At 74.4% G+C, this 56,261-nt stretch carries 55 protein-coding genes and 1 CRISPR repeat array (1 of these 56 only partly in view); of the genes, 31 read left to right on the top strand and 24 right to left on the bottom strand.

Features of this window, described 5'->3' with window-relative positions:
- From LPU43_RS05700 to pheA, 3 genes are all read left to right on the top strand, one after another.
- Positions 1–3, top strand: the 3' portion of a protein-coding gene (locus tag LPU43_RS05700; RefSeq protein WP_229399153.1) for an ACT domain-containing protein. 381 nt of this gene lie to the left of the window's left edge; the window shows 3 of its 384 coding nt (coding positions 382–384); its start codon lies beyond the left edge, outside the window; the stop codon is at positions 1–3.
- A gap of 160 nt (positions 4–163) precedes the next feature.
- On the top strand, positions 164–679 hold the full coding sequence (locus LPU43_RS05695) for a hypothetical protein (RefSeq protein ID WP_229399337.1): 516 nt from the start codon (positions 164–166) through the stop codon (positions 677–679).
- Between the two features lie 10 nt (positions 680–689).
- Complete coding sequence (pheA, locus tag LPU43_RS05690; RefSeq protein WP_229399152.1) at positions 690–1,646, top strand: prephenate dehydratase; 957 nt, start codon at positions 690–692, stop codon at positions 1,644–1,646.
- Between the two features lie 53 nt (positions 1,647–1,699).
- Here the strand turns inward: pheA and LPU43_RS05685 are convergent, their stop codons facing one another.
- From LPU43_RS05685 to LPU43_RS05675, 3 genes are all read right to left on the bottom strand, one after another.
- A complete protein-coding gene (locus tag LPU43_RS05685; protein ID WP_229399151.1) occupies positions 1,700–2,419 on the bottom strand; it encodes an AIM24 family protein in 720 nt (239 codons plus the stop codon).
- 92 nt (positions 2,420–2,511) lie between these two features.
- Entirely contained in the window at positions 2,512–2,859 is a 348-nt protein-coding gene (locus LPU43_RS05680) for a metallopeptidase family protein (protein WP_229399336.1), read from the bottom strand.
- Between the two features lie 131 nt (positions 2,860–2,990).
- The gene (locus LPU43_RS05675) at positions 2,991–3,422 is read right to left on the bottom strand and encodes an OsmC family protein (protein ID WP_229399150.1); all 432 of its coding nucleotides are present in this window, start codon (positions 3,420–3,422) and stop codon (positions 2,991–2,993) included.
- A 151-nt stretch (positions 3,423–3,573) separates the two neighbouring features.
- On the opposite strand from LPU43_RS05675, the gene LPU43_RS05670 reads away from it, so the two are divergent.
- The 3 genes from LPU43_RS05670 to LPU43_RS05660 all read left to right on the top strand — a co-directional run bounded on the left by LPU43_RS05670 (position 3,574) and on the right by LPU43_RS05660 (position 6,278).
- Complete coding sequence (locus tag LPU43_RS05670) at positions 3,574–4,359, top strand: hypothetical protein (protein WP_229399148.1); 786 nt, start codon at positions 3,574–3,576, stop codon at positions 4,357–4,359.
- Positions 4,360–4,644: 285 nt separating this feature from the next.
- Positions 4,645–5,466, top strand: a complete 822-nt coding sequence (locus tag LPU43_RS05665) for an HAD family hydrolase (protein ID WP_229399147.1) — start codon at positions 4,645–4,647, stop codon at positions 5,464–5,466.
- Complete coding sequence (locus tag LPU43_RS05660) at positions 5,466–6,278, top strand: HAD family hydrolase (RefSeq protein WP_229399146.1); 813 nt, start codon at positions 5,466–5,468, stop codon at positions 6,276–6,278. The genes LPU43_RS05665 and LPU43_RS05660 overlap by 1 nt, the downstream gene beginning before the upstream one ends.
- A gap of 35 nt (positions 6,279–6,313) precedes the next feature.
- On the opposite strand, the gene LPU43_RS05655 is transcribed toward LPU43_RS05660, so the two are convergent.
- Complete coding sequence (locus LPU43_RS05655; RefSeq protein WP_229399145.1) at positions 6,314–6,916, bottom strand: bacterial proteasome activator family protein; 603 nt, start codon at positions 6,914–6,916, stop codon at positions 6,314–6,316.
- Between the two features lie 159 nt (positions 6,917–7,075).
- Here LPU43_RS05655 and LPU43_RS05650 point away from each other — a divergent pair, with 159 nt between their 5' ends.
- A complete protein-coding gene (locus LPU43_RS05650; RefSeq protein ID WP_229399144.1) occupies positions 7,076–7,873 on the top strand; it encodes an alpha/beta hydrolase family protein in 798 nt (265 codons plus the stop codon).
- A 79-nt stretch (positions 7,874–7,952) separates the two neighbouring features.
- Complete coding sequence (locus LPU43_RS05645) at positions 7,953–9,155, top strand: ABC transporter substrate-binding protein (RefSeq protein ID WP_229399143.1); 1,203 nt, start codon at positions 7,953–7,955, stop codon at positions 9,153–9,155.
- A gap of 24 nt (positions 9,156–9,179) precedes the next feature.
- Here LPU43_RS05645 and ddaH read toward each other — a convergent pair whose 3' ends face one another.
- Positions 9,180–10,013: a dimethylargininase gene (gene ddaH, locus LPU43_RS05640; RefSeq protein ID WP_373321653.1), complete on the bottom strand. Its 834-nt coding sequence runs from the start codon at positions 10,011–10,013 to the stop codon at positions 9,180–9,182.
- 59 nt (positions 10,014–10,072) lie between these two features.
- Between ddaH and LPU43_RS05635 the strand changes: the two genes are divergently transcribed.
- Together LPU43_RS05635 and LPU43_RS05630 are read left to right on the top strand one after the other, a co-directional pair.
- Positions 10,073–10,528, top strand: coding sequence for an Lrp/AsnC family transcriptional regulator (locus LPU43_RS05635; RefSeq protein WP_229399142.1), 456 nt, complete (start codon positions 10,073–10,075; stop codon positions 10,526–10,528).
- Between the two features lie 43 nt (positions 10,529–10,571).
- On the top strand, positions 10,572–12,524 hold the full coding sequence (locus tag LPU43_RS05630) for a beta-propeller domain-containing protein (protein WP_229399141.1): 1,953 nt from the start codon (positions 10,572–10,574) through the stop codon (positions 12,522–12,524).
- 67 nt (positions 12,525–12,591) lie between these two features.
- On the opposite strand, the gene LPU43_RS05625 is transcribed toward LPU43_RS05630, so the two are convergent.
- The 3 genes from LPU43_RS05625 to LPU43_RS05615 form a co-directional block, all read right to left on the bottom strand.
- Positions 12,592–13,692 (bottom strand): T3SS (YopN, CesT) and YbjN peptide-binding chaperone 1, encoded by a 1,101-nt coding sequence (locus tag LPU43_RS05625; protein ID WP_229399140.1) that lies wholly within the window; start codon positions 13,690–13,692, stop codon positions 12,592–12,594.
- Positions 13,693–13,763: 71 nt separating this feature from the next.
- A complete protein-coding gene (locus tag LPU43_RS05620) occupies positions 13,764–14,018 on the bottom strand; it encodes a DUF6457 domain-containing protein (protein ID WP_229399138.1) in 255 nt (84 codons plus the stop codon).
- Positions 14,015–14,614: an NTP transferase domain-containing protein gene (locus tag LPU43_RS05615; protein ID WP_229399137.1), complete on the bottom strand. Its 600-nt coding sequence runs from the start codon at positions 14,612–14,614 to the stop codon at positions 14,015–14,017. The genes LPU43_RS05620 and LPU43_RS05615 overlap by 4 nt, the downstream gene beginning before the upstream one ends.
- A 103-nt stretch (positions 14,615–14,717) precedes the next feature.
- Here LPU43_RS05615 and fdhD point away from each other — a divergent pair, with 103 nt between their 5' ends.
- Together fdhD and LPU43_RS05605 are read left to right on the top strand one after the other, a co-directional pair.
- A complete protein-coding gene (fdhD, locus tag LPU43_RS05610) occupies positions 14,718–15,569 on the top strand; it encodes a formate dehydrogenase accessory sulfurtransferase FdhD (RefSeq protein ID WP_229399136.1) in 852 nt (283 codons plus the stop codon).
- 114 nt (positions 15,570–15,683) lie between these two features.
- Positions 15,684–16,985, top strand: a complete 1,302-nt coding sequence (locus LPU43_RS05605) for a helix-turn-helix domain-containing protein (RefSeq protein ID WP_229399135.1) — start codon at positions 15,684–15,686, stop codon at positions 16,983–16,985.
- A gap of 94 nt (positions 16,986–17,079) precedes the next feature.
- Here the strand turns inward: LPU43_RS05605 and LPU43_RS05600 are convergent, their stop codons facing one another.
- Complete coding sequence (locus tag LPU43_RS05600; RefSeq protein WP_229399134.1) at positions 17,080–18,579, bottom strand: cellulose binding domain-containing protein; 1,500 nt, start codon at positions 18,577–18,579, stop codon at positions 17,080–17,082.
- 170 nt (positions 18,580–18,749) lie between these two features.
- On the opposite strand from LPU43_RS05600, the gene LPU43_RS05595 reads away from it, so the two are divergent.
- Both LPU43_RS05595 and LPU43_RS05590 read left to right on the top strand, forming a co-directional pair.
- A complete protein-coding gene (locus LPU43_RS05595) occupies positions 18,750–19,496 on the top strand; it encodes a DUF1963 domain-containing protein (protein WP_229399133.1) in 747 nt (248 codons plus the stop codon).
- A 143-nt stretch (positions 19,497–19,639) separates the two neighbouring features.
- Positions 19,640–20,410 (top strand): DUF1963 domain-containing protein, encoded by a 771-nt coding sequence (locus tag LPU43_RS05590; RefSeq protein WP_229399132.1) that lies wholly within the window; start codon positions 19,640–19,642, stop codon positions 20,408–20,410.
- A 38-nt stretch (positions 20,411–20,448) separates the two neighbouring features.
- Here LPU43_RS05590 and LPU43_RS05585 read toward each other — a convergent pair whose 3' ends face one another.
- On the bottom strand, positions 20,449–20,700 hold the full coding sequence (locus LPU43_RS05585) for a flavin reductase (RefSeq protein WP_229399131.1): 252 nt from the start codon (positions 20,698–20,700) through the stop codon (positions 20,449–20,451).
- Entirely contained in the window at positions 20,700–20,861 is a 162-nt protein-coding gene (locus LPU43_RS05580) for a hypothetical protein (protein WP_229399130.1), read from the bottom strand. The genes LPU43_RS05585 and LPU43_RS05580 overlap by 1 nt, the downstream gene beginning before the upstream one ends.
- A 772-nt stretch (positions 20,862–21,633) precedes the next feature.
- Here LPU43_RS05580 and LPU43_RS05575 point away from each other — a divergent pair.
- Complete coding sequence (locus tag LPU43_RS05575; RefSeq protein ID WP_229399129.1) at positions 21,634–22,218, top strand: XRE family transcriptional regulator; 585 nt, start codon at positions 21,634–21,636, stop codon at positions 22,216–22,218.
- A gap of 271 nt (positions 22,219–22,489) precedes the next feature.
- Positions 22,490–23,431: direct repeats of the CRISPR family, unit length 28 nt; unit sequence GGATCACCCCCGCATGCGCGGGGAGCAG.
- Positions 23,432–23,607: 176 nt separating this feature from the next.
- Here LPU43_RS05575 and LPU43_RS05570 read toward each other — a convergent pair.
- The gene (locus tag LPU43_RS05570; RefSeq protein ID WP_229399128.1) at positions 23,608–24,642 is read right to left on the bottom strand and encodes a DUF4192 domain-containing protein; all 1,035 of its coding nucleotides are present in this window, start codon (positions 24,640–24,642) and stop codon (positions 23,608–23,610) included.
- A 136-nt stretch (positions 24,643–24,778) separates the two neighbouring features.
- On the opposite strand from LPU43_RS05570, the gene LPU43_RS05565 reads away from it, so the two are divergent.
- The 5 genes from LPU43_RS05565 (at position 24,779) to LPU43_RS05545 (ending at position 31,525) form a co-directional block, all read left to right on the top strand.
- On the top strand, positions 24,779–25,696 hold the full coding sequence (locus LPU43_RS05565; protein WP_229399127.1) for a fructosamine kinase family protein: 918 nt from the start codon (positions 24,779–24,781) through the stop codon (positions 25,694–25,696).
- The gene (gene moaA / locus LPU43_RS05560; protein WP_229399126.1) at positions 25,693–26,706 is read left to right on the top strand and encodes a GTP 3',8-cyclase MoaA; all 1,014 of its coding nucleotides are present in this window, start codon (positions 25,693–25,695) and stop codon (positions 26,704–26,706) included. The genes LPU43_RS05565 and moaA overlap by 4 nt, the downstream gene beginning before the upstream one ends.
- A 2-nt stretch (positions 26,707–26,708) precedes the next feature.
- A complete protein-coding gene (locus tag LPU43_RS05555; RefSeq protein ID WP_229399124.1) occupies positions 26,709–26,978 on the top strand; it encodes a MoaD/ThiS family protein in 270 nt (89 codons plus the stop codon).
- Positions 26,979–26,988: 10 nt separating this feature from the next.
- Complete coding sequence (locus tag LPU43_RS05550; RefSeq protein WP_229399123.1) at positions 26,989–28,233, top strand: metallophosphoesterase; 1,245 nt, start codon at positions 26,989–26,991, stop codon at positions 28,231–28,233.
- Positions 28,234–28,345: 112 nt separating this feature from the next.
- The gene (locus LPU43_RS05545; RefSeq protein ID WP_229399122.1) at positions 28,346–31,525 is read left to right on the top strand and encodes a UvrD-helicase domain-containing protein; all 3,180 of its coding nucleotides are present in this window, start codon (positions 28,346–28,348) and stop codon (positions 31,523–31,525) included.
- 212 nt (positions 31,526–31,737) lie between these two features.
- Here the strand turns inward: LPU43_RS05545 and LPU43_RS05540 are convergent, their stop codons facing one another.
- Positions 31,738–32,238 carry a prepilin peptidase gene (locus tag LPU43_RS05540; protein WP_229399121.1) on the bottom strand — a complete coding sequence of 167 codons (501 nt, stop codon included), beginning with the start codon at positions 32,236–32,238 and terminating at the stop codon, positions 31,738–31,740.
- A 325-nt stretch (positions 32,239–32,563) separates the two neighbouring features.
- Positions 32,564–33,589: an EamA family transporter gene (locus LPU43_RS05535; protein WP_229399120.1), complete on the bottom strand. Its 1,026-nt coding sequence runs from the start codon at positions 33,587–33,589 to the stop codon at positions 32,564–32,566.
- Between the two features lie 421 nt (positions 33,590–34,010).
- On the opposite strand from LPU43_RS05535, the gene LPU43_RS05530 reads away from it, so the two are divergent.
- Positions 34,011–34,514, top strand: a complete 504-nt coding sequence (locus LPU43_RS05530; RefSeq protein WP_229399334.1) for an LppU/SCO3897 family protein — start codon at positions 34,011–34,013, stop codon at positions 34,512–34,514.
- Positions 34,515–34,654: 140 nt separating this feature from the next.
- Positions 34,655–35,890, top strand: coding sequence for an ATP-binding protein (locus tag LPU43_RS05525; RefSeq protein WP_229399119.1), 1,236 nt, complete (start codon positions 34,655–34,657; stop codon positions 35,888–35,890).
- A gap of 64 nt (positions 35,891–35,954) precedes the next feature.
- Here the strand turns inward: LPU43_RS05525 and LPU43_RS05520 are convergent, their stop codons facing one another.
- Positions 35,955–36,497, bottom strand: a complete 543-nt coding sequence (locus LPU43_RS05520) for a GNAT family N-acetyltransferase (RefSeq protein WP_229399118.1) — start codon at positions 36,495–36,497, stop codon at positions 35,955–35,957.
- A 155-nt stretch (positions 36,498–36,652) separates the two neighbouring features.
- Here LPU43_RS05520 and LPU43_RS05515 point away from each other — a divergent pair, with 155 nt between their 5' ends.
- A complete protein-coding gene (locus tag LPU43_RS05515; RefSeq protein ID WP_229399117.1) occupies positions 36,653–37,198 on the top strand; it encodes a DoxX family protein in 546 nt (181 codons plus the stop codon).
- A gap of 216 nt (positions 37,199–37,414) precedes the next feature.
- Positions 37,415–38,860: a glycosyltransferase 87 family protein gene (locus LPU43_RS05510; protein WP_229399116.1), complete on the top strand. Its 1,446-nt coding sequence runs from the start codon at positions 37,415–37,417 to the stop codon at positions 38,858–38,860.
- A 13-nt stretch (positions 38,861–38,873) separates the two neighbouring features.
- Here the strand turns inward: LPU43_RS05510 and LPU43_RS05505 are convergent, their stop codons facing one another.
- The 4 genes from LPU43_RS05505 to moaC are packed head-to-tail and all read right to left on the bottom strand — an operon-like array spanning position 38,874 to position 41,560.
- Positions 38,874–39,305 carry a molybdenum cofactor biosynthesis protein MoaE gene (locus LPU43_RS05505; protein WP_373321651.1) on the bottom strand — a complete coding sequence of 144 codons (432 nt, stop codon included), beginning with the start codon at positions 39,303–39,305 and terminating at the stop codon, positions 38,874–38,876.
- A gap of 17 nt (positions 39,306–39,322) precedes the next feature.
- Positions 39,323–40,582: a molybdopterin molybdotransferase MoeA gene (locus LPU43_RS05500; RefSeq protein ID WP_229399114.1), complete on the bottom strand. Its 1,260-nt coding sequence runs from the start codon at positions 40,580–40,582 to the stop codon at positions 39,323–39,325.
- Positions 40,583–40,601: 19 nt separating this feature from the next.
- Entirely contained in the window at positions 40,602–41,072 is a 471-nt protein-coding gene (locus tag LPU43_RS05495) for a MogA/MoaB family molybdenum cofactor biosynthesis protein (protein ID WP_229399113.1), read from the bottom strand.
- Entirely contained in the window at positions 41,069–41,560 is a 492-nt protein-coding gene (moaC, locus tag LPU43_RS05490) for a cyclic pyranopterin monophosphate synthase MoaC (protein WP_229399112.1), read from the bottom strand. The genes LPU43_RS05495 and moaC overlap by 4 nt, the downstream gene beginning before the upstream one ends.
- A 392-nt stretch (positions 41,561–41,952) precedes the next feature.
- Here moaC and LPU43_RS05485 point away from each other — a divergent pair, with 392 nt between their 5' ends.
- Genes LPU43_RS05485 through LPU43_RS05470 form a run of 4 tightly spaced genes read left to right on the top strand, consistent with a single transcriptional unit; the run spans position 41,953 to position 46,880 of the window.
- A complete protein-coding gene (locus LPU43_RS05485; RefSeq protein ID WP_229399111.1) occupies positions 41,953–44,472 on the top strand; it encodes a putative bifunctional diguanylate cyclase/phosphodiesterase in 2,520 nt (839 codons plus the stop codon).
- A complete protein-coding gene (locus LPU43_RS05480) occupies positions 44,469–45,770 on the top strand; it encodes a glycosyltransferase 87 family protein (protein ID WP_229399110.1) in 1,302 nt (433 codons plus the stop codon). The genes LPU43_RS05485 and LPU43_RS05480 overlap by 4 nt, the downstream gene beginning before the upstream one ends.
- Positions 45,771–45,829: 59 nt before the next feature.
- On the top strand, positions 45,830–46,465 hold the full coding sequence (locus LPU43_RS05475; RefSeq protein WP_229399109.1) for a phosphoribosyltransferase: 636 nt from the start codon (positions 45,830–45,832) through the stop codon (positions 46,463–46,465).
- Between the two features lie 19 nt (positions 46,466–46,484).
- Complete coding sequence (locus LPU43_RS05470) at positions 46,485–46,880, top strand: TFIIB-type zinc ribbon-containing protein (protein ID WP_229399108.1); 396 nt, start codon at positions 46,485–46,487, stop codon at positions 46,878–46,880.
- Between the two features lie 159 nt (positions 46,881–47,039).
- Here the strand turns inward: LPU43_RS05470 and LPU43_RS05465 are convergent, their stop codons facing one another.
- Positions 47,040–49,706 carry a replicative DNA helicase gene (locus tag LPU43_RS05465; protein WP_306416114.1) on the bottom strand — a complete coding sequence of 889 codons (2,667 nt, stop codon included), beginning with the start codon at positions 49,704–49,706 and terminating at the stop codon, positions 47,040–47,042.
- A gap of 410 nt (positions 49,707–50,116) precedes the next feature.
- Between LPU43_RS05465 and LPU43_RS05460 the strand changes: the two genes are divergently transcribed.
- On the top strand, positions 50,117–51,598 hold the full coding sequence (locus LPU43_RS05460) for a hypothetical protein (protein WP_229399105.1): 1,482 nt from the start codon (positions 50,117–50,119) through the stop codon (positions 51,596–51,598).
- An 84-nt stretch (positions 51,599–51,682) separates the two neighbouring features.
- Here LPU43_RS05460 and rplI read toward each other — a convergent pair whose 3' ends face one another.
- The 4 genes from rplI to rpsF form a co-directional block, all read right to left on the bottom strand.
- Positions 51,683–52,129, bottom strand: a complete 447-nt coding sequence (rplI, locus tag LPU43_RS05455; protein ID WP_229399104.1) for a 50S ribosomal protein L9 — start codon at positions 52,127–52,129, stop codon at positions 51,683–51,685.
- Positions 52,130–52,143: 14 nt separating this feature from the next.
- Positions 52,144–52,383, bottom strand: coding sequence for a 30S ribosomal protein S18 (gene rpsR, locus LPU43_RS05450; protein ID WP_007073789.1), 240 nt, complete (start codon positions 52,381–52,383; stop codon positions 52,144–52,146).
- Positions 52,384–52,424: 41 nt separating this feature from the next.
- Positions 52,425–52,940, bottom strand: coding sequence for a single-stranded DNA-binding protein (locus LPU43_RS05445; RefSeq protein ID WP_229399103.1), 516 nt, complete (start codon positions 52,938–52,940; stop codon positions 52,425–52,427).
- Positions 52,941–53,037: 97 nt separating this feature from the next.
- The gene (gene rpsF / locus LPU43_RS05440) at positions 53,038–53,328 is read right to left on the bottom strand and encodes a 30S ribosomal protein S6 (protein ID WP_074315517.1); all 291 of its coding nucleotides are present in this window, start codon (positions 53,326–53,328) and stop codon (positions 53,038–53,040) included.
- A gap of 618 nt (positions 53,329–53,946) precedes the next feature.
- Between rpsF and LPU43_RS05435 the strand changes: the two genes are divergently transcribed.
- Both LPU43_RS05435 and LPU43_RS05430 read left to right on the top strand, forming a co-directional pair.
- Positions 53,947–54,738 carry a deoxyribonuclease IV gene (locus LPU43_RS05435; RefSeq protein ID WP_229399102.1) on the top strand — a complete coding sequence of 264 codons (792 nt, stop codon included), beginning with the start codon at positions 53,947–53,949 and terminating at the stop codon, positions 54,736–54,738.
- Positions 54,735–56,261: ICP22 family protein (locus tag LPU43_RS05430; protein WP_229399101.1), on the top strand; the 1,527-nt coding region annotated here is incomplete at its 3' end. The genes LPU43_RS05435 and LPU43_RS05430, both read left to right, overlap by 4 nt.

Raw genomic sequence — 56,261 nt, 5'->3', positions numbered from 1 at the left:
TGAGGGGTCGTCCCCGCCACCGTGGGCCTTCCACCGCCGCGTCGGGGGCTCCTACGATGGGCTCGGCCACCCGGCCGCAACGATGCTCACCGATGAGGATCGGCTCGTGCCGCCTGACCCACCGCGCCCCGGGGTGCCCCGCCGGCCGTCCGGCGCGGGCGCCCTGCTCGTCGTCGTGTCCCTGACCGCCGCGCTCGCCGGCTGCGGCACGCCGCCGGAGCTGCGCGGGCCCGCCCCGAGGGCCGCCGCCACGGCAGCCGGTTCCTCCGTCCCGCCCCCGCCCGCCGCCCCCACCGCTCCCGCAGCTCCGCCGGCGGCGACCACCCCGCCGGCCGCTCCGCCGACCAGTGCCGGCACCGACCTGGTCGCCGTCCCGTGCCGCAACGGCCCCTCCGGCGACCGGGTGATCGCGCTGCTGCGCGGCTCGCGCGGGGTGCTGCCGCCCTCGGTCCGGGTACGGGTGCGCACCGGCCCGCTCTGCGCCGGCGAGTGGCAGTACACGGTGCTCCGGGTGTCCGGGCACGAGGAGCTCCAGGTGGTGACCCGGGGCAGGCCCGGCGCGTTGCGGCTGGTCACCGCCGGCACCGACGTCTGCACCATCGAGGTGCGGGTGACCGGCCCGACCGGCATCCGGGCACTCGCCTGCGACCCCGTCCCGGGCGGCGTGCCGGGTGCGTAGGCTGGGCGGCATGCCCGGCACACCTCCCACCCGCTTCGTCTACCTCGGTCCCGAGGGCACCTTCGCCGAGCAGGCGCTGCGCACGGTGCCGGCCGCCGAGCGGGGCACCCGCACCCCCGCCCGCAGCGTCGGCGAGGCGCTGGAGGCCGTACGGGCCGGGGACGCCGACGCGGCCCTCGTGCCGCTGGAGAACTCGATCGGCGGCGCGGTCGGGGTGACCCTGGACGAGTTGGCCGAGGGCGACCCGCTGGTGATCACCCGGGAGGTGATCCTGCCGGTCCAGTTCGTGCTCGGCGCCCGCGCCGGGACGTCCCTGGCGTCGATCCGCTCGGTGGCCGCCCACCCCCAGGCGTCCACCCAGTGCCGGGGCTGGCTGCGCGCGTGCCTGCCCGACGCGATCGTGGTGGACGTGCTCTCCAACGGCGCCGCGGCGGCCGGGGCGGCGAACGGCGAGTACGACGCGGCGGTCTGCGCCCCGATCGGGGCCGCCCGGCACCGGCTGGCGGTGCTCGCCGAGAAGATCGCCGACCACCCCGACGCGGTGACCCGGTTCGCCCTGTTCTCCCGCCCGGGCCCGCCCCCGCCCCCCACCGGGGACGACGTGACCTCGCTGGCCGTCTACATCGCCCACGACCGGGTGGGCGTGCTGCTGTCGGTGCTCATGGAGCTGGCCGTGCGCGGGGTCAACCTGACGCGGATCGAGTCCCGCCCGACGGGCGAGGCGCTGGGCCGGTACGTCTTCTTCCTCGACTGCACCGGCCACGTCGCCGACGTCCGGCTCGGGGAGGCGTTGCAGGGGTTGCGCCGGGTCTGCGCGGACGTGCGCTTCCTCGGGTCGTACCCCCGGCACCGCTGGGCCGAGACGGCGGGCGACCGGCCGGTCCCCGCGCCCGCCGGCCTCTCGGACGCCGACTACGCCGACGCGGCGGCCTGGCTGGCCCGGCTGCGCGCCGGCGAGCTGAGCTGAGCCGCTGAGCTGAGCCGCTGAGCCGGGCCCGGGGCGCGGGCCGGGCGAGCGGGTCAGCTCAGCAGGTTGCCGAGCAGGCCGCCCTGCTGCTCGGTGCCGCTGCCCTGGATCGGCGGCTCCTCGGACGGCTGCACCACCACGAAGCCCTGGCCCGCGAAGCTCATCGTGAACGCCTCGCCGGTGGTGCGGCCCAGCAGGGTGCCCAGGCCGAACTGCTCGGCCCGGTGGTAGCCGGTCTGGAGGTTGGCCGACCAGCAGACGACAGCCTGGGGGTCGACGTAGGTCGGCGCGTCGACGTTGAGCACCACCGGGGCGCCCTTGGTGGTGATCGCGATCTTGCCGTGGCCGGTGAAGACGCAGTTGAACAGGCCGGACGAGGAGGCCATCCCCGCACCGTTGACCATGCGGACGTCGTACTGGAGGGTGGAGTCGAAGGCCAGCACGCTGGAGCCGTTGATCGACAGCGCGTCGCCCGGCTCCAGGTCGATGATGTGCACGTCCTTCGCGAAGTCGGCGAGGAAGACGTCACCCCGGCCGCTGAGCTTCATCAGCGGGACGCCCTCGCCGGTGAGCTTCTGCTTGAGGAACTTGCCCAGGCCGCCGGAGCCGAGCGCCTGGAACTGCACCTGCCCCTGGTAGGCGACCATCGACCCGACCCGGGCCATCGCCTCGCCGTTCAGCTCGATCTTCAACATCTTGGAGTTCTGTAGCCGCAGACCGGGCTGGGCGGACTCCTTCTCCAGGTTCTCGGCGGAGAACAGCGCGCTGCGCATCGAAGTGCCTCCTGACGTGGGTTCCTGTCCGGCAGCGTAGGAGGCCGGCGCAACCGCCGGAGGCCGGGCGGGCGGGGCCGGAGCGCCCCGGCTCAGCCCCAGCCGAGGTCGTGCAGCCGCTCGTCGTCGATGCCGAAGTGGTGGGCGATCTCGTGCACCACCGTCACCGCCACCTCGTCGACGACGTCGGCCTCGCTGTCGCAGATCCGCAGGATCGGGTGGCGGTAGACGAAGATGCGGTCCGGCAGGACGCCGGAGTAGTCCCAGCCGCGGTCGGTGAGCGCGTGCCCCTCGTAGAGGCCGAGCAGGTCCTCCTCGCCCGGGGGCGGGTGGTCCTCGACCAGGATCACCACGTTGTTCATCAGCCCGAGCAGCTCCTCGGGGACCTCGTCGAGGGCGTCGCCGACCAACTCCTCGAAGCGTTCCCGGCTCATCTCCACCGCCACGCCCCCATTCTCCCCGAGGCGACCCTCCGTCCGCGCGCCCGAGACCCCCGGGTACGGGGAAGCCCCCACCCGGCGCGGATGGGGGCTCGTCCGTTCCCGGCCGGGTGCCGCCCGGCCGCGAGGGGTCAGGAGGCGAGGCGGGCGGTGAGGCTGATCTGGGCGCCCGGGGAGAGCAGCCGCGAGATCGGGCAGTTGTCCTTGGCGCCCTCGGCCAGCTTGGTGAACTGCACCTCGTCGAGGCCCGGCGCCTGGCCGACCGTCTCCAGGTCGATCCGGGTGACGGTCATCCCCGCGTCGGTCTTGTCGAAGTGCACCTTGGCGGTGGTCTCGACCCAGGTGCCGGTGACGCCGGCGTCGGCGAGCTGCTTGGACAGCGCCATCGAGAAGCAGGAGGCGTGCGCGGCCCCGATCAGCTCCTCGGGGTTGCTCCCCTCGCCCTCCTCGAAGCGGGACGCGAAGGAGTAGTTTCCCTGGAGCCCGCCCTTGCCGGTGCGGAGCGTGCCGGAGCCCTCGGCGAGATCGCCCTGCCAGCGCGCGGAAGCGGTACGAATAGGCATGACCCGACGCTAACCGAAACTCGGGCGGCGGGCGACCCCATCGCCTGACCGCCCCCCTCGGCACCGCTCCCGGGCGGGCCGCGTTCCCGGCCGCGCGGTGTGGGCTGTGTCATGATTCCGCTCAGGCCCGTGGACGGCGAAGGGGTGGCCGATGTCCCAGGATCCCCCCATCCCCCGGCAGGACAGCCGCGCCGAGAGCACCTCCGTCGTGGAGTGGGGCGGCTCCGAGCCCGCGCCCCCGGGGCAGGTCGGCCGCTCGCTGGGCGGCCTCGGGCGGGACGCCCGGCTGCCCCTGGTGCCGGCCGCCCTCGGCGCGGCGGCGGCATTCGCCTCGCTGGTCGGCGAGTGGCTGGTGATGACCGTGCCGAACGGCGGCCCGGAGGGCAGCACCACGATGCGGGTCCCGGGCGGGGTGTCCGACGTCGGCGGCCTCGGGGTGGGCTACCTGGTGGGGCTGTTCGCGCTGGTCGTGGCGGTGGCCTTGGCCCTGCGCGGCAGCGCCGCCGTGCGGCGCGACGCCCGGGTGGCCGGCCTGGCCCTGTCGGTGGCCCTGCTCGCCGTCCTCGCCGCCACGGCGTTCTCGCTGGACGACTCGGGCCAGCGGACCCTCTTCTACTCCTCGGAGGACGGCTTCCGGGTCGAGTACGGCCGGGGGCTCGTGATGGCCTTCGCCGCCTGCGCGCTGCTCGCGGCGGCGCTGCACCTCGCCGGCCGCGCCGACGCCGGGCGGCCGGAGACCGCGCGGCCGGACGCGGGCGGGCCCGGGCCGGAGAGCGCGCCGGCCGAGCAGGCGGAGGCTGCGGACCCGGAGCCGCTCCGCCGGGGTCGGCGCGGGGGCGCGTCCCGGTCGGGCGACGACGCCGGGCTGCCGCCCGCCCCGGCCGACCTCACGGTCCAGCCGACCACGCCCTTCGCCCGCCCCGACCGGCCCGCCTGACCGACCCTCCACCCGGCCGCCCCATGCCGGCCCTTGACCGACCGGCCCGACCGCCCCGGGCCGCCCCTCCACCGACTGCCCTGACCTTCGGCCCGGCCCTCACCCGACCGGCCTGACCGCCTCGGCCGACCCGACCCGGGCGGGCGCGCGGGCGGCCCGGTTCGGCGGGAAAGCCGTGGTGGGGGCCCGGGAAGCGAGGTACGGTTGCTGCCCGCCGTCACTGCCGGTCGAGGCACCGACGACCGAACGAAGGGCTGGCGCGACGGCGGCGGGCAAGGAGGAGCCATGACCCGCCCGGGGCTGCCCAAGCTCATCGCCACCGACCTCGACGGCACGCTGGTGCGCAGCGACGAGACCGTCTCCGCGTACACGCACGAGGTGCTGGACCGGGTGCGGGCCGCCGGGATCCCGGTGGTCGGCGCGACCGGCCGGGGCCCCCGCCTCGCCGAGATGACCCGCAACGACATCCGCGCCGCCGACTTCCTGGTGATGGCCGGCGGGGGTCGGGTGGTCGACCAGAGCGACCCGGCCGGCCCGCTGGTGCTGCGCGACGAGCGGCTGCCCCGCGAGACGCTGGTCCGCCTGCTCGCCGCGCTGGAGGCCGAGGTCGGCCCGCTCACCGTGATGGTCGAGGCGTCCGACGAGCCCGACGCCCCGCTCTGGGGCGACTACCACCCGAGCTGGCCGTACCCCGAGCTGTTCCAGGCCCGCCCGCGCGAGGAGTGCCTCGCCGGCGACGTGATCAAGGCGTTCGCCCGGACCGCCGACCACGACCCGGACGCGCTGCTGGCCGTCGCCCGCCGGATCGTCCCGCCGGAGGTCGCCGCGTTCACCCAGTCCGGGCTGGGCTTCATCGAGATCTGCCCGCCGGGGGTGGACAAGGCGTCCGGTCTGACCGTGGTGGCGCAGCGGCTCGGGGTGGACCCGGCCGACGTGCTGGTCTTCGGCGACATGCCGAACGACCTGCCGATGTTTGAGTGGGCGGGGTGGGCCCGGGTGGCCGTCTCCAACGCCCACCCGGCGGTCCGGTCCGCCGCCGACGAGGTCACCCTGCGCAACGACGACGACGGGGTGGCGATCTACCTGGACCGACTACTCTCCCGCTGATGGGAGAGACACCTCGGCTGGTCGCCACCGACATCGACGGCACCCTGCTCGGCGACGAACGCACCATCAGCCCCCGCACCCGGGACGCGCTGGCCCGGATGTCCGCGCGGGGCACGCCGGTCGTGCTGGTCACCGGCCGCCCGATCCGCTGGCTCAGCCTCGTGTACGAGCAGCTCGCCGAGCCCCTGCCGGCGATCTGCGCCAACGGGGCGGTGGTGTACGACCCGGCGGCCGACGAGGTGCTGCGGGCCGACCCGCTGGCCCCCGAGCTGCTCGCCGAGGTGGCCCGGCGGCTGCGCGCCGAGGTGCCGGGGGTCAGCTTCGCCGTCGAGGTCGTCGACAGCCGCGAGATGCGGCACGAGGCGGCGTACCCGCTGCGCTGGGACGCCGACGAGGACCTGATCCGGATGGTCGCCTCGCCCGAGGAGCTGCACTCGGTGCCGGCGGTGAAGCTGCTGGCCCGCGCCGGTGAGCAGGACCCGGACGCGTTCGTCCAGGTCGTCGCCGGGGCGCTGCGCGGGCTGGCCGAGGCGACCCACTCGTCGTACTCGGGGCTGGTGGAGATCTCGGCGGCCGGGGTGACGAAGGCGGCGGGGCTGGCCTGGTACTGCGCCCGGCTCGGCGTCGACCAGGGCGACGTGCTGGCCTTCGGCGACATGCCCAACGACGTGCCGATGCTCACCTGGGCGGGCCGGGGCGTGGCGGTGGCCAACGCGCACCCGGCCGTCCTGGAGATCGCCGACGAGGTGACGTCGGCGAACTCGGAGGACGGCGTGGCCGCGTACCTGGAGAAGGTCTTCGGGGTGGGCTGAGCGCCGGGCCGACGGCGGCCCGGCGCTCCCGGTGCTCAGAGGTACTGGCCGGTGCTGGGCCCCTCGCCGGTCGGCGGCTGGCCCATGCCGGGCATGCCCGGCATCATCCCGCCCGGGCCGCTGGGCAGCGCCGGACGGCCGGAGCGCATCTGCTCCAACTGCACCCGGGCGGCCATCTGCTGGGCCACCAGGGCCGCCTGGATGCCGTGGAACAGCCCCTCCAGCCAGCCGACGAGCTGGGCGTGGGCGATGCGCAGCTCGCCCTCGCTCGGCGCCTTCTCCTCGGTGAAGGGCAGCGAGATCCGCTCCAGCTCGTCGCGCAGCTCGGGGGCCAGGCCCTCCTTCAGCTCGACGATCGAGCGCTCGTGGATCTCCCGCATCCGGTGCCGGCTGGCGTCGTCCAGCGGGGCGGCCTTGACCTCCTCCAGCAACTGCTTGATCATGCTGCCGATCCGCATCACCTTGGCCGGCTGCTCGACCAGGCGGGTCGGGTCCTCGTTCGCGGCCTCGTCGGTCTGCACGGTGCCGACCGGGCGGCCGTCCGGGCCGACCACCACCACCATGCCGGATCGTCCGGTGCCGTCCCGGCCCGGCTCCTCGTCACTTCCAGCGGAATGCGCTTCGGTCATGCGTCCCATCCTCTCCCAGGGAACGGGCCGGACGCTCGCCGGGAGCGGGTCCGGTCGTCGGACCGCGCCACCGTCGCGGCATGAGCGGGTCCGACCGGGTCGGGCGGGGCGGCACCGTCACGGCACGAGCGGGTCCGGCCGTTCGGACGCGGGCGCTACCGTCGCGGCATGTCCGCCGACCCCCGCGCCGTGCTCAGCCGTCCCGCCCCCGCGCCGGACGCCACCGTCGCCTACGGCGAACACCCGGACCAGGTCGCCGACCTGCGCCGCCCGGCGGGCGACGGCCCGGCCCGGCCACTGGTCGTGGTGGTGCACGGCGGCTTCTGGCGGGCCGAGTACGACCGTGGTCACACCGGCCCACTCGCGGCGGCGCTGGCCGCGCTGGGGCACCCGGTCGCCCAACTGGAGTACCGGCGGACCGGGCAGCCGGGCGGTGGCTGGCCGGGCACCCTGACCGACGTGCTGGCCGGGGTGGCGGCGCTGCCCGGGCTGGCCGCGCCGGTGCTGGGCGACCGGCTGCGTCCCGGCCCGCCGCTGCTGGTCGGCCACTCGGCCGGCGGCCACCTGGCCCTGTACGCCGCCTCCTCCGCCCCGGCCACCGTCGCCGGGGTGCTGGCGCTGGCCCCGGTCGCCGACCTCGCCGAGGCGTACCGGCTGGACCTGGACTCGGGCGCGGTGGCCGCGCTGCTCGGCGGCGGCCCGGCGGAGCACCCGCAGCGGTACGCCGCCGCCGACCCCCGCCTCCGGCTGCCGCTGTCGACACGGACAGTGATCCTGCACGGACTCCTGGACCGGCAGGTCCCGGTGACGATGAGCCGGTCCTACGCCGCCGCGGCCCGGGCGACGGGGAGCCCGGTCCGGCTCGTGGAGCTTGCCGGGTGCGAGCATTTCGGACTCATCGACCCAGAGTCGCCCGGGTGGCCAGAAGTGGGCCGTGCGCTGGGATTATTGCAGCTTGATCACTGATCATTGACGCAGCGTCGCGGAGCGGGTAGGAACGCCGATGGGCGGGGTATCTGCCCTGCTCAGCTCCGGAAGGATCTCGGTGTCCCAGATGAACCGCAGGCGGGCCCTCCAACTGTTGGCCGCTCTCGGCACCACCGGCCTGACCGCCGCCTGCGCCTCGGACGGCGACGAGGAGTCGGCCCCTGTCGGCAACCCGGTCAAAATCGGTCTCATCGCCCCCCAGACCGGGGCATACAAGACCATCGGCGACGAGATCATCAACGGGTTCCAGCTCTATCTCGACCTCCACGACGGGCGGCTCGGTGGGCACCCGGCGACCCTGCTGACCGCCGACGAGGGCGAGACCGCCCGCAGCGGCAACGAGGCCGTGGCCAGCCTGCTCAAGCAGGGCGCGCTGGCGCTCACCGGGGTGGTCAACTCGACCGTCATGGTGGGCATCCGGGACACCGTGGAGAAGGCCCGGGTGCCGCTGATCGGCTCCAACGCCTCCCCGAAGAACCTCCAGAGCGTCGTCTACATCTGGCGCACCTCGTACGTGCTGGACGAGCCGGGCCGGGCGCTCGCGCCGTACGTGGCCCAGCGGCTGCCCGCCGGCAGCCGCGTCGCCATCATCGCGCCGGACAGTCTCGGCGCGCGGGACGTGGTCGATGGCTTCCAGGCCCGCTTCGGCTCGGCCGGCAGGGCCGATCCGCGCATCGCCGACCCGGTGGTCTGGACCGACGCCACCCTCGCCCCGCGCGGCAGCGCCTACGCCGCCGACATCCGGCGCGCGCTGGCCCGCAAGCCCGACGCGATCTTCTGCCACTTCGCCGGCCCGGCTGCCGTGCAGTTCATCAAGCAGCTCCACCGGGAGGGGTACAAGGGGCCGATCTACGCCCCGGGCTTCCTCACCGAGGGCACGGTGCTCAACGAGGTGCGGGAGGCGGAGTCGGGCAACATCGTGACCGCCCTGAACTACTCCGCCGATCTCAACAACACCGCGAACCGCACCTTCGCCTCGGCCTACCGCAGGACGCACGGCGCGTCCCCGACCACCTACGCGATGGCGTCGTACGACGCGGCGCAGGTGCTGGACAAGGCGATCCGGCTGGCCGGGTCGAACCCCAGCCCGCAGCAGGTGAACCTGGCGCTGGGCAAGGTCGGCCAGATCGACAGCCCGCGCGGGGCGTGGCAGTTCAACCAGCCGCGCACCCCGCAGCAGAAGTGGTACCTGCGGCGGGTCCAGCGCGACGGCCAGGTGCTCTCCAACGTCCTGATCAACGAGCTGGCCACGCTCGGCTGAGCGCGTCGACCGGTCAGGGACCGGTCAGGCGCGCAGCTCCCCCACGCAGCACTTCACGCTGCCGCCGCCCTTGCGCAGCTCGGTCAGCTCCACCGGGACCGGGGTGTAGCCGGCGGCCCGGAGCCGGCCGGCGAGGCGGGTCGCCTCGGCGTCGAGGACCACGTTCGCGCCGTCGCTGACCAGGTTCAGGCCGAAGGCCAGCGCGTCGGCGTCGTCCGCCACGACCGCGTCGGGGAAGAGCTGGGCGAGGACCTTCTGGCTGGCGGCGGAGAAGGCCCCCGGGAAGTACGCGATGTTGCGGTCGTCGATCGCCCCGAGCGCCACGTCGAGGTGGTAGAAGCGCGGGTCGACCAGGCGCAGCGACACCACCGGGCGGCCCAGCGCCTCCTGCGCCTCGGCGTGCGCGGGCAGTTCGGTGCGGAAGCCGTGGCCGGCGAGGACCAGCCCGCCGTACGCCTCCGGTAGGTACGCGAAGTCGCCCTCGCCCTCGTTGGTCTCGTTCGGGGCGACGAACCGCCAGCCCCGCCCCTCGTGGAAGGCGCGGTGCGGGGCGGCCTCGGCGGTGCGCTGCTCGTGCCGGAACCGGGCGCCGTAGACCGCCCCGTCGACCGTGAACGCGCCGTTGGCGGCGTACACCATGTCGGGCAGGCCGGGCTCGGGGGCGAGCAGGTGCACGTCGTGGCCGAGGTCGAGCAGGGCCTCGCGCAGGCGGCCCCACTGCTTCACCGCGAGCTGCGCATCGACGGGGGTGCCGAGGTCCATCCACGGGTTGATGGCGTACTCGACCGCGAAGTGCTCGGGCGAGCACATGAGGTACGTCCGCTTCCGCGCGACTCGCTGCTGGTCCACGGTGACCAAGAGTAGGTAGCCTGGAAGTTTCGGAACAGCCAGAACCATTGCTTCCTGAGGGCGGAACGTTGCAGATCGACGCGGTTGACCAGCGAATCATTGCGCTTCTGGTGGCGGACGCGCGCGCGTCGTACGCGGACATCGGCAGTCGCGTGTCACTGTCCGCTCCCGCCGTGAAGAGGCGGGTCGATCGGCTGCGCGCCGCCGGGGTGATCAAGGGATTCACGGCCGTCGTCGACCCGGCCGCCGTCGGCTGGACGACGGAGGCGTTCGTCGAGCTGTTCTGCGCCGGGCGGACCACCCCCGCCCAGATCGGCGTGGCCGTCCGCCGGCACCCCGAGGTGGTCGGGGCGTACACGGTCTCCGGGGAGGCCGACGCGCTGGTGCACCTGCGCGCGGCCGACATCTCCCACCTGGAGGAGGCCCTGGAGCGGCTGCGCGCGGAGTCGTTCGTCACCTCCACCCGCAGCACCATCGTGCTCTCCCGCCTCGCCGAGTCCCCCGGCGTCGGCCCCTCGGTGTAACCCGGCCCGGAACCGGATCGGGGCAGTCCGCGTCGAACCGAGCATGACTCGGGGAACGGTCACCGCCGCGGCCGGCACGCTGGCCGCCCTGACGCTGCTGGCCGGCAGCGCCGCGATCCCGCCGCGCCGCGCGGCGGAGCCGCCGGCCGGCACGCTCCGGCTGGTCGCCTTCGACACCTGCGCCGACGCGCTGGCCCGGCTCCGCGCGGCGGCCTCCGCCTCGGTCGGGCCGTGGGGCTTCCAGGCCGGCTGGCGCACCGGCATCGCGCCGGACCTGGTGGGCGGGCCGGCGGGGGCACCCCTCACCCGGGAGGGCGCGCGGGCTGCGGGTGGGGCGGCCGAGCACTCCGGCACCAACATCCACGAGCCCGGGGCCGACGAGCCGGACCTGGTCAAGACCGACGGCCGGCGGATCGTCACGGTCACCGGGGGCGTGCTGCGGGTGGTGGACGCGGCGACCCGCCGGGCAACCGGGCGGCTGGACCTGACCGGGGACGCCCGGCGGTTCGGCACGCCGGAGGGCAGCCTGCTGCTGCACGGTGACCGGGCGCTGGTGCTGCTCGGGTCGGCGCCGGACGCGCCCGGAGCGCGACCCGGCGGTCGGCCCGCCGAGCCCGGCCGGCCCGCCGGGGCGCGCTCCGGGCCCCGGCTGTTCCTGGTGGACCTGGCCGGGCGGCCGACGCTCGCCGGGACGTACCGGATCGACGGGAACCTGCTCGACGCGCGGCTGACCGGCCCCACGGCCCGGGTGGTGGTGCGCTCGCGGCCCCGGCTGGAGTTTCCCGACCTCGGCGAGGGGGCCACCGACGCGCAGCGGCTGGCGGCGAACCGCACGGCCGTCGCGCGGGCCGGCCTGGACGCCTGGCTGCCGGCGTACGACTGGACGGTGGGCGGCAGCCCGACCGGGAACGGCGACCGGGCCGGAAGCGGCGATCGGCGCGGCGACGGCCGGGTCGGCTGCGACCGGCTCAGCGCCGCGCCCGACGCCACCGGCACGGCCGTGCTGACCGTGCTCAGCTTCGACCTGGCCGCCGGCCGCCTCGGCGACGGCGACCCGGTCAGCGTGGCCGGCGACGCGGACACCGTCTACGGCACCGCCGGCAGCCTCTACCTCGCCGGGGAGCGGAGGCGACCGGGCCAGCTCCGCCCGCGCGGCGGGTTCGGCCCCGACGCGACCGACCCGCCGGCCACCGCGATCCACCAGTTCGACACCAGTGGTCCGGGCCGCCCCCGCTACCTGGCGTCGGGGACGGTGCCGGGCGTGCCGATCAACCAGTACGCGCTGTCGGAGTGGCGGGGGCACCTGCGGGTCGCCACCACCACCGGCGACGACTCGGGCCCCCGGCCGGCGACCGAGTCCGCCGTGTACGTGCTGGCCCGCCGGGGCGACACCCTGGTCCGCGCCGGCACCGTCGGCGGGCTCGGCCGGGGCGAGCGCATCCACTCGGTGCGCTACCTCGGCCCCACCGGCTACGTGGTGACCTTCCGGCGCACCGACCCGCTCTACGCGCTCGACCTGACCGACCCGACCGCGCCCCGGGTGACCGGCGAGCTGAAGATCACCGGGTACTCGGCGTACCTGCACCCGGTGGGCGAGGGGCGGCTGCTCGGAGTCGGCCAGGAGGCGGACGCCGAGGGGCGGGCGCAGGGCCTCCAGGTCTCCCTCTTCGACGTCGCCGATCCGGCCCGGCCCACCCGGCTGGCCCGCCACCACGTCCCCGGGCTCACCTCGGCGGCGGAGTTCGACCCGCACGCCTTCCTCTACGACGCCCGGACGGGCCTGCTGGCGCTGCCGGTCCACGACGGCTCCGTACGCCTGTTCCGGGTCGCCGGCGCGGGCCTGGAGCCGGTCGGCGCGGTCGACCATCCGGGCGACCTGCCGGTCACCCGCTCGCTGCTGGTCGGCGGGGTGCTCTGGACCGTCTCCGACGGCGGGCTGCGGGCCGACGACCCGACCGACGTGGCCGCCGGAACCTGGCTGCCGGCCGACGGCTGACAGTTCGTCGGTCCAGTGCTGTCGGGTCGTCGGCCCAGAGGCTGGCAGGTCGTCGGGGCGGGCGTCGTCAGAGGTACATGCCGGTGCGGTGCTCGTCGGTGTCCCGCCGGCCGGGCTTGTCGCCCTCGCCGAAGAAGCGCTTCCCGCCGAACTCGCCGTGCAGCCGGTCGTCCAGCTCGTCGGCGAGGCCGGTCATCACCTGCACGGCGAGCATCAGGTGGGTGGCCTGGAAGTCGCGGCCGAAGACCGGGATCGACGCCCAGACCGTGTCGTCGGCGCAGTACAGCCGCCCGATCGGCATGCGGTTGGTCAGCTCGGACAGCTTCACGTAGAGCCGTTCGGTGGGCTCGACCTCCGTGAGCACCGGCGAGAAGACGTCCACCAGGGGCGGGTTGTCGCGCACCCGGACGAAGACCATCGCCGACCCGGCCCGGATGTTGATGTCGCCGTCCGAGTCGACCTGCAACCGGTCGGGCTCGGACTTGAGCATGGTGGAGACCACCGTGCGTACCCGCTCGGCCAGGGCGAGCACGTCGCTGGCCGCCGTCTTGGCCCCGGCGGCGGCCAGCGCCTCGTCCAGGTCCGCCTCCACGTCCCGGTCCGGGCCGAACTCGCTGCGCGCGGTGCCCATCGGCCCCACCGGCAGCGGCTCCCCCTCGGCGTCGTGCACCAGGTAGACCAGGAACGCCGGGTGCGGCGCGCCGTACACGTCCCGCAGGGTGCGGGAGAGCAGCGCGGCCAGCCGGGTCGCCTCGGCGGCGTCACCCTCTAGGCCGAAGTGCTCGCCCGAGCCCTCGACCACGCCGGGCGGCGACCAGCCGAGCGCGATCATGCCGGCGACGGCGGACCGGTCCAGCCGGTACCCCTGCGGAAGGGTCGCGTTGCCGACCGCCCGCGCCGAGAGCCGCCCGTCGTCGCCGAGGTCGACGCTGATCGAGTAGATGGCGTCGCCGGTGCCCGAGGCGGTCGGGTCGAGGGTCAGCTCGACGTGCGCCCCGGGGGGCAGCCCGCGCAGCCGCTCGGCGAGGGCCCGGGCGAACTCCTGCCAGGCCTCGGTCACCTTCGCCCTCAGGTCAGCCGTGGTCGACTCGTCGAGCAGGATCGGCTCGTGCTCGGGCCGCCCGCCGGGCGCGTCTCCATCCGGTGCCGAGGGGTGGCCTACCGTCATGATCGCCTCCGTCCGTCACGGTCACCCTACCCACGCGGGCGGTCGCGCGAATCGGCCCGATCGTGCGGGGATCAGGCGGGCGGGCGGTCGCCCAACTCGACGGGCCAGGCGCCGGCCAGGTCGCTGAGCCTCCCGGCGGCGACCGCCGGATCGGCCCCCCGCCCCACGGCCAGCCCCAACAGGTACGCGGTGACCGGCGCGCCCGGGCGCACGACCTGGTGCGCGACGTCCTTGGCCAGGTCGAGCACGGCCGACACCGGCACCCCGGCCGGGTCGAGACCCAGCTCCGCGCAGGCCGCCGTCACCCAGTCGTCCAGCACCGTCATCGCGCCCACTCCTCCGCCCGGCGTACGTCCTCGTCAGTGTCGCAGTCGAACCAGGGCGGCGGGCCCGGGCCGGACCAGGGCACCTCGCGCACGGCCAGCCCGGCGAGCAGCGAGCGCACCGACGCCCCGTCGAGCGTGCCGCCCCGGGCGGCGGCCAGCCGGTCGAGCGCGGCCCGCAGCGGGCCGAGCCGCCACACCCCGCAGAGCTGCTGCCGCCGGCCCTCGCGGTCGACGAGGCACGCGCCGTCCACCGTCGGGTCGGCGAGCCGGCCGCGCAGCACCCCCACCGCCTCCCGGGTGAGCAGGGGCAGGTCGGCGGCGAGGAGGGCGACGGTGGTCGTGCCGGCGGGCAGCAGGGACAGGCCCGCGGCGGCGGCGGCGACCGGCCCGCCGCCCGGCGGCTCCTCCCGGGTCAGCCGTACGCCGGGCGGCACCGGGCCGTCCGGGCCGACCAGGACCCGCACGTCGGCGTCGGCGACGGCGTCCAGCACCCGCTCGCGCATCGACCGGCCGCCCACCGCCAGCCCGGTCTTGTCGACGCCGCCCATCCGGCGCGCCGACCCGCCCGCCAGCACGACCGCCGCCCAGCCCGTCACCCGGTCACCGTACCGCCGCCGGGTGCCGGCGGCCTCCCGCGCGGCCTGCCCCGACTCGACCGGTTGCGTGGCACCGGCCCGGGCGTTCGGGCAGGATTGCGGGATGGGACGGGCGACTGACCGGCGGAAGGTGCTCCGCATCGACCTCGACGCGGCCGACCCGTCCCGCGTCGCCGTGCGCCGGCCGGACAGCCTCGCCGTCGAGGAGCCGCTGGAGATCCGGGTCGGGCCGGGCGGGCCGGGGCGGCGGCGACCGCTCGCCGTGACCATGCGCACGCCCGGCGACGACCTTGACCTGGCGATCGGGTTCCTGCTGACCGAGGGGCTGATCCGCTCGGCGGCCGACGTGCACACCGCCCAGCTCTGCGCGGGCGCGGAGACGCCGAACACGTACAACGTGGTGGACGTGGTGCTCGCCCCCGGCGTGCCGGAGCCGGCCACCGACCCGGCCCGGAACTTCTACACCACCAGCTCGTGCGGCGTGTGCGGCAAGGCCAGCATCGACGCCGTGCGGACCCGCTCCCGGTTCGCCGTCGCCGACGACCCGCTGACCGTGCCGGCCGCCCTGCTGGCCGAGCTGCCGGACCGGCTGCGGGCGGCGCAGCGCAACTTCGACCGCACCGGCGGGCTGCACGCGGCGGGGCTCTTCACCGCCGAGGGCGAACTGGTGGTGCTGCGCGAGGACGTCGGCCGGCACAACGCCGTCGACAAGGTGGTGGGCTGGGCCGTCCGCCAGGAACGCCTGCCGCTGGCCGGGCACCTGCTGCTGGTCTCGGGGCGGGCGAGCTTCGAGCTGACCCAGAAGGCGTGGATGGCCGGCGTGCCGCTGCTCGCGGCCGTGTCCGCCCCGAGCAGCCTGGCCGGGGAGCTGGCCGAGGAGGCGGGGATGACGCTGGTCGGCTTCCTGCGCGGCCGGACGATGAACGTCTACGCGGGCGCGCACCGCCTCGCGTAAGGAGGCCCCCGCCGCGCATCGGTCGTTATGGCGAGGCTCACGCCATGCCGCCCCCCGCGATCGGGAGCCCTGTGCCACGATCGACGCACGCTCCGTGAAGACGAACGTGAACGTGTGGGCGGTTTGTGGGGGAACATGCGCGTCGCCGTACCGCAGCGCGGCGGCTTCGGGCAGGTGCTCAGGGACCTGCGCGACAGCCGCCGCCTGACCCAGGAGGAACTGGCGGAGGCGTCCGGGTCCAGCGTCCGGACCATCCGGGAGATGGAACGAGGCCGGGTCCGTACGCCCCAGCGGCGTACCGTCGCGCTGCTCGCGGACGCGCTCGGCCTGGCCGGCGCGGACCGCGACGGCTTCCTCGACCTGGCCCGCGCGCAGCGCTGCCCGCCGGGGCCCACGGCCCGCCCGCCGCTGCCGGCGGTTCCCTCGGAGCTGCCCGCTGCGGTCCCCGAGCTGGTCGACCGGGAGCCGGAGCTGGCCGCGCTGACCCGCCTCGCCGCCGGGGTGACCGACGGCAGCGCCACCACCTCCTCCGTCGTCGTGCTGCACGGGCCGCCCGGCATCGGCAAGGGCAGCCTCGCGGTCGCCGCCGGGCACCGGCTCGGCGGCGGTTTCGGCGACGGTCAGCTCTTCGTCGACCTGCGCGGCACCGCGCCGGCCGGCCCCGTCGACCCCGCCGAGGCCCTCGCCGGGCTGCTCCGCTCCCTCGGGTTGCCCGAGGCGGGGATACCGGGCCCGGCGGAGCAGCGGGGCCGGCTGTTCCGCACCCTCACCCACGAGCGGCGGCTGCTGATCGTGCTGGACGACGCCGCCGACGAGGCCCAGGTCCGCCCGCTGCTGCCGGCCGGGCGGCACTGCCTGACCCTGGTCACCAGCCGACGCGCGCTGACCGGGCTGACCGGCACCGTCCGGGTCCCGCTCGGCCTGCTCGCCCCGGACGCCGCCCGGAGGCTGCTCGCCTCCATCGCCGGCCCGGAGCGGCTCGCCGCCGACCCGACCGGCACGGACGAGTTGGTCGAGCTGTGCGGCCGGCTGCCGCTGGCGATCCGCGTCGCCGGGAACCGGCTGGCCAGCCGGCCCGGCTCGCCGGTGGCCCAGCTCGTCGCCCGGCTCCGCGACCCGGGGCGGCGGCTGGCCGAGTTGGCCACCGGGGATCTCGACGTGCGCGCCGCGTTCGACGCCTCGTACCGTCGGCTCGGCCCCACGGCGGCCGGGGTCTTCCGGCGGGCGTCCCTGCTCCACGGCCCGGAGTTCGACGCCGCGCTGCTCGCCACGGTCACCGGCGCGACCGCCGAGGTGGCGGCGGCCTGCGCCGAGGAACTGGTCGACGCGGGCCTGCTGCTCGCCCGCGAGGACCGGTACGGCTTCCACGGGCTGGCCCGCGTCTACGCCCGCGACCGCCTCCGCGCCGAGGGGTAAGCAAGGGTGCCTCGTCAACGCCTGCGGAACAGAGCCGCAGGTGGGCCCCGCCGGGTGCCCGCCCGACGGGGCCCACCTGGGGTGGGAGGCAGGTTCAGGAGCAGGCGGCGCCGTTCAGGGTGAACGGCGCCGGGTTGGTCGCGGGCCCGCTCGCGGTGAACCCGAAGCTGACCGAGCCGCCGGACTGGATCGTCGCGTTGTACGACTCGTTGGCCACCGTCACCGCCGGGCCGGTCTGCTGGAACACGCCGTTCCAGCCCCCCTGGACGAGCTGACCGCCGCCGTACGTCCAGCCCACGGTCCAGTTGTTGACCTGCGGCCCGTCGTTGTAGACGGTGACGGCGGCGGTGTAGCCGTTGGCCCACGAAGCGGTCACCGTGAAGGAGATTCGGCAGGTGGCGGCCGTGCCGGTCACCGGCACGATGTCGCCGAAGTCGTCGCGGGCGGTGGCGAAGTCCTGGAACCCGAAGCCGGGGCCGGCCGAGCGGGTGGTGGTGCCGGCGGCGAGGACGGTGCCGTCGGAGTTGACCGCGTACACCGGGCCGCCGCTGTCACCACCGCGGGCCGAATCGTCCCCGTCGAGCTGGGTCGCCTCGACCAGGTCCTCCCGGTCGGTGTAGTGGAACTGCACCTCCAGGTCGCAGATCGGGCCGCCGAGGACCCCGGCCGACGTCGCGCCGGACTGGCAGAGGAGCTGGCCGGGGAAGACCTGGGTCCACCCGACCACCCGGGCCCGCGCGTTGTCGTTCGAGCCGCCGACGTAGATCCAGCCGCCGGCCGACGGGGTGGCGATCAGCATCGTGTCGTGGTCGACGTTCCTGTGGGTCTGCACGCCGATCGGCTCGCCCTGGCCGTCGCTCCACTGCGCCCCGATCGCGCCGCAGTGCCCGGCGCTGAGCAGGTGGTTGGTGCCGGCGGCCACCTCGCGTACGCCGAAGCCGATCGAGCAGCCCGCGCCCGAGTCGTTCCAGATCCGCGCCCCGCCGCTCCACGGCGCGGAGTCGTCCTCCCGGGACCGGGGAACCAGCCGCTCCTGCTGCACGACGGTCGTCCGCACCCCGGTCCGGGGCAGTTTCGGCAGCGCCGCGTCCGCGTCGTCTACGACGATCTCCAGACCGGAGCCGTCGGTGCGCAGCCGCACGTCGTGGGCGGCGTCGCCCGCGTCGCCGTCCACCACGGGGGCGATCCGCTCGGCGGCGGCGGCCAGCTCCGCCTTGGCGTACGCCGCAGGGGTGACCTCGACCGGCGCGATCCGGCGGGCGACGGCCACGGCCGAGGCGATGTCGGCCGGCAGCTCCCCCTTCCACCAGAGCGCGACGTGGTCGCCGACCAGCCCGATGCCGGCGTACCCGCGCGCCGGGCCGCGCTCGACGGCGGCCCGCAGGCCGGTCGCCGCGTCGACCAGCGGCACCTGCGCCGCCATCCGGGCCCGCGTGGCGGCCGGGATCAGGTCGAGGATCGCGGCGTCGCCCGCCTTCGCGGCCGGGCCGGCCTGCGCGCGGGCGGGAACCGCCGCCGGTCCGGCGAGGGCGGTGGCACCGACGAGCGCCCCTGCCGCCAGGAGGCGGGAGGTCACCTTCCAGGTCTGTGTCATGACGCAGAGTCAATCGGCGGTGCGGTCGGCGGCCCAGGCAGGAGGCCCGGCAGGAGACTCCTGCCGGGTGTCCTGCCGGTGTCAGCGCCCCCAGGACACCGGGCGTCCCCGGCGTCCACACCGGACAAGCCCGGAAAGCCTGGCGCAAAGAAGCCTGCCACAATGCGGCCGTGAACGAACTGGAGGCGTTTCGAGCCGCCGCCCGGCAGAAGGACATGCCCGACGACGCCGTCGACTGGTGGCTGCGACTCGCGCGCCCCTGCCTGCGGCTGGAGAAGGACGACAGCGGCCCGGTCGTCGGGCACTTCGGCGGCAGGCCGGCGCTGCCCGCCTCGGTCGCCTGGCCCGAGGACTGCGTCCACCTGGCCTCGATCGACCTCGCCGCGATCCCCCGCGACGCCCACGACCTGGACCTCCCCAGGGACGGCACCCTCGTCTTCTTCTCGGTGACGGACTCGGTGCCCGACATCGGGCAGGTGGTCCACGTGCCGGCCGGCACGGCGGTCACCGAAGCCGAGCCGCCCGCCAGCACCGCCACGGTGTACGACCGCATTCCGCTCAGCGGCAGCCCGGACTGGAGCCTGCCCGAGGCGCCCTGGATGAGCCTCCGCTACGCGGGGGAGAACCGCGACGACGCGCGGCTCTACCGGGAGCTCGTGTGGGATCTCGGGTACGACGATCGCGGCGACGAGACCGTGGCCGTCCTCGGTGGGTTCGGCACCTCGAACACCGGCGGTCTGGGCATTCCGGTCACCCCCGAGACCGAGGTGCTGCTGGTCGAGTTCCACCTGGCCGACGACCTGGTCGGCGAGGACTTCGAGACCGACTACGCCACCCTCTTCTACGTGATCACCCGTGCCGACCTGGCCGCTCACCGGTTCGAAGGGGTGTCGCTGGCCTCCGACTTCCACGGCTGACCACGCCCGCCCCGGCCGAGCGCCGCTACCCCGCAGCGCCGGCATGCCCACGCGGACCCGTGGGGGCGGCGCCCCGCAAGGGCAGAGCCGGGGGTACGCCGTCGAAGCCCGCCCGCCACCGGCGGCCTGCCACACTGCGTCCCATGAACGAGTTGGAAGCGTTCCGGGTTGTCGCCCGGCAAGCAGACATGCCTGACGACGCCATCGACTGGTGGCTGCGACTCGCGCGCCCCTGCCTGAACCTGGAGAAGGGCGGCAGCGGCCCGGTCGTCGGGTACTTCGGCGGCAGGCCGGCGCTGCCCGCCTCGGTCGCCTGGCCCGAGCGCACCGTCCACCTGGCCTCGATCGACCTCGCCGCGATTCCCCGCGACGCCCACGACCTGGATCTTCCCAGCGACGGCACCCTGGTCTTCTTCTCGGAGACAGCCATGCTCCCCGAGGCCGCGCACGTGATCTACGTGCCGGCCGGCACGGCGGTCGCCGAGGCCGAGCCGGCCCCCACCACCCCCAGCGTGTACGAGCGCTTCCCCCTCAGAGGCACGCCGGACTGGAGCCTCCCCGAGTGGCCCGGCGACAGTCCTCTCTACGCCGGGGAGGACCGCGACGACGAGGAGCTGTACCAGGAGATCGTCTGGGATCTCGAGGTCGACGACGATGACGATGACGATGACGGCGGCTGCGGCGGCCAGAGCGTGGCCGTCCTCGGCGGGTACGGCACCTCCAACACCGGCGGTCTGGGCGTCCCGGTCGACTTCGAGACCCAGGTGTTGCTGGTCGAGTTCTACCTGACCGAGGACAAGGTCGGCACCGACTTCGAGACCGACTACTCGACCCTCTTCTACACGCTGAGCCGCGACGATCTCGCCGCCCGCAGGTTCGAGAAGTTGTCCTTCGCTGCCGACTTCCACGGCTGACCGCTGCCGCTCGGCTCCCACCGGTGCCCACACCCCCGCTACCCGCGAGCGCGGGCCCAGGACAGGAAACGCTCGGTGAGGTCGGGGGGCGGCTCCCCGGGCGTCAACTGCGCCAGCTGCTCCGTGGCCTCGTCGTGCAGGACCGCCAGGTAGATGAGCAGGGCGACACGGTTGCCCCGGTACTCGACCAGCAGCGACAGCCGCGCCTCCCCGCACGGCCACGGGTGGCCGCAGGCGCGGCACAGCCAGATCGGGCGCAGCGGCACGTGTGGGCGGGCGACGCGCGACATCAGCGCACCCGCAGCGCGACGGCCCGCGCCTGGTCGTCGGTCAGCGGCAGGAACCACAGGAAGCGCCGCACCACCTCCGGGGGCGTCGGCCCGCCCGGCTGCCCCCGGAGGTCACGGACGGCCTGCCGCGCCATCCGCACGAACTCCGGCAGCAGCATCACGCGGGCGTCTCTGTCGATCGAGCCCTCCGTCCAGGCCGGGCAGGGAAAGGGCCACCCGCAGCGCCGGCAGACCCACGCGGGCCCCTGCGGGCGGTGGTCCGCAAGGTCAGACCCAGGGGTACGCCCCCGGGGGTCGCCCGCCGCCGCACTCCCGGGCGTGAGCTGCTCAGGGGTACGCCGGGCGACGACCGACCCGAAGACGGGCCACGCCGACGCCTCGTTGCGCTGCTTCCCGTGCGGCGGGGTCGCCGGGTTGCCCAGCGGGGAAGCGTGCGGGGCCCGGGGTGACGGTGGGCCCGGCCTCGGCGCGGGCCCCGGGGCCGGTGGTGCGGAATCGAGTCGTGGCTGCGGGGCCGGGCGGCAGACCTGGCACACGCAGTGCCGGCCCCGTCGGGACGGGTGACGCCCTCCTCGGTGCGGCATCGCTGCTCCTCTCCGTCGAGGTTGGAGAGGGGGCCGCCCGCGCGTCGCGCAGGAAGGACCGGGGCGACCCCCTCGACGCACGCGACCGCCGGGCAACTCCTCCACCGGCCACGCCGTCCTACACGAAACGCTCACACTCGTTCACGGACGGTTGAACCATCGCGTGCGACCATCAAGGGACGTCTACGAAAGGTCCCTCCCGGTGATAAGGAACGACGTTCTCCACACAGCCCTCACCGTGGCAGGTCTGACCGCCAGCGACCTGGCTGAGAGATGCCATGTGGACCCCAAAACCGTGGAACGCTGGATCAGTCGGGGTCGAATTCCTCATCCGCGATCCCGAGTGCGTGTGGCCGAGGTGCTGGGTAAGGATGTGGGCGTGCTCTGGCCTGAAGTTGTGCGTCGCGCGGTCAAGGTGGGGTCCGATCGGGAACTCGTCGGCGTCTACGCCCGGCGATCAGATCTACCTCGCACCCTCTTCCGCGAGCTGATCGAGCGTGCGAAGACAAGACTGTGGTTCGGAGGATTTACGAGTTACTTCGTCTGGCTTGAGGTGCCCAATGCCCCCGCCACACTGGGCACGAAGCTCGACAACGGCGCGGACGTGCGCTTCCTGCTCGGCGATCCAGCAAGCCCCGTCACCACCGGACGCGACCGCGTCGAGGCGACCCCACTGACCCTCGGAACCAGAATCGCCATGTCGCAGGCGGAGATCGCGAAGTCGCCCACCCCTCTGCCCGTGCGAATCTCTGACCGTCACATCGCCATGTCGACCTGGATCTTCGATGACGACGCCATCGTCGCCACCCATATCGGGGCGGGGCTGGGCCAGGATTCAGTAACGCTGCACTTCCGACGCCGGGAGGCTGGAGGCCCGTTCGACCGGTACGTGGAGCACTTCGAGGCCCTGTGGGGCGATGCCCAAGTAGCCTGACCGACCGCCACGAGCCCTGTAGTCGTTCAGCATGGCGAGGCCGGCCAGGTCGGTTTCCTACTAACCGGGAATTGGTCTCGGATGACGGGACGCTCCGGAGATCTTGGTAGATTTCGGCCCCCATAGGGGCCATTCGCGTCCAAGATTGCGTCGCCGCGCTTACGTCGCCCATGTGGAGCCAGCCAGTTGGGGTGGCGCAGGCTGGCGATTCATAGGTGAGGGCCGGAGGGGTGTCGGTGCGCTCAACACGTCGGCGGTTCGCCCTCATCGGGAATCACCCCCGCATGCGCGGGGAGCAGCTGGCGAGGTGCCGGAACTCCTCCCCGCAGTCCGGATCACCCCCGCATGCGCGGGGAGCAGGAGCTGCCGCCGGCGCGTTCGACGGTGACGTCGGGATCACCCCCGCATGCGCGGGGAGCAGGCACTGACGCTGTGCCGCCGCACCCGGCAGACGGATCACCCCCGCATGCGCGGGGAGCAGTTCGTCCTGGAGTTGGGCGCGGCAGGGCATGGGGGATCACCCCCGCATGCGCGGGGAGCAGCACTGGTCGCCCTCAACAACCTGCCCTCCGACCGGATCACCCCCGCATGCGCGGGGAGCAGAGCCTCGCGGCTGGCTTCCACCGCCGCAGCACGGGATCACCCCCGCATGCGCGGGGAGCAGTCGAAGCAGGGGAGTGGCTGACCTGCGTGGATGGGATCACCCCCGCATGCGCGGGGAGCAGGGCATCGCCCTCGACCAGGCCGCCGCGCTCGGCGGATCACCCCCGCATGCGCGGGGAGCAGGCCCGACTTAGTTGTCGGGCGGTGCCGCTACGAGGATCACCCCCGCATGCGCGGGGAGCAGATCAAAAAGGGGCGCAGCGTCGGCATGATCACGGGATCACCCCCGCATGCGCGGGGAGCAGGAGGAGACGTACGGCTCGTACGGGCCGGACCAGGGATCACCCCCGCATGCGCGGGGAGCAGGCGGCGCCGTCACCGCCGACACCCGGGCGGCCCGGATCACCCCCGCATGCGCGGGGAGCAGTTAAACGGCATTCGTGTAGCAGGTGACGGCGAGGGATCACCCCCGCATGCGCGGGGAGCAGGACAACTACCCCGGGCTGGAGCCGCTGGACACGGGATCACCCCCGCATGCGCGGGGAGCAGCCCGGTCGGCGAACGCCGCGAGGGTGCCGACCGGGATCACCCCCGCATGCGCGGGGAGCAGACTTCCTGACCTGGGCCGCTAGAGATCAACTCCCCGGCTTTCATTCACTCTGTGACTCAAGATCCACTCCTCAGGGACGGCTGCCAGGCTGTTCCGTCGCTGGCACAGCGTAAGGCGTGAGCAGACCCCAAGGGGAGATCCGAGAGCACCACGCCGGCCCCCGCCCACCCCGATCCTCAACCGCGTCGGCGTCGACGGCGCAGCATCCCCGGCGCGTCGACCGCCGGCCAGCCGTCCAGTCGGGACGGCGGCACCCCGCGCCTCAGCAGGTCATCCAGCAACAGCGCCAGCGAGTAGTTCGGGTGCGCCTCGATCACCCGTTCCAGGGCCACCGCCGCCAGCGCCCCCTGCCCCGCCCGCCACGCGGCAAAGGCCAGCAGGGAGCCCGGGGCGGCGATCAGCTCCGGCGCGGCGCGCCGCAGCACGTCGGTCCAGAGGGCGATGTCGCGCTCCCGCCCGTCGGTGCGTTCCCAGGCGTGGTCGCGCACCGGGAGGTGGGTGAGGAGCAGGGTCAGCCAGGCCAGTTCGTCGTCGGTCAGCCGCTCGCCCCGGCGCTGCCCACGCATGGCGGCGCGGACGGCGGTCATGCCCGCCCGCCGCAGGGCGCGCCCGTCGATCAGGTCGTCGGTGGATTGTCCGACCACCAGTTCGTCGCGGCGGCGCTCGGCGCTCGCCACAGCCTGGCGCATCGCCATCCGCGCGGGGCCGTCGAACGGGGCCACCTGCGCGGTCAGGGCCGCCCGGTCGGGCAGCGCCACCTGGCCGGCGTAGACGGCCGCCGCGCTGACCTCGCTGGCTCCCGCGTCGTAGGGGGTGCCGTCGGGCGGGCAGCAGGCCGGCTCGGCGCACAGGTACGACCAGTACCGGCCGCCCGTCACCCGCAGGGCGTCGAGCACGGCCAGCCCGGCGACGGCCAGCGACTGCCGTACCGCGTCGACGGCGGGGGTGACCCGGGGCGCGTCGCCGTACCCGAGCACGGTGGCGGACTCGGCGCCCTGGCGGGCGATGACGCCGGCCAGGTGGGTGGCCGGGTCGAGCGGGTCGTCGCCCGTGCCCGGCAGGTCGGCGCGGGCGGCGAAGACGATCCGCCGGCCGCGCAGCGCGACCACCACGACGCTGTCGGCGGGGTGGAAGCCGAGCAGGTACGGCACGGCGGCGATGAGGTCGGCGGGCGAGCGGACGGTGAGCCGGGCGCGGTCGACGGAGTTCATGGGGGCAGCGTCGGCAACTCCCGGCCGCCCTTCCGGCCCTGTGGACGACACGCGGGTTATCCACAGGCACGGAGAGTAAGAGCCCAGGTCAGCGCCGTACCCCACGGAGAGCGTCTGCAACGGATACCTTGCGCTCATGGACCTGGCGTACCTGCGGGCGCATCCGGAGCACCTTCCGACGTTCCTCACCCACCAGCGGATCCGGGAGACGCCGGTCTCCGGCGGGGACATCTGCGCGGCCTCCCGGCTGACGCTGGACGACGGGCACTCGGTCTTCGCCAAGAGCTGGCCGCAGGAGCGGGCCGGACGGCCGGCGCCGGAGGGCTTCTTCGCCGCCGAGGCGGCCGGGCTGCGCTGGCTGCGGGAGGCCGGCGGGGTGCCCGTACCGGAGGTGGTGGTGGCGCTGCCGGAGCTGCTGGCGCTCGACTGGGTGGAGCCCGGCGAGCCGACGCCGGAGGCCGCCGAGCGGTTCGGCCGCGATCTGGCCGCCACGCACCGGGCCGGGGCCGACGCCTTCGGCGCGGAGTGGCCGGGCTTCGTCGCGGCGCTTCCGCAGGACAACACCCGGGAGGCGGGCCCGTGGCCGGAGTGGTTCGCCCGGCGACGCCTCCTGCCGTACCTGCGGCGGTCCGTCGACGAGGGCGCGCTGACCGGCGTCGAGACGGCGCTGGTCGAGGAGGTGATCGGGCGGATCGGGGAGTTCGGCGGCGACGAGCCGCCGGCGCGGATCCACGGCGACCTCTGGCCGGGCAACGTGCTGTGGGGGGCGGACGGGCGGGCATGGCTGATCGACCCGGCCGCGCACGGCGGCCACCGGGAGACGGACCTGGCCCAGTTGGCGCTCTTCGGCGGCGCGCCGCACCTCGACCGGATCACGGCGGCCTACCGGGAGGTGTGGCCACTGGCCGACGGGTGGCGCGAGCGGGTGCCGCTGCACCAGCTCCACCTGCTGCTGGTGCACACCGCCCTGTTCGGCGCGACGTACCGCGACTCGGTGGCCGCCGCCGCCCGCGCGGCCCTGCGTGGGCCCGGGCGCGCTACGGTCGAACGGTGACCGCCGCTGCGCCGACCGACGGGGGCCTCGTCGACCGGTACGGCCGCGTCGCCCGGGACCTTCGCGTTTCGCTGACCGACAAGTGCAACCTGCGCTGCACGTACTGCATGCCGGCCGAGGGTCTGCCCTGGCTGGCCGGGCCGCAACTGCTGACCGACGACGAGATCGTCCGGCTGGTCGGGGTGGCGGTGCGGCTGCTCGGGGTGACCGAGGTGCGGTTCACCGGCGGGGAGCCGCTGATCCGGCCCGGCCTGGCCGGCATCGTCGCGGCGGTGGCCGCGCTGGAGCCCCGACCCCGGATCTCGCTGACCACCAACGGCCTCGGCCTGGACCGGCTGGCCCCCGCCCTGCGCGCCGCCGGCCTTGACCGGGTGAACGTGTCCCTGGACACCCTCGACGCCGCCCGGTTCGCCCGGCTGACCCGGCGGGACCGGCTCGCGGACGTGCTCGCCGGGCTGGCCGGGGCGGCTGCCGCCGGGCTCACCCCGATCAAGATCAACAGTGTGTTGATGCGCGGGGTCAACGACGACGAGGCCCCGGCGCTGCTCCGCTTCGCCCTGGCCCACGGCTACGAGCTGCGCTTCATCGAGCAGATGCCGCTGGACGCCCAGCACGGCTGGGACCGGGCGGCCATGGTCACCGCCGAGGAGATCCTCGCCGCGCTGCGTACCGGCTTCGACCTGGCCCCGGACCCGGCGGAGCGCGGTGCCGCGCCGGCCGAGACGTGGCTGGTCGACGGCGGCCCGGCCCGGGTGGGGGTGATCGGCACCGTGACCCGGCCGTTCTGCGGCGACTGCGACCGCACCCGGCTGACCGCCGACGGCCAGGTCCGCGCCTGCCTCTTCGCCACGGAGGAGTCCGACCTGCGCGGGGCGCTGCGGGGCGGGGCGGACGACGCGGAGCTGGCCCGACGCTGGCGCGCGGCGACGTGGGGCAAGCGGGCCGGGCACGGCATCGACGACCCGGCCTTCCTCCAGCCCGCCCGGCCGATGTCCGCGATCGGGGGATGACGGTGCACGGCTCCGATTCCACGGCCGGCAAGCTCACCATCCGGTACTTCGCCGGGGCGCGGGCCGCCGCCGGCACGCCCGAGGAGAGCGCGCCCGCCGGGCGCTGCCTCGACGAACTCACCGGTGAGCTGGCCGAACGCCACGGCGCGCGGCTCGCCGCCGTGCTGCGGGCGGCGAGCTTCCTGGTCGACGGCGTCACCTGTCATGATCGTCGGGCACCGCTGCCGGCCGGCGCGACGATCGACGTACTGCCCCCCTTCGCGGGCGGCTGAGAGGACTCCCGTGTTGGCGACCCTGGGCTTCGTGGGCTTCGTGGCGCTCGTCGTCGGCCTGATCCACTTCTACCTGTGGCGACGCCTGGTCAGGGACACCACCCGTCCCGGCCGCTGGCGTCGGGTCGGCGCGGTGGCCGCCCTGCTGCTGGCGCTGCTCGTGCCGGCGACCATGGCCGGCACCCAGGCGGGCTGGTACTGGCTGGCCTGGCCCGGATACCTGTGGCTCGCGCTGATGTTCTACCTGCTCGTCGTGCTCCTCGTGCTGGAGGTGCCGATGCTGGTGACCCGGCTGGCGCTGCGCCGCCGGGTGACCGCCGCCGAGCCGGCCGCCGCCGCGCCCGAGCCGGTGCTGGTGGGTGCGGCCGGCACCGCCGAGCCGCCGGCCGCCGTGGCCGTCGACCAGCCCGACCACGACCCGTCCCGCCGACTGCTGCTGGCCCGGGGCGCGGCGATCTTCGCGGGCCTCACCGCCGCCGGGGTCACCGGCTACGGGGTGCGCAACGCGATGGGCCCGCCGCACCTGGACCGGGTGCAGATCCCGCTGGCGAAGCTCCCGCGCGGCATGGACGGGCTGCGCATCGCCACCGTCTCCGACATCCACCTCGGCCCCCTGCGCGGGCGGGAGCACACCGAGCGGATCGTGGCGATGATCAACCGGCTGGACGCCGACCTGGTCGCGGTGGTCGGCGACATGGTCGACGGGTCGGTCGCCGAGCTGGGCAACGCGGCGGCCCCGCTGCGCGACCTGCGCTCCCGGTACGGCAGCTTCTTCGTCACCGGCAACCACGAGTACTACTCCGGGGTGGAGGAGTGGGTGCGGGAGGTGGACCGGCTCGGCCTGCGGGTCCTCCAGAACGTCCGGCAGGAGATCCGCACCCCGGGCGGCGTGCTCGACCTCGCCGGGGTCAACGACGTCAGCGCCGCCGGCACCGGGCTGGCCGCCCCCGCCGACTACGCCGCCGCCCTCGGCGACCGGGACCCCGGCCGCCCCGTGGTGCTGCTGGCCCACCAACCGATCGCCGCCGTCGAGGCCGCGAAGTTCGGGGTGGACCTGCAACTGTCCGGGCACACCCACGGCGGCCAGATCGTGCCGTTCAACCTGGCCGTGAAGCTCGAGCAGCCCGTCGTCTCCGGCCTCGGCGAGGTTGACGGCACGAAGGTGTACGTCACCAACGGGGCCGGCTTCTGGGGGCCGCCGGTCCGGGTCGGGGCCAACCCGCAGGTCACCCTGGTCGAGCTGCGCACCCCCTGACCGCCCCCGGCGGCATACCGCACGGCGCGGCGGGTGTCGAGGTAAGGATTGCTCAGGTCACCCGTACGCGTGGCGGGAGGCGGCCACCCGGGCGGGCGTGACAGGATGCGGCGTGCTCCCGTTCAGCGCCGCACCCCCCGGTGGCCCCTCGCCGTTCGTCGCGGACCTGCACATCCACTCGAAGTACTCCCGCGCGTGCAGCCGCGACCTGACCCTGCCGAACCTCGCCTGGTGGGCGAGGCGCAAGGGCATCGGCGTGCTCGGCACCGGCGACTTCACCCACCCCGCCTGGTACGACCACCTGCGCGAGACGCTGCACCCGGCCGAGCCCGGCCTGTACCGGCTCTCCCCGGAGGCCGAGCGGGACGTCGCCCGCAGGCTGCCGCCCCGGCTGGCCAGCGAGGCGGAGGCCGACCCGGTCCGGTTCATGCTCAGCGTGGAGATCTCCACGATCTACAAGCGCGACGACCGCACCCGCAAGGTGCACCACCTGATCTACCTGCCGGACCTGGACGCGGTGGAACGGTTCAACACCACCCTCGGCCGGATCGGGAACATCGCCTCCGACGGCCGGCCCATCCTCGGCCTGGACTCCCGGGACCTGCTGGAGATCACCCTCGAAGCCAGCCCGGACGGCTACCTCGTGCCCGCGCACATCTGGACGCCGTGGTTCTCGGCGCTGGGCTCCAAGTCCGGTTTCGACGCCATCGCCGACTGCTACGCCGACCTGGCCGAGCACGTCTTCGCGGTGGAGACCGGCCTGTCGTCCGACCCGGAGATGAACTGGCGGGTCGGCAGCCTCGACCGCTACCGGCTCGTCTCCAACTCCGACGCCCACTCCCCGGCCGCGCTGGCCCGGGAGGCCACGGTCTTCGCCACCGACCGCGACTACTTCGCCGTCCGCGAGGCGCTGCGCACCGGCGACGGGCTCGACGGCACCATCGAGTTCTTCCCGGAGGAGGGCAAGTACCACGCCGACGGGCACCGGGTGTGCGAGGTCAACTGGTCGCCCGAGCAGACCCGGGCCGCCGGCGGGCGCTGCCCCGAGTGCGGCAGGCCGGTCACCGTCGGGGTGCTCAGCCGGGTCGAGGAGCTGGCCGACCGCCCCGAGGGGCACCGGCCCGGCCAGGCCCCGGGCGTCACCCACCTGGTGCCGCTGGCCGAGATCCTCGGCGAGCTGAACCAGGTCGGCCCCAAGTCGAAGAAGGTCGCGGGGAAGCTCAACGACCTCGTCGCCGCGCTCGGCCCCGAGCTGGAGATCCTGACCCGCGCCCCGCTGGACGAGATCGGCCGGGTCGGCGGGGAGCTGCTCGCCGAGGGCATCGGCCGGCTGCGCCGGGGCGACGTGCGCCGGGTGCCCGGCTACGACGGCGAATACGGGGTGATCACCCTCTTCGACCCGGCCGAGCTGGGCGCGAAGGGGGCGGGGGCGCAGGCGGAGACGCTGTTCGACGTACCGGTGCCCGCGCAGCCGACGGCCAAGGCCAAGCGGCCGGCGGCGGCGAAGCCCGAGCCGAAGCGGCGGCCCGCCCCGGAGCCCCCGCCGCCGCCGATCCCGGCGCAGCCCTCCCCGCACGAGCCGTTCGAGCCGATGCTCGCCGGCATGGAGGAGGTCGGCACCGGGCTGCTGGACCGGCTCGACGCCATGCAGCGGGTGGCGGCCTCCGCGCCGGGCGGACCGCTGCTGATCGTGGCCGGGCCGGGCACGGGCAAGACCCGGACGCTGACGCACCGGATCGCGTACCTCTGTGCCGAGCTGAACGTGTTCCCCGAGCGCTGCCTCGCGATCACCTTCACCAGGCGGGCCGCCGAGGAGCTGCGGCACCGCCTCGACGGGCTGCTCGGGCCGGTGGCCGAGGACATCACCGTGGGCACGTTCCACTCGCTGGGGCTGGCCGTCCTGCGGGAGAACACGGCGGCGGCCGGGCTGCCGGACGACTTCCGCATCGCCGACGACGCCGACCGGGCGGCGGCCAAGGCCGAGGCCGGCGAGGACCGGGCCGCCTACACGGCGCTGCTGCGCGAGCGGGACCTGGTCGACCTGGACGAGCTGCTCACCCTGCCGGTGGAGCTGCTGCGCGGCGACGGGAAGCTGGTCCAGCGGTACCGGGACCGCTGGCAGTGGATCTTCGTGGACGAGTACCAGGACGTCGACGCCGTCCAGTACGAGCTGCTGCGGCTGCTCAGCCCCGCCGACGGCAACCTGTGCGCGATCGGCGACCCGGACCAGGCGATCTACTCGTTCCGGGGCGCGGACGTCGGCTACTTCCTGCGCTTCTCGCAGGACTTCACCGACGCCCGGCTGGTGCGGCTCAACCGCAACTACCGCTCGTCCGCGCCGATCCTGGCCGCCGCCGTGCAGGCCATCGCGCCGTCGTCGCTGGTCCGGGGCCGCCGGCTCGACCCGGCCCGGCTCGACCCGGAGGCCCCGCTGGTCGGCCGGTACGCCGCCGCGTCCGTCGCCGACGAGGCCGACTTCGTGGTACGCACCGTCGACGAACTGGTCGGCGGCCTCTCCCACCGGTCGCTCGACTCGGGCCGCATCGACGGCCGGTCGACGAACATGTCCTTCTCCGACATCGCCGTGCTGTACCGCACCGACGCGCAGGCCGCGCCGATCGTGGACGCCCTCGCCCGGGCGAACATCCCGGTGCAGAAGCGCTCGCACGACCGGCTGCGCGACCGGCCCGGCGTGACCGCCATCGCCCGCGAGCTGCGGCACGCCGACGGGCTCGCCGGTGACCTCGCCGCCCGGGTCCGGCTCGCCGGGCAGGTCGTCGCCGACCGCTTCGCCGCGCCCACCCTCGACGCCTCCCCCGGCGCGGTACGCCCCGAGGAGGTCCGCGCGGCCGTGGACCTGCTCATGCCGCTGGCCCGGCGCTGCGGCGACGACCTGGAGCTGTTCCTGTCCCAGCTCGCCACCGGCGCCGAGGTGGACGCCCTCGACCCGCGCGCCGAGGCGGTCACCCTGCTCACGTTGCACGCCGCCAAGGGGCTGGAGTTCCCGGTGGTCTTCCTGGTCGGCTGCGAGGACGGGCTGCTGCCGCTGCGCTGGCCCGGTTCCACGCCCGACGACGACGCGATCGCCGAGGAGCGGCGGCTGTTCTTCGTCGGCCTCACCCGGGCCCAGGACCGGCTCTACGTCAGCCACGCCGCCCGCCGCACCCGGCACGGCGCGGAGCGGGACTGCCGCCCGACGCCCTTCCTCGACGTGATCGACCCGGGCCTGTTCGAGCGCCTCGGCGAGGCCGAGCCCCGCCGCCCCAAGGACCGCCAACTCCGCCTGCTGTGAGGAGGCGGGTGCCCTGACCGAGGCGCGATGATCAACTTCCGTGCCGGGGGGCGGTGATCGACACCGTGTCGCCGAAACGGGGGCATCCGGGGCTCCGGGACCGCCCCATGCCGCCGACACGGAGCCGATCACGCCCCGGGGACACCCCCCACGCCGCCGACACGGAATCGGTCACGCCCCGGGACAGCCCCACGCCGCCGGCACGGAGTCGGTCACGGCGTCTGCGCGAAGAGGGCGGCGAGCCAGGCGCCGGCTAGCAGGGCCGGCCCGAGCGGCAGCAGCGTGTCCCGGCGGACGCGGCGGGTGACCAGCAGGGCGAGCACGGCAAGCCCGTGCAGCACGTGCGGCAGAACCAGCCCGGTCAGCAGCGTCGGCCAGCCGAGCCAGCCGAGCGCCAGCCCCAGCACGGCGGCGAGCTTCACGTCGCCGAAGCCGAGCCGCGAGCCGGGCAGCAGGGCCAGCAGCGCGTACCCGAGGAAGGCCAGCGCGGCCCCGGCCAGCGACCCGAGCAGCCGGCCCGGCCGGTCGTCGACGGACGCCGCCGCGACCAGCCCGGCCAGCGCGCCCAGCGCCGCCGCCCCGACCAGCGGATCGGGCAGCCGCAGGCAGGCCAGGTCGACCACGGCGAGCACCAGGCCGACCGCCGCCACCGCGAGGAACGCCGGCAGCGCCGCCCCGGGGCCGGGCGCGACGCCCAGCCCGCCGAAGACCACCGCCCCGACCAGCGCCCAGGTCGCCGCGCGATAACGAGCCGCCGGGTGAGGGCAGGCCGCCCCGCGAGAACAAGCCGCCGGGTGAGGGCAGGCCGCCCGGCGAGAACGAGCCGCCGCGCAAGGACGGGCAGCCGGGTGAAGGCGGGCCGCCCCGCGAGAACAAGCCGGCGGCTGACCGTGCGTCGGCGGAGTCGGCGCGGTGAGGCGGTCGGCCAGCCACGGTACGGCCGCCCCGACCGCCGCGCCCAGCAGCGCGAGGGCAACCGGCACTCCGCCCGCAAGCGGGGCGAGCGCGGTCAGCGGGCCGGCGGGCACCGGCCGGACGCTACCGCCGGTTCGCCCGGTCCGGGGCCCCGGTTCGGCGTCCGGGGCGTTCCGTGCTGACCACCAGCGCCACCCCGGCGACGATCACCGCGCCGCCGAGCAGCACCTGGGCGGTGATCGGCTCCGCGACCAGCAGCGCGCCGAGCGCGACCGCGACCACCGGGTTCACGTACGCGTACGTGGACACCAGCGAGATGGGGGCGTTGTGCAGCAGCCAGACGTACGCGGTGAAGGCGACCAGCGAGCCGGCGACCATCAGGTACGCCAGCGCGAACCAGGACCGGCCGGTGACCCGTCCGGGGTCGAAGTCCCCCAGCTCGCCACGGGCGGCGGCGAGCACGGCCAGCGCCACCGCCCCGGCGAGCATCTCGTAGACCGTGGCGACGAACGGGTCGGCGGGCATCCGCAGCCGTCCGGACAGGAACGACCCGACCGACCAACTGGTGGCCGCCGCGACCACGGTCAGCGCGCCGGCCAGCGGGGCCGCGCCCGCCCCGCCCGTCGGCAGCACCAGCAGGACCAGGCCGAGGAAGCCGAGGGTCACCCCGGCGAAGGTCCAGAACCGGGGGCGGTCCCCGGTGGCCGTCCGCAGCAGGACGACCAGCAGCGGAACGGTGGCGACCAGCAGCGCGGCGATGCCGGAGGGCACCGCCGTGCCGGGCGGACCCGACTCGGCGAGCACGACCAGGCCGTTGCCGCCGGCCAGCAGGAGCACGCCGACGAGGGCGGCCGAGGCGAGCTGACGCCGGTCCACGCGCAGGGCGCCCGCGCCCCGGCGTACCCGGAGGAAAAGGGCGAGCACGACGGCGGCTGCGCCGAAGCGGAGGGCCGCCGAGGTCAGGGCCGGGATGGACTCGACGGCGACCCGGATGCCCAGGTACGTGGAGCCCCACAGGACGTAGACGACGACCAGCGCGGCCCAGATCAGCGCCGGACGGCTCGCGGGCGCGGCCCCGCCGCCCGCCCCGGCGGTGCCCGGGGCGGCCGGCCCGGCGGGCGGCGGCGCGCTTCGGGGTGGTGATGTCATCGATCGACCACGCTACGGTGACCACGGCGTCGGTGACCCTCGTTGTGGCCGGCCTCACCGCTCGGGTAGGAGGGTGCGCATGTCGAACTACGGACCACCGGGTGACGGCCCCGCCGGGCCGTGGCCGCGACGACGGCCGGACGACGGGTACGACAGGCCGGCCGAGCCCTGGGCGGACGACGACCGGGCGCATCCGGGTACGGGGTACCGGGGGCCGACCCCGCGTCCGACGCCCCGCCACCCGGCGGAGCGGTCCCCCTGGCCCGGGGAGCCGGGACGGTTCCCGCCCGATTCCCGCACGCCGCAACCCGGCCCGTGGGACCGGCACGGTGGGCCTGACCCGTGGGACCGCCCCGGAGAGCGGCACGAGCCGCACCCCCTGGACCGGTACGAGGCTTATCCCGCCGCGCCGTACCAGCGCGTGGGGGGCCCGCCGCCGTATCCCGCCGAGCCCGTGCCGCCGGAGCGACGACGCAGCCGGGGTGCCCTGATCGGCGCGTTGGTGGCCCTGGTGCTGCTCGCGGGCGCGGGCGGTGCCGCGCTCTGGCACCTGTTCGGGCGGGACGACGGGCCGCCCGCCGCCGCGCCGGCCCTGCCGAGCGCCGGCCCCCTGCCGGAGGACCCGGCGGCCTCCCCGACGGCGCCCGCGCCGACCGCGCCGGCCCCCGAGTCGTCGGCGGACCCCCGGTTCGTCAAGGCGGGGCAGTGCGTCCGCAACGAGGGGGCGACCGGCGGCAAGCCCAAGCTGCTGATCGCCCCGTGCGGCGCGAAGACGTACGAGGTGCTGCGCCGGTTCGACGGGCGGACCAGCGGCGAGAAGGACGCGGAGGCGAAGTGCGGCAAGGTGAAGGGGTACACGAACTGGTACTTCTTCGACAGTCAGCTCGACACCCTCGACTTCGTGCTCTGCCTGAAGCTGCGCTGACCAACCCCATAGCCGAGTCTCGGGCCGTCTAGCCTCCACGCTAGACGTCCGTAGATTTCGGTCGACGGTGGACGACACGCCGGTAGCCACCTCTACCGATGTCTAGGCCCCCCGCTAGACGGCCCGATATTGTGCGATTCGTGGACCCCGTCCGCAACCCGTACGCCCCGGGCGCCGGCCAGCGCCCGCCCGAACTCGCCGGGCGGGGGCGGGAACTGGACGTCTTCGACGTGGTGCTGGAGCGCATCGCGCGCGGCCGTCCCGAGCGGAGCCTGGTGCTCACCGGCCTGCGCGGCGTCGGCAAGACCGTGCTGCTCAACACGCTGCGCTCGCAGGCCATCAACCGTCTCTGGGGCAGCGGCAAGATCGAGGCCCGGCCGGACCAGTCGCTGCGCCGCCCGATCGCCGCCGCGCTGCACATGGCCGTGCGGGAACTCGCGCCCCGGCACCGCGCCCCCGACCGGATCGAGGCGTTCCTCGGGGTGCTGAAGGCGTTCGCCCAGCGCTGTCCGCCCGCCGGCCGGGGTGGGGCCACCCCGAGGCTGCGCGACCGCTGGCAGCCTGGCATCGACGTGCCGGCCGCCGCCGGGCGGGCCGACTCCGGTGACATCGAGATCGACCTGGTCGAGCTGCTCAGCGACGCCGCCGACGTGGCCGCCGACGTCGGCACCGGCATCGCGGTCTTCATCGACGAGATGCAGGACGTCGGCGCGGAGGACGTCTCGGCGCTCTGCGCCGCCTGCCACGAGCTGTCCCAGCTCGGCGCGCCGCTGATCGTGGTGGGCGCCGGGCTGCCGCACCTGCCGGCCGTGCTCAGCGCGGCGAAGTCGTACTCGGAGCGGCTCTTCCGCTACCAGCGCATCGACCGGCTCGACCGGATCGCCGCCGACCGGGCGCTCTGCGCGCCGGCCGAGCGGGAGCAGGTCGAGTACGAGCCGAAGGCGCTCGACCTGCTCTACGAGTCCTCGGGCGGGTACCCGTACTTCGTCCAGGCGTACGGCAAGGCGACCTGGGACCATGCGCCCCGCTCGCCGATCACCGCGGCGGACGTCCGGGTCGCCGCCCCCGAGGCGGAGGCCGAGCTGGCGGTCGGCTTCTTCGGCTCCCGGTTCGAGCGCGCCACCCCGGCCGAGCGCGAGTACATGCGGGCGATGGCGACGCTGTCCCTGGTGGAGGGCGAGGCCGGCGGCCGGGACGACATGGACGCGGCGGTGCCCACCGCCGAGATCGCCCGCGCGTTGGGGCGCAAGCCGGCCAGCCTCTCCCCGGCCCGGGACGCGCTGATCAAGAAGGGGCTGATCTACTCCGGCGAGCGCGGCACCGTCGCCTTCACCGTGCCGCACTTCGGCCGCTACCTACGCACCCAGCCCGCCTGACCGGCAACCGGCGCGCGGAGCCGGACCTGGGAGCAGGCCCGGTCAGACCTTTACCAGGGCGCGGTCAGACCTTCGACCAGGGCGGCGGGAACAGCACCTCGCCGGTGGGCGGCGGGCCCTCCCCGCTGGCGCTGGGCGGCAGGGTCAGCGCCTGCCACGGCTCGCCGAGGCCGGACCACGGGCTGGTCAGCCCCATCCGGTCGGCGGGGCCGAAGCCGAACCGGCGGTAGTAGGCCGGGTCGCCGAGCACCACCACGAGGCGCTCGCCCAGCTCGGTGGCGGCGTCCAGCGCGGCCTGCACCACCGCCGTGCCGTGCCCGACGCGCTGCCGGTGCGGCGCGACCGCGACCGGGCCGAGCACCAGCGCCGGGGCGGCGCCGATGTCGCCGACCCAGACCCGGGTGAGCAGCGCGTACCCGACGACCTCGCCGCCGTACTCCGCGACCATGGCCAACTCGGGGAGCCAGGCGTCGGTGCCGCGCAGGTCGTCGACGAGCCCCACCTCGGGCGGTGTCTGCACGTCCGGGCGGGCGAACGCCGCCCCCAGCACCCGGCGCAACGGGCCGGCGTCGGCGGGGCTTTCGGGACGGAGCCGCAGGGTGGTCACCCGGCGAGGTTACCGGCCGTAGTCGGTCCATAGGTGCCGGTCACGCGGATCGGCGCGCGTTTCCCTCGAACGGGTACGCCAGCGGGGGTCCACGTCGGCCGGTCGGATCGGGCGTTGCGGGGGTAGGCGGCGCCGCGACGGGGTATGACTGAGCCATGAAACCCGTGCGCTCCCTCGCCCGCCTCATGTTGAGCGGCACCTTCGTGGTCAGCGGCGCCCGTAACCTCCAGCACCCGGAGCGCCTGGTGCCGGTCGCGAAGCCGGTGACCGACCGGGTCGCCCCGCTGATCGAGCGGACCTCCCCCCGCCTCCCCACCGACACCGAGACGCTGGTCAAGGCCAACGCCGCCGCCCAGCTCGTCGGCGGCCTCATGCTCGCCACCGGCAAGTTCACCCGGCCGGCGGCGCTGGTGCTCGCCGGCACGCTGCTCCCGACCACCGTCGCCGGCCACCCCTTCTGGACCGAGACCGACCCGGGTGCCCGGGCGCAGCACCAGATCCACTTCCTGAAGAACCTGGGCCTCCTCGGCGGCCTGCTGCTGGCCGCCGCCGACACGGAGGGGAAGCCGGGCCTGCGGTGGCGGGCCGGGCACCGGATCGGCCACTCGCGACGCTCGGTGAGCCGCGCCGTCCGCACCGCCCGCCGGGAGGCCCGGATCGCCGTACGCTCGGCGGCCACCGCGCGTCGGTTCCACGGCTGACCTGCGGCGCACCCCCTCCCCCTCACGGCCACCACCCCCGCAAGGTCACGAATTACCTGAACCACCCGGTAGGCGTTAACGCGGTGGAAATGTAAAAAACCAGTGTGGGATCGGACACGGTCGCATAACGCGGGAGGCAGTGAGGTGAGGCGCCGTTCTAGAGTCCGTGCTGGACCTGAACGGATAGGACGACCTTGGTACGGGGGTGGCCACGCCATGCCGGCGACCGTCGGACGACGGATTGACCGCCTCGCCCAGGTCCGTCGTGCGGCCCGCCGGGTCGACCGCAGGACCGCGGTGCGGGCCGGGGTCGTGGCCACTGTCGCGTACGCCGCGTGGCTCGCCATCGGCGCCTTCGGGCGACCGTACAACTTCTTCGACATGAAGATCTACCACGGCGCGGTCGTCTGGTGGGCCAACGGCAACGAGTTGTACGACTTCATCGCGCCCTCCACCACGCTCGGCTTCACCTACCCGCCCTTCGGTGGGCTCGTCATGCTCCCCATGGCCCTGGTCGGCGTCGACGTCGCCGGGTGGCTGAACGTGCTGGCGAGCGTCGCCGCGCTCGCCCTCGTCCTGGCCGGGCTGCTGCGGCCCGTCGTCGACCGGCTCGGCTGGCCGCTCTGGTACACGGTGGGAATCGCGACGCCGATGGCCGTGGCCCTCGAGCCGGGCCGCGAGACCCTCGGCTACGGCCAGGTCAACCTGCTGCTCTTCGCGCTGATCATGGCCGACCTGATCGGGCTGCGCTGGCGGGCGAAGCGGGGCACCCGCTCCGGCCCCGCCGACGGGCCGCTGCGACGGTTCGTGTTCAGCGGGGCCTGGGCCGGGGCCGGCATCGGCCTGGCCACGGCCATCAAGCTCACCCCCGCGCTGTTCATCGTCTACCTCGTGATCACCCGGCAGTGGCGGGCGGCGGCCACGGCGGTCGGCACCACGATCGGGGTGACCCTCACCGGCTTCGCCCTCGTCGGCACCGAGTCGCGGGCGTACTTCGGCAGCGTGCTCTGGCAGACCGAGCGCGTCGGCGCGGCCGACATGACGCCGAACCAGTCCCTGGCCGGCCTGCTCGCCCGCCTCTACGACTCAATCGAGACGCCCGGCCTGCTCTGGCTGGCGTTCTCCGTGCTGCTCCTGGCCCTCGGGCTGTCCCGGGCCACCAGCGCCCGCGCCGACGGCGACGAGCTGACCGCGTTCACCCTGGTCGGGCTCACCGCCAACGTGATCAGCCCGATCTCCTGGACGCACCACCTGATCTGGGTCGTCCCGGCGATCATCGTGCTGGCCGACGCCGCCCTGCGCCGCCGGGAGGCGAGCCGGGGCCTCGCGCAGCGCGCCGGCCAGTCGCCGTACGGCGGGTTGCCCGCGGTCAACGGGCTGCGCCCGCCGATCTGGTACCCGACGCTGACCGGCCTGCGGCACGGCGCGGCGGCGCTCGGGCTCTACCTGCTGTTCCTGATCTCGCCCATCTGGCCGTACGAGCACCAGCTCCCCGAGGTGTCCCACTACCAGGACGGCCTGTTCGGCGCGCTGATGGAGAACTCCCTGGCCCTGGCGCTGATCGTGCTGGTCGCGGCGCTGCCGTGGCGGCCGGGTGCCGAGCCCGCCTTCTACACCGACCGGCTCAACCGGGCCGCCCCGCTCAACGCCGCGCGCCGCTGAGCACTGCCGCCGCTCAGGGGCAGTTGACCCACTCCTCGGTGCCGTCGGCGAACACCTGCCGCTTCCAGATCGGCAGCCGCGCCTTGACCTCGTCCACGAGCCGGGCGCAGGCGGCGAACGCGGCGGCCCGGTGGGCGGTGCTCACCGCCGCGACCAGGGCCGCGTCGCCGATGTCGAGCGGGCCGACCCGGTGTGACACCGCCACCGCGTACACGTCCGGGTCGGCGGCGATCTCGGCGGCGACCTCCCGGAGCACGGCGGCGGCGCTGGGGTGACCCTCGTACTCCAGGCTGATCACCGCGCGGCCGTGGTCGTGGTCGCGGACGACGCCCTGGAACGACACCACCGCACCGGCCCGCCGGTCGGCGACGGCCGCCTCGTGCGCGGACAGGTCCAGCGGCTCGGCCGTCACCGTGCCGTGGACGACCGGCTCCGCGATGGTCACGTCGGCTCCTCCGGTCGTCACCAGGACCGCTCCCCGGGGAGCAGGGGCAGCGGCACGACCGGCACCCGCGCGCCCGGCTCGCCGGTGGCGCCGGGCCGGATCACGGCGAAGCCGTCCGCGCCGGCCAGGCCGCGCAGCATCGCCGACCCGACGTGCCGGACGGGGTGGGCGGTGCCCGCCGCCCGGTCCAGCCGGACGAGCGCGAGGTGGGTGTAGTCGCCGCGCCCCGGCACCGGCTCGGCGAGCGTGGCGTGCGGCAGGACCGGCATCGGCCGGCCCTGCACCCCGGCGAGCAGCGGCGCGACCAGCGAGACGAGCGCGACGATCGCCGACTGCGGGTTGCCGGGCAGGCCCGCGACGAAGCGGACCCGGCCGTCCGGGTCGGCCAGGCGGGCCAGCAGCATCGGGAAGCCCGGCCGCACGGCGACCGTGTTGACCACGTAGTCCGCGCCGAGCGCCTCCAGGGCGGGATGCAGGTGGTCGACGGGGCCGTGCATCGTCCCGCCGGTCGTGCAGACCAGGTCGGCGGTGGAGAGGGCCTGACGCAGGGCCGCCACGTGCGCCGGGAGGGTGTCGGCCACCGGGCCGACGACGTCGGCCGGGCGCACCTGGCAACCGTACCGGCGCAGCCACGCCGGCACGGCGGGCCCGAGGGCGTCACGGACCCGGCCGGCGGCCGGCGGGCCCGAGGTCAGCAACTCGTCGCCGAAGACCAGCAGCGCGGCGCGCGGCGCACGGCGCACCCGCAGCGTGTCGTGCCCACAGGAGGCGGCCAGGCCGATCACCGCCGGGTCGACGGGGGTGCCGGCGGGGAGCAGTTCCTCCCCGGCGTACGCCTCCTCGCCCGGTTCCCGCCACTCCGGCTTCGCGCGGGGGGTGCCGGCGACCCGGCCGTCGGCCGTACGGGTGGACTCCTCGACCCGCACGATCGCGGTGACCCCCTCGGGCACCATCGCGCCCGTGGCGATCTCGACGGTGGTGCCGTCCTCGGCCAGCGGGGGCGGGGAACCGCCGGCCAGCACCCGGCCGACGACCCGCCACGGCCCGTCCCCGCGCACCGCCCAGCCGTCCACGCTGGAGGTGGGGAAGGCGGGCAGGTCGGTGCGGGTGACCAGCGGCTCGGCGAGGCTGTGCCCGTCGGCCTCGGCGAGCGGCCGAGCGACGGCGGGCAGCGCGGCGGCCAGGCCGACGGCGTACACCCGGGATCGGGCCTCCTCCCAGCCGGCCGGCGGCGGTACGGCGGCCTGTTCCGCGGCGGGCGCGGTTTCCGTGCTCACCGGCCGAGCCTATCCCCGGCTAGTGGTCGCCGCCGCGCACCTGGTCCACCGCGTGGGCCAGGATGGGGCCGAGCACGGCGAGCCCGTCGCGGGCGCCGCCGGTGGAGCCGGGCAGGTTGACCACCAGCATCCGGCCGGCCACCCCGGCGAGCCCCCGGGAGAGCACCGAGGTGGGCACCCGGTCCCGGCTGTGCGCCCGGATCGCCTCGGCGATGCCGGGGATCTCGTAGTCGAGCAGCGCGCGGGTCACGTCGGGGGTGCGGTCCGTCGGGGTGATGCCGGTGCCGCCGCTGGTCAGCACCACGTCGACCCCGTCGGCCAGCGCGGCCCGCAGCGCCGCGCCGACGGGCTCGCCGTCGGGCACGACCACCGGCTCGTCCACCTGACAGCCCAGCTCCCGCAGCCCGGCGGCGAGCAGCGGGCCGCTGGTGTCGGCGTACACGCCGGCTGCGGCGCGGTTGGACGCGACGACGACCCGGGCGCGGATCACGGCCGGTCCTCCGGCCGCGCCCACAGGCCGGTCTTGCCGCCCTCCTTGCGCAGGACGCGCACCGCGTCGACCGACGCCGCCGGGTCGACGGCCTTGACCATGTCGACCAGGGCAAGGCCGGCGACCGCGACGGCGGTCAGCGCCTCCATCTCCACGCCGGTGCGGTCGGCGGTGCGCGCCGTGGCGGTGATCTCGACGGTGTCGTCGGTCAGCGCGAGGTCGACCGTTACCCCGTGCAGCGCGATCGGGTGGCACAGCGGGATCAGGTCGGGGGTCCGCTTCGCGCCCATGATGCCGGCCAGCCGGCCGACGGCGAGCGCGTCGCCCTTGGGCAGCCCGTCGCGGCGCAGCAACTCGACGACCTCGGCGGTGGTGCGCAGCCGGCCGGCGGCCACCGCGAGCCGGCCGGTGACCTCCTTAGCGGAGACGTCGACCATGCGGGCCGCGCCCGCCGCGTCGACGTGGGTGAGGCGGGCGGGATCGGTCACGATGGCGAGCCTATCCCCGGCGTGCCCGCGCCCGCCGCTGCGGGCACCGTCCGGTTCCGGGCGCGGCGCACTAGGCTGTAAGCGACCGCCTTTATCGCTCAGCGGCGCGGTCGAGGGCGCGGAAAGCAATTCCACGCGAAGCGCTCCGCACAGGCGCGATGGACGCAAAGTCACAAACCGCTATCGTCTTGACTGATATTGCATATAACGACATTTATATGTACAGAAATGGACTCGCCTCGTCTTAGGCTTCTCCCCGTCCGGCAGGAAGCAACAGACACTGGGGGTCGAGATGAAGTCGCACGAGTGGCACTGAGAGCACTTCTCGGAGCTGGGAAACATCAGTACCCTGGGGAGGCATAGCGCCATCGCTGACCACACGAGGACGATGGGTGGCTCTGAAGAATCGACGGCCCGAGACCGAGTGGCGACTCCTGTCGCTAGTCGGTCTCGTCGTCATTTCCGCCGCCACCGTCCTCGTCATTTCCGCCACTCGGCTCCGCACCGGAAGTGACACCGCAAGCCCCGCCCTCTGGGCCGCGCTCATCTCGCTGATCGCCGTCGGGGTCACGGTAAAGGTCCGCATCAGAATCAAGGCCACGAACCACGACATCGCCTGGACCGAGACCGCCATCCTGATCGGCCTCGCCGTCGCGCCCACCCCCATGGTCGTCATCGCCACCGGCCTCGGCATCGCCGTCACCATCTGGCTCCACGCGAAGACACCGGTCAAGGCCCTCTTCGGCATCGGCAAGAACACGCTCGTCGCCGCCACCGCCGGAGCGGTCCTCCACGCCACCGGCTGGCGCACCGGGGACGACTTCACGACCCACCTCGTCCTGCCGCTCTCCGTCGCCTACCTGTCGGCGGTCCTCCTCGACGAGCTGGTCACCCTCCCGGTCATCGCGATGGCCACCGGCGAACGACTGCGCGACCTCTTCCGGGAGGACTGGGGCCTCCGGGTCGCCACCGCCGCCGCCCGACTCTTCATGATCATCGGAACCGTCTTCGTCCTCCGCGCGGACAGGGGCCTCCTGCTCGCCGTCCCGCCGCTGGCACTCAGCCTGCACCTGCTCTACTCCAACCGGGTCCGGACCCGCACCGAGCAACAGGCGTGGCAGCGCCTCGCCCGCACCACCGACGCGCTGAACGTCGTCGACCTCGACAAGGTCCTCACCACCGCCGTCACCCGCGCCGCCGAACTCTTCTCCGCCGACGAGGTGGAGATCGCCCTGCGCGAGGGCGACCGGACCGTGCGGGGCGCCGCCGGCACCCTCACCTACGACGGGCCCACCGAGCAGCGCGATCCCGTGGACGGGTCGGTGATCGAGACGCCCCTCGAAGGGCACGACCGGGCCGTCGACGTCGGCACCCTCCGGCTGCGCTTCCACGGCCCCGTCCAACTCTCCGAACGCGAGCAGTACACCCTGCGCACCTTCGCCTCCGCGCTCTGCACCGCCGTCCGCAACGCCCAGGCGTACGCCGAACTGGCCCGCGTCGCCGACGAACACGCCTACGCCGCCACCCACGACGCCCTCACCGGCCTGGCCAACCGCCGGCACCTGCTCGACCAGGGCAACGAACAGCTCGGCACCCGGCACGCCGACGGCGTCACCGCCCTCGTGCTGATCGACCTCAACCACTTCAAGGAGGTCAACGACACCCTCGGCCACGCCGCCGGAGACCAGGTGCTCACCCGGGTCGCCGAGCGGCTGCGCGACGCCGCGCAGGCCAACGACCTCGTGGCCCGCCTCGGCGGCGACGAGTTCGCCGTGCTCCTGCGCGGCCTGCCCGCCCCCGCCGTGGCCGCCCACCGGGCCGAGGCCCTCCTCGGCGCGCTGCACGAACCGTTCGACCTCGACGGCATGCGGATCAGCGTCGAGGCCAGCGGCGGCATCGCCGTCGCACCCCCCAGCGGCGGGATGGCGGAGCTGCTACGCCGCGCCGACGTGGCGATGTACCAGGCCAAACGCGCCGGCCAACGAACCTCCACGTACGCGCCCACCCGCGACACCGCCGACCTCGGCCGGCTCGCCCTCGGCGGGGAACTGCCCCGCGCCGTCGCCGACCACGAGTTCACCGTCAACTTCCAGCCCATCGTCGACCTCGGCACCGGCGAGGTCACCGGCGCGGAGGCCCTGGCCCGCTGGCACCACCCCGTACACGGCGTGATCGACCCCCTGCGGTTCCTGGAGGCCGTCGAACGCTCCGGCCTGCTCCCGGCGTTCGCCGAGGCCATCCTCGACCAGGCGCTCATCGCCGCCGACGACTGGCGCGCCGCCGGCTTCGACCTCCCCGTCGCCGTCAACGTCTCGCCGCGCAGCCTCCTCGACGCCCGCTTCGCCGGCTCCGTGCTCGCCCGCCTGCGCGCCCACGACCTCCCACCCGACCGGCTCGTCCTCGAACTGACCGAGACGCTGACCCTCAGCCAACTCGACGTCGTCGACCGGGTGCTCAGCCGGCTCCGCGACGCCGGCGTCCGGCTCGCCCTCGACGACTTCGGCACCGGCTACTCCTCCCTCTCCCTGCTCTCCCGCATCCCCGTGCACGAGCTGAAGATCGACCGCAGCTTCGTCTCCGCGATGGAGGGCTCCGCCGAGTCCGCCGCCGTCATCCGGTCCACCCTCGACCTCGGCCGCAGCCTCGGGCTCACCGTCGTCGCCGAGGGCGTGGAGAGCGAACCGCAGCGCCGCGCCCTCTGGAAGCTCGGCTGCACCGCCGGCCAGGGCCACCTCTTCGGCCGGCCGGTTCCGGCCGGGACTCTCCTGTCGACCCTGCACCGCGGTTTCGGCGGACGCACCGGCGCCCTCGCCCCGCCGCTGCACGACGCCGGCGCCGTCGTCCGGCTCCCCGCCGGCCGCCGGCAGGGCGGCAAGGGCCGCGGCGACCATCTGCCACACTTGCCCGCGTGACCGCCGCCGCCACCACCGAGCGCACCACCCGCACCCGTGGAACCTGGCGGAGGATCGACCTGGCCGCCGGCGGCCTCGCCCTCGACCTCGGCCTCTACGCCGCCTCCGCCACCTTCGCGGCGTTCACCGCCGTCGCCTCCACCCTGCCACCCCACCGCGCCTGGGGGACCATCGCCGCGCTCGGCTACCTCGCCGCCGCCCTCGCCGTCGCCGGCCAGCTGGCCGCCCGGCAGCGCAACCCCGCCTCGACGCTGGCCGGCCTCCCGGCCCGCTGGGCCGTCACCGGCCTCGCCTGGGCCACCGCCACCCTGCTGCCGCTCGTCGAACAGAGCATCCAACGGGCCGGCGGGCGCGCCGACCGCGCGCAGGAGGAGGTGCTGGTCACCGAGCACGCCGGCAACCGCCTCCTCGACACCGGCACGCCCTACCTCGGGCACGACGCGATCGCCGCCCTCCCCGCCGACGAGCGACTGCTCGGCTACACCCCGTACCAGCCGGGCATGGCCCTGTTCGGCCTGCCCCGGGCCGTCGCCGACGGCTGGTGGACCGACGCCCGCGTCTGGTTCGCCGCCGCCACCGCCCTCACCCTCGCCCTGGCCGTGCGGGCCCTGCGCACCGGCCAACCCACCGGTCACCCGACCAAGCGGTCGGCGGCCGTCCTGCGGGGCGTGCAGGGCGCGACCGTGCTGCCGATCTGCGCCCTCACCCTCGCCACCGGCGGCGACGACCTGCCCGTGCTCGCCCTCTGCCTGCTGGCCCTCGCCCTCGCCGCCACCGACCGGCCGGGCCGCGCGGGCCTGGCCATCGGGGCGGCCGGCGCGCTGAAGCTCTTCGCCTGGCCCGTCGCCCTCGTGCTGATCGCCTGGGCGGCCACCCGCCGCTCCACCGGGCGACTCGCCGCCGGCGCGCTCGGCGTACCCGCCCTCGCCCTGCTCCCCGCCCTGCTGGTCGACCGGGACGCGCTGGTCGAGAACGTGCTGCGCTTCCCCCTCGGCCACGGCCTCGTCACCAGCCCGGCGCAGTCCCCCTTCCCCGGGCACCTCATCGCCACCACCCTGCCCGCCGGCCGGGTCGTCGCCGCCGCGCTGCTCCTCGCGGCCGGGGCCGCCATCGCCGTCCGGCTCCTGCGCCGCCCGCCCCGCACGGCCACCACCGCCGCCCTGATCTGCGGGTACGGGCTCCTCGCCGCCATCGCGCTGATGCCCTCCACCCGCTTCGGCTACCTGCTCTACCCCGCCGCCCTGCTGCTCTGGGCCCCCGCCCTGACCCGCCCCGAACCGGCAGCCCCCGCCCCCTGACCCGGCAGTCTTCGCCGGAGTCCCGGCGCGACCGGCCGACAGGGCGTACACCTTGAGGAATGACGACGCCCTACCGCGACCGCGAGGACGCCGGCCGGGTCCTCGCCGATCGGCTCGCCGGGCTGGTCGGGCAGCCGGACGTCACCGTCCTCGGCCTGGTCCGGGGCGGCGTGCCGGTGGCCCGTGTGGTCGCCGAGCGGCTCGGCGCCCCGCTCGACGTGCTGGTGGTCCGCAAGCTCGGCATGCCCCTCGCGCCCGAGGTCGCCTTCGGCGCGCTCGGCCCCAACGGGGTGCGCGTGCTCAACGAGCAGGTGTCCGGCCGCGTACCCCCCGACGACGTCGCCGACGTGCAGCGCCGCGAACAGGCCGAACTGGAGCGACGGGAACGCCTCTACCGGGCCGGCCGCCCCCCGCTCGACCTGACCGGCCGCACCGCCGTCGTCGTCGACGACGGCCTCGCCACCGGGGCCACCGCCCGAGCCGCCGTTCAGGTCGCCCGCCAACTCGGCGCCCGCCGGGTGGTCGTCGCCGTCCCGGTCGGCGCCCCCGACGCGTACGAGATGCTGGTCGCCGAGGCCGACGAGGTCGTCTGCGCCCAGCGCCCCGCCGCCTTCGGCTCGGTCGGCAGCTACTACGAGGACTTCCACGAGGTCTCCGACGACGAGGTGAACGAGGCGCTCACCACGGCAGGGTGACACCACCGGGTACCTTCGGATGATGCAGCTCACCTGTCCCAAGTGCCACGGAGAAATGCGCCAGTACGAGCGCAGCGGAGTCGTCATCGACCAGTGCGGCGAGTGCCGGGGGATCTTCCTCGACCGCGGGGAACTGGAGAAACTGTTCGAGGCCGAGGCGAACTGGAACCGCCAGCAGTCGGCGAACGCCCCCCGCCCCACGCAGCCCGGCCAGGTGCCCGGCGGCTACCCGCCGCCCCCGCCCCCCGCCCACCAGCCGGGTTACGGCGCGGTGCCCCCGCCTCCGCCCCCGCCGCCCGCGCACGGCTACCCGCCGCCCGCCCCCGCGTACGGCGGGCACGGGCAGCAGCACTACGGCTACCACGGCCACTACCGCCGCAAGAAGCACGGCTTCCTCGGCGAACTGTTCGACTGACCGCCGCCGCGCCGGGCCGGCACACCCAGCTGGCCCGGCACCACCCGTCAGTTCCGGCCGGTGGCTCCGCCGGCCAGATGTGGACGACGTCAGCTACTGGCCCACGTCCACCGCCATCCTGACGGATCACCGCTGATCGCCTGACCTCATCGGCCGGAATCAGACGATGGCCATGTCCACGAAACGGGACAGGTGGAGCTGGGCCGCCACGGTAACGCTGTCGGTCGGGCCATTTCGATGCTTGGCAACAATGAAATCCGCCTCGCCCGCCCGCGGCGATTCCTTGTCGTAATAATCGTCTCGATGCAGAAGGATCACTACGTCAGCATCCTGCTCGATCGAATTGTGGGTGGAGATACCGTTGGCGATGAAGTTGTGCGTTCCCAGGACTGTGGCGTCGTAGACGTCACGCTCACCGACCGACTCAATCGATACGATTTCGTCCCAGAAGATGTCGTTGGTGGCGTGCAGATCAAGTTCTGCAGAGTCGAGGACCGCAGCGATCTTCGCTAGCCTGGACCTGCTCGGCGCGCGCTTCCACAGCGCGCTGCCGCAGAACTGGGTTCCGATGGCCCCGGCGAAATCCCGATGGCTCATGCCTCGGTCGACCAGAATCTGACGGACCTCCGACCAGACTTCCCTGGGTACGGTGTCGACGTTGGTGTTGCTTCCCCGAGCCTCCAGGATGGCTAGGAGAGCAGCACAGTTGGCCGACCGCTGGCCGTGCACGCCAATCTCCCGAAGAAACCGGAGTTGGTCGTCGCGGCCGGAGATGTCGAGCGTGTACTGGGGCCGGTGGCGTGCCACCGGAACGTCCCGGAGACGGGCAGTGATGCCGTATCGGAGCAGGAGCCGGGAGATGTCCTCCAACATTCGACGGCTCGTCGAGGAGAAGTAAATCCGGCCTCCCCGGTCCGACTTGTTGACGCAGACGGACCCGTCGGTTGCCCAGAGGTGGCGAAGGAACGCCGTGATCTGCTCTTTCGGAAGAGCGAAGACCGGCTGCGGCACAAACTTCTCGTGGGATCTAAGGCCGAACAGTCCGAGGCCGTCCAACCATTCGGCCACGGGGTTGCGACGGCCCCGAGCCAGCGGGTAGGGCGCAGGTAGCCGGAGAGTCGTCACACGGGCCGCCGCGTATTCGTCGCGCACGGAGGATATGCCGAAGTGCTTGGCCGCCTCGGTAACCGCCTGCAAATTTTCTTCGTCGCAACTGGCGTACCGGATCGGTTGCCGGCGAACGAACGAGCCGTCACCCAACAGGTGGGCCAGTAACACGATCTCCGCCTCCGCCCAGGGCTTGGTGACGAGCGGCGGGGGGACATGTCTCGGGGTTGCGATACGCGCCCCAGCGGACAGTTCCCCCAGCGGCACCCAACCGGCAAAGGTCAGGAAAGGATGATTGGCTGTGGCGTGGATCCGCTTCCCCGAGGCCAGCGTCAGCCGGAACACCTCACGGGTTCCGCTGGGAAAGACGTGAGTCATTGTCCGGGGCGTGTATCGGAGGCTCTCGTCGAGCGCCCAGACCGGAGTGTCCTTAGCTCCATCGGCGAGAAGCTCGCCCAACGTGACCTCTGCGTTGTTGTCCGCTCGAATGACCCGCGTCTCCGCCGTGAGGCAACCCGACTCACGCAGGTCCGATAGCTGGGGCCGCTTGTCGGTGCGCTGCTCCGGGCCACGGTTCAGCTGGCTGACCGCGATCACCGGGCACTCGACCTCCTTGGCGAGCAGCTTCAGGCCACGGGACAGGTCGGCGACCTCCTGCTGCCGGCTCTCGGTGCGCTTCGGCGAGGTCATCAGCTGGAGGTAGTCGACCACGATCAGCTTGAGGTCGTGCTTCTGCTTGAGCCGGCGCGCCTTCGCCCGGATCTCCATCAGGTTCATGCTCGGCGTGTCGTCGACGAAGAGCGGGGCCTCGCTGATCTCGCCCATGCACCGGGCCAGCTTGGTCCAGTCGTCGTCGGAGAGCTGGCCGCTGCGCAGCACGTGCAGCGGGACGCGGGCCTCGGCCGAGAGCAGTCGCATGACGATCTCGACCTTGCTCATTTCCAGCGAGAAGATCGCCGCAGCCTGGTTTGCCCGGATAGCGGCGTTTCGCGCGAAATCCATGCTGGCGGTCGATTTGCCCAGACCAGGTCGCCCCGCCACGATGATCAACTGACCGGGGTGGAGGCCGTTGAGCAGCCGGTCCAGGTCCGTGAAGCCCGTGGGCACGCCGGTCATCACGCCGCCCTGCGCGCCGACCGCCTCGATCTCGTCGAGGGTGGGCTGGAGCATGTCGGCCAGGACGGCGAAGTCCTCGCTGACCCGGCGCTCGGTGATCTCGTAGACGGCCTGCTGGGCGAGGTCGACGATGTCGTCGACGTCCCGGGTGCCGTTGTTGCCGGTGCCGTACCCGAGCTGCACGATCTTCGTACCGGCCTCGACGAGCCGGCGGAGCACCGCCCGCTCGCCGACGATGCGCGCGTAGTAGGCGGCGTTCGCGGCGGTGGGCACGCTGGCGATCAGCGTGTGCAGGTACGGGGCGCCGCCGATGCGGGCCAGGTCGCCGGAGTCGGCCAGGGCGGCGGCGACGGTGATCGGGTCGGCGGGCTCACCCCGGCCGTAGATGTCGAGGATGGCGTCGAAGATGGTGGCGTGCACCGGGCGGTAGAAGTCGGTGGACTTCAGGATCTCCACGACGTCGGCGATGGCGTCCTTGGAGAGGAGCATGCCGCCGAGGACGCACTGCTCGGCGGCGACGTCCTGCGGCGGGGTCTTCTCGAACTGGCCTTCCCGTGGGGCGGGCGCTGGTGACTGGCCGCCGCCTCGTGGTTCCGTCCGCATGTCGTCGGTGACCGACACGGGTCCCCCCTCCGCTGCGTCGGCTCGAAGTACCGTCGGGCGTGACGACACCCGATCGGACCGGTCGGGTCGATCGGGGGGTCATCGCACCGTCGGTCGAGAGGCAACCATACGGAACCCGAGGTCAGCGACTCAACCGCGCCGGTGGACGAGCCTTGGGACAACCTGTGGACGCCGGGGGGCAACCATGTGCGTAGGGTGTGCACAGGTTGTGGAAAACCGTTGGGGAATTCTTGCCGAAATCGCCCTGAGCTGCGGAAACTCTGTCCCCAGCCTGTGGATGACAAATTTCCGGTGAGCTTGCCCGCTCCCTCGTCCCGTACCATCTCCCGCGAACGGCTACATCTGGACAGTGGGCAGCACTTTCGGGCCAGGAGGGTCACGCGCCGGCGGTGAAACACCGGGACTCAGGACGCGGGGACGACAGCCCGCGCGAGGGGCAGCCGAGCGTCCCGTTCGACGCCTTCGGCAGCCGGGCTCCGACCGATCCGCACCGCTCGGACGCCGAGCGCCACGGCACGCCGAGCCGTCGCCGGGCCGCACGGCGGGGGCAACGGGAGCCGGACGAGACGTACCTGCCCCGGTGGGCGGTGGAGTCGGGCGTCGGGCGGGCCGACGGCCGGGGCCGGCATGCGGCACCCGAAGACGATGACGACCCTCCGTACCGCTCCGGTTCCGCGTACGACAGCAGCGGAACGGCCGGCGAATGGCGGCGTGTCGGCGAGGCGGCCCGGTGGGGGGCTTTGCCGGCCGGTGGGGCCGCCGGCTCCGAGCACACCGCCGGGTGGCGCGCCTTCCGTGACGCGGGATACGTGGGCAGCCGGCGGGCGGAGTCGTCCGAGGACGACCGGGTGCCGGGGCCGATGTCGGAGTCGCCGGGCCGCCCCTCGGTCCCCTGGTCGGGGCGCGACGCCACGGGCAGCGCCGGGTCGGGCACCAGTGACCCCGACGCCGTCGGCCCGGGCCCCGGGCGCGGCGTGGACGGCTGGTCGACCGGCCGCAGCCGCCGGGCGGGGGCCGAATCCGGGTTCACCCGGCCGGCGGTGGACCCGCCGGGGTGGGGCGTCGCGGGCGCACCGGCGGCCGGCGCGGAGGCAGTGACCCATCGGCCGGCGGTCGACCCGTGGGATGCCTCGGGCGTGCACGCCTGGCGTCGGTCGGGCGTCGAGGGCGGGTGGGAGTCGCCGTCCGACCCAACCGCCCTGGACGGGACCGGGGCGTTCGCCCGGTACCGGGGCGAGGGCCCCGGGCGGCGGGGCCGGGGCGACGCGCCGCAGGCCGGATGGGACACGACCGAGGAGCGGCCCTGGCCGGAGCATGTGGAGGAGTTCTGGTTCGGCAGCCGGCTCGCCGGCGACGATCCCCGGTGGATGGGTGAGCCGGACTCCGCGCCACGGTCGCAGGTGGCTCATTACGCCGCGCCACGGCCAGGGGCGGAGACACGGCCCGAGCCGGAGAGGCGGCCCGGAGCGGAGTCGGGGTCGGGGAGTCTTCCCGGCGGCGGGGACGAATTGCCCGGCCGGACTCCGGGCGGGCCCCTGCGTTCGCTGGCGTACACCGCCGCCTGCTACCTGTTCCCCGCCGTGCTGGTCCTCGTGTGGCTGCTGACGCTCAGCGGTGAGCCGCCGGCCGGCTGCGTGACCGCCATCGGCGGGGGCGGCTGCGATTCGCCCCGGTCGCACGTCCTCGGCTCGCTGGGCGAGGGGTTGCCCCGGTTCGGTCTCGCGCTGGCCGGCAGCCTCGTCGTGGCGCTGTTGCTACGCCGGGTGGGCACGCCCTGGCGGCCGGCGACCGTCGCGGTGGCGGCGGCGGTGGTCGGCGGCGGGCTGTCGACCTTGATGATCAGCGTGGCGACGGGTCAGCCCCTCGGCTGACCGGGCGGACGGCCGTCCCGGGGGTAGTGCGCAGGGCCCGCACCGGCGAACCGGTACGGGCCCTGCGGTGGTGCTGTCGGGGCGTCAGCCCTGGACGACGTTCAGGTCGAACTTGGCGGTGACCTCGGGGTGCAGCTTGATGCTGACCGGGTACGCGCCGAGCGACTTGATGTGGCTGGGCAGTTCCAGCCGACGACGGTCCAGGCTGGGGCCGCCGGCCGCCTTGACGGCGTCGACGATCTCGGCCGGGGTGACCGAGCCGAAGAGCCGCCCGCCGTCGCCGGCGCGGGCCTTCAGGCTGACCTTGAGGCCCGCGAGCTGGGCCTTGACCTCGTTGGCGTGGTCGAGGTCGCGGATCTCCCGGGCCGAGCGGGCCCGCTTGATGACCGTGACCTGCTTCTCCGCACCCTTGGTCCAGGCGATCGCGAAGCCCTGCGGCAGCAGGTAGTTACGGCCGTAGCCGTTCTTCACCTCGACGATGTCGCCCGGGGTGCCGAGGCCGGACACCTCCTGAGTCAGGATGATCTTCATGGCGGTGCCTCCTCTCAGCGGGCCGTGGCCGTGTACGGCAGGAGCGCCATCTCGCGGGCGTTCTTGACCGCGCGGGCGATCTGCCGCTGCTGCTGCGAGGTCACGCCGGTCACCCGCCGAGCGCGGATCTTGCCGCGGTCGGAGATGAACTTGCGCAGCAGCGCGGTGTCCTTGTAATCGATGTAGGTGATCCCGTCCTTGTCGAGCGGGTTCACCTTCTTCTTCGGCTTGCGAAGGGCCGCAGCCTTAGCCATTGCACGTGCTCCTGGTTTGCGATCGCGGGCGCTCGGCGCCATTAGAACGGGGGCTCCTCGTCGAAGTTGCCACCCGAACCACCGCGCGAGGGTGCCGGAGCGGCGGAGGCCCAGGGGTCGTCGAAGTTGCCTCCGCCGCCGCCCTGACCGCCACCACCACCGCCGCCGAAGCCGCCGCCACCGCCGCCCGAGCGGGACATCTTCTGCACCTTCGCCGTGGCGTAGCGCAGAGACGGGCCGATCTCGTCGACCTCCAGCTCGATGACGGTGCGCTTCTCGCCCTCGCGGGTCTCGTAGGACCGCTGACGCAGCCGGCCCGACACGATCACCCGGGCACCGCGCTGGAGCGACTCGGCGACGTGCTCGGCGGCCTGACGCCAGACCGTGCACGCGAGGAAGAGCGGCTCGCCGTCCTTCCACTCGCCGGACGCCTTGTCCATGAACCGGGGCGTCGAGGCGACCCGGAACTTGGCGACCGCGGCCCCCGAGGGGGTGAAACGCAACTCGGGGTCATCGGTCAGATTGCCGATGACCGTGATGGTGGTGTCTCCTGCCATGACCATCTCCTCGCACACTCATCGTTCGCCGTACAGGCTCTCAGAGCCCTACGACAGCGTCGATGAGGCTGATCCGGGTGGACCGGGTTGAATGCTGTTAGCGCATCTCCGGCCGGATGACCTTGGTGCGCAGCACGGACTCGTTGAGCCGCAGCTGACGGTCCAGCTCGGCCACCGCCGCAGGCGTGGCCTGCAGGTCGACGACGGCGTAGATGCCCTCGGCCTTTTTGTTGATCTCGTACGCGAGGCGCCGGCGGCCCCACACGTCGGTCTTCTCCACCGAGCCACCCGCGGTCCGGATCACGTTCAGGTACGTGTCGAGCGACGGGGCGACGGTGCGCTCCTCGAGGCTGGGATCGAGGATCACCATGACTTCGTAGTGACGCAAGACGTGCTCACCTCCTGTGGGCTAAGCGGCCACGGTCCTTCCGTGGCAGGAGGTCGTGCGTCGTGCCCGCTCCGGGACGGGGGAACCCGGCCGGACGCGGACAACCGGACCAGGATACCCGGCCCGGACGATCATGCCTCGGCAGGCCGCGCCTCCCGGGCGCACCGGGGAACGGGGCCGCCCGGGCGTGGTCGCGGAGGCGACGCACAGAGACGGGGCCCGGGCGACGATCGCGCGTCGACCCGGGCCCCGTCCACGGGGGCCGCGGGGCGTCCCGTCCGCATTCCTTGGGTGGGACCTGGGGAGGAACGACCACACCGATGAGGTTGGACCGGAACGCCCCGCGGAGCTTTATCGTGCTGTTATCTGACGGTACAATGACTATCGTCACGTGTGGGTGCAATTGGAAGTTTTTACCCGGGAATATGCGAGCCTCCGGAGAAAACGGACCGGGAGAGCCGACCGTCGATCCCACCCGAACCAACGACCGGCGGTGGTCCGGGTGACGCCGACCGGTCCGACGAGGCGCGCGACGACGCCCGCCGATCCCTCACCGGACACCGCCACCCGGCCGCGCCGTCACCCCGCGCGTCGGCGTCGCGACGTAGGCTCGCCTGCATGCGTATCGGAGCCCACGTCGATTCCGCGGACCCGCTGTCGGAGGCGACCACCCGACAGGCAGAGGCCGTGCAGTTCTTCCTGTCCGACCCGCAGGGCTGGAAGGCCCCGGAAAAGCGGGAGGACGCCGACCTGCTGCGCGCCGCCGAGGTCGATCTCTACGTCCACGCGCCGTACGTCATCAACGTGGCGACGCTGAACAACCGCATCCGCATTCCCAGCCGCAAGCTGCTGCTCGGCCACGCCACCGCGGCGGGGCAGATCGGCGCGAAGGGGCTGATCGTGCACGGCGGGCACGTGAACGCCGGCGACGACCTGGCGGTCGGCTTCGACAACTGGCGCAAGACCTTCGCGTACGCGGCCGACTCCGGTGGCTTCGCCGTGCCGGTGCTGATCGAGAACACCGCCGGCGGCGACAACGCCTGCGCCCGGCGTCTCGACGCGCTGGCCCGGCTCTGGGACGCCGTCGGGGAGTACGAGGTGGGCTTCTGCCTCGACACCTGCCACGCCCACGCCGGTGGTGAGGAGCTGCTCGACCTGGTCGACCGGGTCAAGGCGATCACCGGGCGGATCGACCTGGTGCACGCCAACAACTCGAAGGACGCGTTCGGCTCCGGGCGGGACCGGCACGACAACCTCGGCGGCGGCACGATCGACCCCGAGCTGGTGGTGGCCGTCATCCGGGCGGCGGACGCACCGGTGATCGTGGAGACCCCGGGCGGGGCGGACGGCCAGGGCGCCGACATCGCCTTCCTGCGGGAGCGGATCGGCGCGGGGAGCGTTGCGGCATGACGACAGACCAGTCCGACGAGGCCACCGCCGCGGCGAAGCCGAGCGTGGGCGGCACCGGCAACGAGACCGCTGCCGACGCCACGACGGGTAGCAGCTCGCCCGGCGGCAAGACCCCCGCTCCGGCCGGCAAGCCCCCCACTCCCGCCGCCGAGGCTTCCGACTCCGCCGGCAAGACCCCCGTTCCCGCCGCCAAGGCTTCCGATTCCGGTGGCAAGACCCCCGACTCGGGCGGCACGGCCCCGGTCTCGGGCGGGAAGGGCCCCGACGACATCGCCGGGAGGAAGGCCGGCTCGGGCACGCCGACCGACGACGAGAAGGGCACCGACGGCAAGGGCACGGACGACAAAGGCAGCGACGGCAAGGGCACTGCCAGCCGGAACGGCGACGAGAAGAGCGGGAACGGCGCCGGTGGGACGCCGGACCTGTGGGAGGCGTTCGCGCCCGCCCCCGAGCCGGTGCCGGGCCGGCTGCGCCGCGTGCTGCGGCCGGTCGGCCGGTTCTGCGTCCACGAGTGGACCCTGGCCGTGGTCGCCTCGCTGGCCCTGGCGGTCGCGCTCACCTGGCCGACGCTGCGCTACCCGCTGTACACGCTGCCGCAGGACTACTGGGACCCGAGCCTTCAGGCCTGGCAGATGGCCTGGTCAGGGCACATCCTGCTGACCGAACCGGCGCAGTTGTGGCACTCCAACACGTTCTTCCCCGAGCCGTGGAGCTTCGCCTTCTCCGACACGCTGCTCGGGTACGCACCGGCCGGCATGATCGGCACCGGCCCCGAGGCCGCCCTGCTGCGCTACAACATCGTGTTCGTGCTGGCCCATGCGCTGGCCACGTTCGGGGCGTACGTGCTGGCCCGGCAGCTCGGCGCGGGGCGCGCGGGCGCGGCGGTGGCCGGGGCGAGCTACGCGTACGCGCCGTGGCTGCTCGCCCAGGCGGGGCACCTGCACATCATCTCCAACGGCGGCATCCCGCTCGCGCTGGCCATGCTGGCCCGGGGGCACGGCTGGTCGCTGCGCCACGGCTACCGCCCCGAGCGGCGGCGCGTCGGGTGGGTGTATGCGGGCTGGGCGGTGGCCGCCTGGCAGCTCAGCCTGGGCTTCGGCATCGGGCTGCCGTTCGCGTACGTGCTGGCGGGGGCGACGCTGGTCGCCGCCGTCACCTGGTTCGTCCGGCGCCGGCCGGCGCGCCGCCCGTTCGGGGCGCGGTTGCTCGTCGCGGACGCGGTCGGCGCGGTGCTGTTCGCCGGGGTGGGCGGGCTGCTGGCGATCCCCTACTTCAAGGTCACGGAGCTGCACCCGAACGCGGAGCGGACCCTGGCGGACATCGGCGTCTACTCCCCGCCGTTCCTGGGCTTCTTCACCGCCCCGGCGGAGTCGCGGCCCTGGGGCGGAATGCACGAGGCGGCGCGGGCGACCCTGCCCTGGAGCCCGGAGATGACCCTGCTCCCCGGCTTCGCGCTGTACGCGCTCGCCGCGGGCGGGCTCTTCTTCTCGGTGTGGCGGGTGCGGCACCGGCTGCTGCTGCTC

The organism is Micromonospora okii, from assembly GCF_020884795.1.
GTDB lineage: Bacteria > Actinomycetota > Actinomycetes > Mycobacteriales > Micromonosporaceae > Micromonospora > Micromonospora okii.
Note: the sequence above shows the minus strand (reverse complement) of the source record. Positions and strands in the feature narration are given on the sequence as shown.

Bases quoted from the DNA above. Each gene is read 5' to 3' on its own strand.
- LPU43_RS05515 (WP_229399117.1), top strand. From the start codon at position 36,653: ATGAAACCCGTGCGCTCCCTCGCCCGCCTCATGTTGAGCGGCACCTTC.
- LPU43_RS05510 (WP_229399116.1), top strand. From the start codon at position 37,415: ATGCCGGCGACCGTCGGACGACGGATTGACCGCCTCGCCCAGGTCCGT.
- LPU43_RS05625 (WP_229399140.1), bottom strand. From the start codon at position 13,692: ATGACGGTAGGCCACCCCTCGGCACCGGATGGAGACGCGCCCGGCGGG.
- LPU43_RS05470 (WP_229399108.1), top strand. From the start codon at position 46,485: ATGATGCAGCTCACCTGTCCCAAGTGCCACGGAGAAATGCGCCAGTAC.
- LPU43_RS05570 (WP_229399128.1), bottom strand. From the start codon at position 24,642: ATGAACTCCGTCGACCGCGCCCGGCTCACCGTCCGCTCGCCCGCCGAC.
- LPU43_RS05435 (WP_229399102.1), top strand. From the start codon at position 53,947: ATGCGTATCGGAGCCCACGTCGATTCCGCGGACCCGCTGTCGGAGGCG.
- LPU43_RS05535 (WP_229399120.1), bottom strand. From the start codon at position 33,589: ATGACATCACCACCCCGAAGCGCGCCGCCGCCCGCCGGGCCGGCCGCC.
- fdhD (WP_229399136.1), top strand. From the start codon at position 14,718: ATGGGACGGGCGACTGACCGGCGGAAGGTGCTCCGCATCGACCTCGAC.
- LPU43_RS05445 (WP_229399103.1), bottom strand. From the start codon at position 52,940: ATGGCAGGAGACACCACCATCACGGTCATCGGCAATCTGACCGATGAC.
- LPU43_RS05670 (WP_229399148.1), top strand. From the start codon at position 3,574: ATGTCCCAGGATCCCCCCATCCCCCGGCAGGACAGCCGCGCCGAGAGC.
- LPU43_RS05665 (WP_229399147.1), top strand. From the start codon at position 4,645: ATGACCCGCCCGGGGCTGCCCAAGCTCATCGCCACCGACCTCGACGGC.
- LPU43_RS05475 (WP_229399109.1), top strand. From the start codon at position 45,830: ATGACGACGCCCTACCGCGACCGCGAGGACGCCGGCCGGGTCCTCGCC.
- LPU43_RS05565 (WP_229399127.1), top strand. From the start codon at position 24,779: ATGGACCTGGCGTACCTGCGGGCGCATCCGGAGCACCTTCCGACGTTC.
- LPU43_RS05630 (WP_229399141.1), top strand. From the start codon at position 10,572: ATGACTCGGGGAACGGTCACCGCCGCGGCCGGCACGCTGGCCGCCCTG.
- LPU43_RS05620 (WP_229399138.1), bottom strand. From the start codon at position 14,018: ATGACGGTGCTGGACGACTGGGTGACGGCGGCCTGCGCGGAGCTGGGT.
- LPU43_RS05600 (WP_229399134.1), bottom strand. From the start codon at position 18,579: ATGACACAGACCTGGAAGGTGACCTCCCGCCTCCTGGCGGCAGGGGCG.
- rplI (WP_229399104.1), bottom strand. From the start codon at position 52,129: ATGAAGATCATCCTGACTCAGGAGGTGTCCGGCCTCGGCACCCCGGGC.
- pheA (WP_229399152.1), top strand. From the start codon at position 690: ATGCCCGGCACACCTCCCACCCGCTTCGTCTACCTCGGTCCCGAGGGC.
- LPU43_RS05685 (WP_229399151.1), bottom strand. From the start codon at position 2,419: ATGCGCAGCGCGCTGTTCTCCGCCGAGAACCTGGAGAAGGAGTCCGCC.
- rpsR (WP_007073789.1), bottom strand. From the start codon at position 52,383: ATGGCTAAGGCTGCGGCCCTTCGCAAGCCGAAGAAGAAGGTGAACCCG.
- LPU43_RS05585 (WP_229399131.1), bottom strand. From the start codon at position 20,700: ATGTCGCGCGTCGCCCGCCCACACGTGCCGCTGCGCCCGATCTGGCTG.
- LPU43_RS05660 (WP_229399146.1), top strand. From the start codon at position 5,466: ATGGGAGAGACACCTCGGCTGGTCGCCACCGACATCGACGGCACCCTG.
- LPU43_RS05590 (WP_229399132.1), top strand. From the start codon at position 19,640: ATGAACGAGTTGGAAGCGTTCCGGGTTGTCGCCCGGCAAGCAGACATG.
- LPU43_RS05465 (WP_306416114.1), bottom strand. From the start codon at position 49,706: ATGCGGACGGAACCACGAGGCGGCGGCCAGTCACCAGCGCCCGCCCCA.
- LPU43_RS05655 (WP_229399145.1), bottom strand. From the start codon at position 6,916: ATGGGACGCATGACCGAAGCGCATTCCGCTGGAAGTGACGAGGAGCCG.
- LPU43_RS05650 (WP_229399144.1), top strand. From the start codon at position 7,076: ATGTCCGCCGACCCCCGCGCCGTGCTCAGCCGTCCCGCCCCCGCGCCG.
- LPU43_RS05675 (WP_229399150.1), bottom strand. From the start codon at position 3,422: ATGCCTATTCGTACCGCTTCCGCGCGCTGGCAGGGCGATCTCGCCGAG.